At 37.2% G+C, this 57,671-nt stretch carries 55 protein-coding genes (1 of these 55 running past the window's edge); 26 read left to right on the top strand and 29 right to left on the bottom strand.

The window, feature by feature from the left end:
- The first annotated feature begins 229 nt into the window (after window positions 1–229).
- Window positions 230–640, top strand: a complete 411-nt coding sequence (locus tag DHD80_RS15115; RefSeq protein ID WP_251742299.1) for an OsmC family protein — start codon at window positions 230–232, stop codon at window positions 638–640.
- A gap of 47 nt (window positions 641–687) precedes the next feature.
- On the opposite strand, the gene DHD80_RS15120 is transcribed toward DHD80_RS15115, so the two are convergent.
- From DHD80_RS15120 to DHD80_RS15130, 3 genes are read right to left on the bottom strand one after another with little or no spacing between them, the layout of a single operon-like run.
- Window positions 688–1,371 carry an N-formylglutamate amidohydrolase gene (locus tag DHD80_RS15120; protein ID WP_251742300.1) on the bottom strand — a complete coding sequence of 228 codons (684 nt, stop codon included), beginning with the start codon at window positions 1,369–1,371 and terminating at the stop codon, window positions 688–690.
- On the bottom strand, window positions 1,368–2,588 hold the full coding sequence (locus DHD80_RS15125) for a glutamate-cysteine ligase family protein (RefSeq protein ID WP_251742301.1): 1,221 nt from the start codon (window positions 2,586–2,588) through the stop codon (window positions 1,368–1,370). Before DHD80_RS15125 ends, DHD80_RS15120 begins: the two co-directional genes overlap by 4 nt.
- Before the next feature lies 1 nt (window position 2,589).
- Window positions 2,590–4,044, bottom strand: coding sequence for a RimK family protein (locus DHD80_RS15130; RefSeq protein WP_251742302.1), 1,455 nt, complete (start codon window positions 4,042–4,044; stop codon window positions 2,590–2,592).
- Window positions 4,045–4,187: 143 nt separating this feature from the next.
- Between DHD80_RS15130 and DHD80_RS15135 the strand changes: the two genes are divergently transcribed.
- Window positions 4,188–5,438 (top strand): dipeptidase, encoded by a 1,251-nt coding sequence (locus DHD80_RS15135; RefSeq protein ID WP_251742398.1) that lies wholly within the window; start codon window positions 4,188–4,190, stop codon window positions 5,436–5,438.
- A gap of 1 nt (window position 5,439) precedes the next feature.
- Here the strand turns inward: DHD80_RS15135 and DHD80_RS15140 are convergent, their stop codons facing one another.
- The gene (locus DHD80_RS15140) at window positions 5,440–6,294 is read right to left on the bottom strand and encodes a hypothetical protein (RefSeq protein ID WP_251742303.1); all 855 of its coding nucleotides are present in this window, start codon (window positions 6,292–6,294) and stop codon (window positions 5,440–5,442) included.
- 383 nt (window positions 6,295–6,677) lie between these two features.
- On the opposite strand from DHD80_RS15140, the gene DHD80_RS19930 reads away from it, so the two are divergent.
- The 3 genes from DHD80_RS19930 to DHD80_RS15150 all read left to right on the top strand — a co-directional run bounded on the left by DHD80_RS19930 (window position 6,678) and on the right by DHD80_RS15150 (window position 9,801).
- Entirely contained in the window at window positions 6,678–6,809 is a 132-nt protein-coding gene (locus DHD80_RS19930) for a hypothetical protein (protein WP_279347056.1), read from the top strand.
- A gap of 128 nt (window positions 6,810–6,937) precedes the next feature.
- On the top strand, window positions 6,938–9,241 hold the full coding sequence (locus DHD80_RS15145; RefSeq protein WP_347709975.1) for a transglycosylase domain-containing protein: 2,304 nt from the start codon (window positions 6,938–6,940) through the stop codon (window positions 9,239–9,241).
- Between the two features lie 80 nt (window positions 9,242–9,321).
- Complete coding sequence (locus DHD80_RS15150) at window positions 9,322–9,801, top strand: hypothetical protein (RefSeq protein WP_251742304.1); 480 nt, start codon at window positions 9,322–9,324, stop codon at window positions 9,799–9,801.
- Here DHD80_RS15150 and DHD80_RS15155 read toward each other — a convergent pair.
- The 6 genes from DHD80_RS15155 to DHD80_RS15180 form a co-directional block, all read right to left on the bottom strand.
- Window positions 9,798–11,312 carry a DEAD/DEAH box helicase family protein gene (locus DHD80_RS15155; RefSeq protein ID WP_251742400.1) on the bottom strand — a complete coding sequence of 505 codons (1,515 nt, stop codon included), beginning with the start codon at window positions 11,310–11,312 and terminating at the stop codon, window positions 9,798–9,800. The two genes, DHD80_RS15150 and DHD80_RS15155, sit on opposite strands and share 4 nt — an antisense overlap.
- A gap of 246 nt (window positions 11,313–11,558) precedes the next feature.
- The gene (cysM, locus tag DHD80_RS15160) at window positions 11,559–12,446 is read right to left on the bottom strand and encodes a cysteine synthase CysM (RefSeq protein WP_251742305.1); all 888 of its coding nucleotides are present in this window, start codon (window positions 12,444–12,446) and stop codon (window positions 11,559–11,561) included.
- A complete protein-coding gene (gene epsC, locus DHD80_RS15165) occupies window positions 12,439–13,233 on the bottom strand; it encodes a serine O-acetyltransferase EpsC (RefSeq protein ID WP_251742306.1) in 795 nt (264 codons plus the stop codon). Before epsC ends, cysM begins: the two co-directional genes overlap by 8 nt.
- A 321-nt stretch (window positions 13,234–13,554) precedes the next feature.
- Entirely contained in the window at window positions 13,555–15,429 is a 1,875-nt protein-coding gene (locus DHD80_RS15170; protein WP_251742307.1) for a T9SS type B sorting domain-containing protein, read from the bottom strand.
- Window positions 15,430–15,431: 2 nt separating this feature from the next.
- Window positions 15,432–15,944, bottom strand: a complete 513-nt coding sequence (locus DHD80_RS15175) for a DUF6155 family protein (protein ID WP_251742308.1) — start codon at window positions 15,942–15,944, stop codon at window positions 15,432–15,434.
- On the bottom strand, window positions 15,937–18,189 hold the full coding sequence (locus DHD80_RS15180) for an FUSC family protein (protein ID WP_251742309.1): 2,253 nt from the start codon (window positions 18,187–18,189) through the stop codon (window positions 15,937–15,939). The genes DHD80_RS15175 and DHD80_RS15180 overlap by 8 nt, the downstream gene beginning before the upstream one ends.
- A 148-nt stretch (window positions 18,190–18,337) precedes the next feature.
- Between DHD80_RS15180 and DHD80_RS15185 the strand changes: the two genes are divergently transcribed.
- Window positions 18,338–19,333 carry an NADP-dependent oxidoreductase gene (locus DHD80_RS15185; protein WP_251742310.1) on the top strand — a complete coding sequence of 332 codons (996 nt, stop codon included), beginning with the start codon at window positions 18,338–18,340 and terminating at the stop codon, window positions 19,331–19,333.
- Between the two features lie 55 nt (window positions 19,334–19,388).
- On the opposite strand, the gene DHD80_RS15190 is transcribed toward DHD80_RS15185, so the two are convergent.
- Window positions 19,389–20,099, bottom strand: a complete 711-nt coding sequence (locus DHD80_RS15190) for an SDR family oxidoreductase (protein WP_251742311.1) — start codon at window positions 20,097–20,099, stop codon at window positions 19,389–19,391.
- A gap of 209 nt (window positions 20,100–20,308) precedes the next feature.
- Between DHD80_RS15190 and DHD80_RS15195 the strand changes: the two genes are divergently transcribed.
- The 4 genes from DHD80_RS15195 to DHD80_RS15210 all read left to right on the top strand — a co-directional run bounded on the left by DHD80_RS15195 (window position 20,309) and on the right by DHD80_RS15210 (window position 22,418).
- A complete protein-coding gene (locus DHD80_RS15195) occupies window positions 20,309–20,719 on the top strand; it encodes a hypothetical protein (protein ID WP_251742312.1) in 411 nt (136 codons plus the stop codon).
- A gap of 42 nt (window positions 20,720–20,761) precedes the next feature.
- Window positions 20,762–21,379, top strand: a complete 618-nt coding sequence (locus DHD80_RS15200) for a VTT domain-containing protein (protein WP_251742313.1) — start codon at window positions 20,762–20,764, stop codon at window positions 21,377–21,379.
- A gap of 85 nt (window positions 21,380–21,464) precedes the next feature.
- Complete coding sequence (locus DHD80_RS15205) at window positions 21,465–22,241, top strand: DUF1206 domain-containing protein (protein ID WP_251742314.1); 777 nt, start codon at window positions 21,465–21,467, stop codon at window positions 22,239–22,241.
- An 18-nt stretch (window positions 22,242–22,259) separates the two neighbouring features.
- Window positions 22,260–22,418, top strand: a complete 159-nt coding sequence (locus DHD80_RS15210) for a YqaE/Pmp3 family membrane protein (protein WP_251742315.1) — start codon at window positions 22,260–22,262, stop codon at window positions 22,416–22,418.
- Window positions 22,419–22,452: 34 nt separating this feature from the next.
- Here the strand turns inward: DHD80_RS15210 and galE are convergent, their stop codons facing one another.
- The gene (gene galE, locus DHD80_RS15215; RefSeq protein WP_251742316.1) at window positions 22,453–23,478 is read right to left on the bottom strand and encodes a UDP-glucose 4-epimerase GalE; all 1,026 of its coding nucleotides are present in this window, start codon (window positions 23,476–23,478) and stop codon (window positions 22,453–22,455) included.
- Window positions 23,479–23,622: 144 nt separating this feature from the next.
- On the opposite strand from galE, the gene DHD80_RS15220 reads away from it, so the two are divergent.
- From DHD80_RS15220 to DHD80_RS15235, 4 genes are all read left to right on the top strand, one after another.
- Entirely contained in the window at window positions 23,623–23,907 is a 285-nt protein-coding gene (locus DHD80_RS15220; RefSeq protein ID WP_251742317.1) for a DUF3817 domain-containing protein, read from the top strand.
- Between the two features lie 2 nt (window positions 23,908–23,909).
- Entirely contained in the window at window positions 23,910–25,196 is a 1,287-nt protein-coding gene (locus tag DHD80_RS15225) for a mechanosensitive ion channel domain-containing protein (protein ID WP_251742318.1), read from the top strand.
- Window positions 25,197–25,201: 5 nt separating this feature from the next.
- Window positions 25,202–26,293, top strand: a complete 1,092-nt coding sequence (locus DHD80_RS15230; protein WP_251742319.1) for an endonuclease/exonuclease/phosphatase family protein — start codon at window positions 25,202–25,204, stop codon at window positions 26,291–26,293.
- Between the two features lie 125 nt (window positions 26,294–26,418).
- Window positions 26,419–27,333: a mechanosensitive ion channel family protein gene (locus DHD80_RS15235; protein ID WP_251742320.1), complete on the top strand. Its 915-nt coding sequence runs from the start codon at window positions 26,419–26,421 to the stop codon at window positions 27,331–27,333.
- On the opposite strand, the gene DHD80_RS15240 is transcribed toward DHD80_RS15235, so the two are convergent.
- The 4 genes from DHD80_RS15240 to DHD80_RS15255 form a co-directional block, all read right to left on the bottom strand.
- Window positions 27,330–27,719, bottom strand: a complete 390-nt coding sequence (locus DHD80_RS15240) for a hotdog domain-containing protein (protein ID WP_251742321.1) — start codon at window positions 27,717–27,719, stop codon at window positions 27,330–27,332. The genes DHD80_RS15235 and DHD80_RS15240 overlap by 4 nt on opposite strands.
- Before the next feature lie 63 nt (window positions 27,720–27,782).
- On the bottom strand, window positions 27,783–28,199 hold the full coding sequence (locus tag DHD80_RS15245; RefSeq protein ID WP_251742322.1) for an NUDIX hydrolase: 417 nt from the start codon (window positions 28,197–28,199) through the stop codon (window positions 27,783–27,785).
- Complete coding sequence (locus DHD80_RS15250) at window positions 28,196–29,071, bottom strand: DUF72 domain-containing protein (protein WP_251742323.1); 876 nt, start codon at window positions 29,069–29,071, stop codon at window positions 28,196–28,198. Before DHD80_RS15250 ends, DHD80_RS15245 begins: the two co-directional genes overlap by 4 nt.
- A gap of 4 nt (window positions 29,072–29,075) precedes the next feature.
- Window positions 29,076–30,434 (bottom strand): NAD-dependent succinate-semialdehyde dehydrogenase, encoded by a 1,359-nt coding sequence (locus DHD80_RS15255; protein ID WP_251742324.1) that lies wholly within the window; start codon window positions 30,432–30,434, stop codon window positions 29,076–29,078.
- 164 nt (window positions 30,435–30,598) lie between these two features.
- Between DHD80_RS15255 and DHD80_RS15260 the strand changes: the two genes are divergently transcribed.
- Window positions 30,599–31,006: a glyoxalase gene (locus DHD80_RS15260; protein ID WP_251742325.1), complete on the top strand. Its 408-nt coding sequence runs from the start codon at window positions 30,599–30,601 to the stop codon at window positions 31,004–31,006.
- Here the strand turns inward: DHD80_RS15260 and DHD80_RS15265 are convergent.
- A complete protein-coding gene (locus tag DHD80_RS15265; protein ID WP_251742326.1) occupies window positions 30,983–31,714 on the bottom strand; it encodes a DUF3307 domain-containing protein in 732 nt (243 codons plus the stop codon). The genes DHD80_RS15260 and DHD80_RS15265 overlap by 24 nt on opposite strands.
- Window positions 31,704–32,372, bottom strand: coding sequence for a SatD family protein (locus tag DHD80_RS15270; RefSeq protein ID WP_251742327.1), 669 nt, complete (start codon window positions 32,370–32,372; stop codon window positions 31,704–31,706). Before DHD80_RS15270 ends, DHD80_RS15265 begins: the two co-directional genes overlap by 11 nt.
- 193 nt (window positions 32,373–32,565) lie before the next feature.
- Between DHD80_RS15270 and DHD80_RS15275 the strand changes: the two genes are divergently transcribed.
- Window positions 32,566–33,018, top strand: coding sequence for a transcription elongation factor (locus DHD80_RS15275; protein ID WP_251742328.1), 453 nt, complete (start codon window positions 32,566–32,568; stop codon window positions 33,016–33,018).
- Window positions 33,019–33,085: 67 nt separating this feature from the next.
- Here DHD80_RS15275 and DHD80_RS15280 read toward each other — a convergent pair whose 3' ends face one another.
- On the bottom strand, window positions 33,086–35,131 hold the full coding sequence (locus DHD80_RS15280; RefSeq protein WP_251742329.1) for an HDIG domain-containing metalloprotein: 2,046 nt from the start codon (window positions 35,129–35,131) through the stop codon (window positions 33,086–33,088).
- Between the two features lie 112 nt (window positions 35,132–35,243).
- Here DHD80_RS15280 and DHD80_RS15285 point away from each other — a divergent pair, with 112 nt between their 5' ends.
- Both DHD80_RS15285 and DHD80_RS15290 read left to right on the top strand, forming a co-directional pair.
- Window positions 35,244–36,425 carry an acetyl-CoA C-acyltransferase gene (locus tag DHD80_RS15285; RefSeq protein ID WP_251742401.1) on the top strand — a complete coding sequence of 394 codons (1,182 nt, stop codon included), beginning with the start codon at window positions 35,244–35,246 and terminating at the stop codon, window positions 36,423–36,425.
- Between the two features lie 18 nt (window positions 36,426–36,443).
- Entirely contained in the window at window positions 36,444–37,193 is a 750-nt protein-coding gene (locus DHD80_RS15290; protein ID WP_251742330.1) for a C40 family peptidase, read from the top strand.
- A 49-nt stretch (window positions 37,194–37,242) separates the two neighbouring features.
- On the opposite strand, the gene DHD80_RS15295 is transcribed toward DHD80_RS15290, so the two are convergent.
- Together DHD80_RS15295 and gyrA are read right to left on the bottom strand one after the other, a co-directional pair.
- Window positions 37,243–38,475, bottom strand: a complete 1,233-nt coding sequence (locus DHD80_RS15295; protein ID WP_251742331.1) for a tetratricopeptide repeat protein — start codon at window positions 38,473–38,475, stop codon at window positions 37,243–37,245.
- Between the two features lie 19 nt (window positions 38,476–38,494).
- Window positions 38,495–41,026, bottom strand: a complete 2,532-nt coding sequence (gyrA, locus tag DHD80_RS15300) for a DNA gyrase subunit A (RefSeq protein ID WP_251742332.1) — start codon at window positions 41,024–41,026, stop codon at window positions 38,495–38,497.
- Window positions 41,027–41,272: 246 nt separating this feature from the next.
- On the opposite strand from gyrA, the gene DHD80_RS15305 reads away from it, so the two are divergent.
- Complete coding sequence (locus DHD80_RS15305; protein WP_251742402.1) at window positions 41,273–43,828, top strand: ATP-dependent Clp protease ATP-binding subunit; 2,556 nt, start codon at window positions 41,273–41,275, stop codon at window positions 43,826–43,828.
- A 109-nt stretch (window positions 43,829–43,937) separates the two neighbouring features.
- A complete protein-coding gene (locus DHD80_RS15310) occupies window positions 43,938–44,312 on the top strand; it encodes a hypothetical protein (RefSeq protein WP_251742333.1) in 375 nt (124 codons plus the stop codon).
- Here the strand turns inward: DHD80_RS15310 and hutH are convergent.
- Both hutH and DHD80_RS15320 read right to left on the bottom strand, forming a co-directional pair.
- Entirely contained in the window at window positions 44,309–45,814 is a 1,506-nt protein-coding gene (hutH, locus tag DHD80_RS15315; RefSeq protein WP_251742334.1) for a histidine ammonia-lyase, read from the bottom strand. The genes DHD80_RS15310 and hutH overlap by 4 nt on opposite strands.
- Before the next feature lie 96 nt (window positions 45,815–45,910).
- The gene (locus DHD80_RS15320) at window positions 45,911–47,431 is read right to left on the bottom strand and encodes an NAD(P)H-hydrate dehydratase (protein ID WP_251742335.1); all 1,521 of its coding nucleotides are present in this window, start codon (window positions 47,429–47,431) and stop codon (window positions 45,911–45,913) included.
- A 135-nt stretch (window positions 47,432–47,566) separates the two neighbouring features.
- Here DHD80_RS15320 and gcvT point away from each other — a divergent pair, with 135 nt between their 5' ends.
- From gcvT to DHD80_RS15340, 4 genes are all read left to right on the top strand, one after another.
- Window positions 47,567–48,649 (top strand): glycine cleavage system aminomethyltransferase GcvT, encoded by a 1,083-nt coding sequence (gcvT, locus tag DHD80_RS15325; RefSeq protein WP_251742336.1) that lies wholly within the window; start codon window positions 47,567–47,569, stop codon window positions 48,647–48,649.
- A gap of 5 nt (window positions 48,650–48,654) precedes the next feature.
- A complete protein-coding gene (locus tag DHD80_RS15330) occupies window positions 48,655–49,470 on the top strand; it encodes a sugar nucleotide-binding protein (protein ID WP_251742337.1) in 816 nt (271 codons plus the stop codon).
- An 87-nt stretch (window positions 49,471–49,557) separates the two neighbouring features.
- Window positions 49,558–49,848 carry a 4a-hydroxytetrahydrobiopterin dehydratase gene (locus DHD80_RS15335; RefSeq protein WP_251742338.1) on the top strand — a complete coding sequence of 97 codons (291 nt, stop codon included), beginning with the start codon at window positions 49,558–49,560 and terminating at the stop codon, window positions 49,846–49,848.
- Window positions 49,849–49,942: 94 nt separating this feature from the next.
- Window positions 49,943–50,662, top strand: coding sequence for a YebC/PmpR family DNA-binding transcriptional regulator (locus DHD80_RS15340; protein WP_251742339.1), 720 nt, complete (start codon window positions 49,943–49,945; stop codon window positions 50,660–50,662).
- Here DHD80_RS15340 and DHD80_RS15345 read toward each other — a convergent pair whose 3' ends face one another.
- Complete coding sequence (locus DHD80_RS15345) at window positions 50,663–51,202, bottom strand: 1-acyl-sn-glycerol-3-phosphate acyltransferase (protein ID WP_251742340.1); 540 nt, start codon at window positions 51,200–51,202, stop codon at window positions 50,663–50,665.
- A gap of 2 nt (window positions 51,203–51,204) precedes the next feature.
- Entirely contained in the window at window positions 51,205–52,404 is a 1,200-nt protein-coding gene (locus DHD80_RS15350; RefSeq protein WP_251742341.1) for a proline dehydrogenase family protein, read from the bottom strand.
- Window positions 52,405–52,492: 88 nt separating this feature from the next.
- On the opposite strand from DHD80_RS15350, the gene aroB reads away from it, so the two are divergent.
- The gene (gene aroB / locus DHD80_RS15355) at window positions 52,493–53,563 is read left to right on the top strand and encodes a 3-dehydroquinate synthase (RefSeq protein ID WP_251742342.1); all 1,071 of its coding nucleotides are present in this window, start codon (window positions 52,493–52,495) and stop codon (window positions 53,561–53,563) included.
- Window positions 53,564–53,651: 88 nt separating this feature from the next.
- The gene (locus DHD80_RS15360; protein ID WP_251742343.1) at window positions 53,652–53,963 is read left to right on the top strand and encodes a hypothetical protein; all 312 of its coding nucleotides are present in this window, start codon (window positions 53,652–53,654) and stop codon (window positions 53,961–53,963) included.
- A 53-nt stretch (window positions 53,964–54,016) separates the two neighbouring features.
- Here DHD80_RS15360 and DHD80_RS15365 read toward each other — a convergent pair whose 3' ends face one another.
- From DHD80_RS15365 to DHD80_RS15380, 4 genes are all read right to left on the bottom strand, one after another.
- Window positions 54,017–54,565 (bottom strand): type 1 glutamine amidotransferase domain-containing protein, encoded by a 549-nt coding sequence (locus DHD80_RS15365; RefSeq protein ID WP_251742344.1) that lies wholly within the window; start codon window positions 54,563–54,565, stop codon window positions 54,017–54,019.
- Between the two features lie 97 nt (window positions 54,566–54,662).
- The gene (locus DHD80_RS15370; protein ID WP_251742345.1) at window positions 54,663–55,667 is read right to left on the bottom strand and encodes a YihY/virulence factor BrkB family protein; all 1,005 of its coding nucleotides are present in this window, start codon (window positions 55,665–55,667) and stop codon (window positions 54,663–54,665) included.
- Window positions 55,667–56,185: a DinB family protein gene (locus DHD80_RS15375; protein WP_251742346.1), complete on the bottom strand. Its 519-nt coding sequence runs from the start codon at window positions 56,183–56,185 to the stop codon at window positions 55,667–55,669. Before DHD80_RS15375 ends, DHD80_RS15370 begins: the two co-directional genes overlap by 1 nt.
- Window positions 56,185–57,671: the 3' portion of a phosphoenolpyruvate carboxylase gene (locus DHD80_RS15380; RefSeq protein ID WP_251742347.1), read on the bottom strand. Its footprint extends 1,093 nt past the window's final position; only the last 1,487 of its 2,580 coding nucleotides appear in the window; its start codon lies off the right edge, out of view; the stop codon is at window positions 56,185–56,187. The genes DHD80_RS15375 and DHD80_RS15380 overlap by 1 nt, the downstream gene beginning before the upstream one ends.

Here is a 57,671-nt window from a genome sequence, read left to right on the forward strand (position 1 = left end):
AGCAAACAAACGATTGAGAATAGAATTACCTCTATTCAACAATCGCTTGTCTTTTAAATCCTCAAAATGTCTTGTCTGCATTTTTTTATCCTAAAGTAGAATAAAAAAAGATGTGTCCAGACGGTAGGGCATAGCTGGGCTTTTTGCTTTTAAATGGTTAAGGTTTTTGTAAATACTTTTCTCTTTGCCCACCGCTTAGTAAATTAGGCTAAATCAAAAAATATAAGTTATGATTAGAAAAGGATCAGCCGTTTGGAAAGGCTCATTAAAAGAAGGAAAAGGAACTATAAGTTTGGAAAGCGGTGTTTTAGAAGAAGTACAATATTCATTTAAAACCCGTTTTGAAAATGGAAACGGTACAAATCCGGAAGAATTAATTGGGGCAGCACATGCCGGTTGTTTCAGCATGCAACTTTCCGCTAATTTAAGTGAAGAAGGATTTACGCCAGATAAACTTGAAACCACTTCCAAAATTACTTTTGAAGATGGTAAAATTAAAAAATCACATCTAATTCTTGATGCAACAGTTCCGGGAATTGATGAAGATAAATTTAAGAAGATTATGAATGATGCAAAGGAAAACTGCCCGGTATCAAAACTTTTAAATGCTGAAATTACTATTGAATATACCTTAAAGTAATTCAAGTTAGAATAAAAAAAAGAGGAAATTTTAAGTTCCTCTTTTTTTTATTCTAAAATCTTTAGCAAAATTTCCTTGATCGATTTTTTCAAATGAACATCCATCTTATTATTTTTTGAAAATTTCTGATTCACTTCCAATTCAATTCCTAAATAATGTTTAGGAAATTTTTTCCGAAGGGATGTTGGAAAACCGTCAGCCTTACCCAAATAAGGATAATTGAACCGCACATGATAAGATGGGAAATTATGATAAAATTCATTCCTGAATTTTATAGCGAAATTCTTTTCTGAAATCCTGGAAGGGTCATATAATAAGCCAATATCACCGTGCCTTTTTTCTTCATTCAGCACCGGGGTAAAAGAATGAATAGATAAATGCAACACGTCCTCCCCTTCTTCAATAAGTTCCGCAATCACCTGAGTAACCGATTCTAAATAAGGATAATAGTACCTTTTTAAAATACTTTCCTTTTCCTGAGATGTTAGTAATTTTGAAAATTCTGAAAACAACACAGGATGGCCAATAGAACGATTGGTTTCTACCAGTAACCTGCTTACACGTTGATGCTGGGAAAAATCAGCATAGGTTTTAAGAAATTTAAAAAGATCATAGGCACCAAGATCAAAACCCCGATGCGTATTTAAAACCGTTTTATGGGCAGTAAACAGCTTTTCGAACCTTTTGGGAATTCGATTTGAAGCATGTTCGCAGGTAAGTACAAGTTTCACGGCCGGAACATCCTATTTTCCCGCAAACATTCTGCAAGCCGCCCGTACACTTTTATAATATTCTTATGCGTGAAATCATTACGCAGGGCTTTTAAAATACGGGTAGATAAACTTCCATTTTGAAGAATAAAATCCACGTGGTTTTGATGATTTTCACTAAGATTGTTTTTAAGCTTTTCAAAAAGATTTCTCCAAATGGTTTTGACATCGGTTTCCTTTTGAATATCAAATACCGCCAAATACTTTTTATTGGTAATCAGCGTATTTTCTGCGTTGACGATCACTTCATTAAAAATTTCGAAAAGATCGTCTTCATGCCACTGCTTTTGATCTTTTAGCGAGATCAGTTCTTCGCTGATTAAATATTTTAAAACCTCCACCAGAAAACTGGCTATAGCAATATCTGCTTCAGGATTCTCCTGAATATCGATCACCCGAATCTCAATGGCATTGCGGTCAAACCTGGCAATGGCGCCACGGGAATTAACAAAATGATGATCCAGTAATTTTTCCTTGTCAAAAGGTTTTAAAGCTTCATTAATCGGGTTAAAGATTTTTTTCTGGTACTCTTCCTTACTAAAAACCTGTTCCGGGATCACTTTTCCCGTCATGTGTGGAATCTCCTTTTGGTTGTATTTATAATGATGCATCCTTGCATCTTTATAGCTGGTAAATTCACCTTCCAAAATTGGCGAACTTGCTGTAAGACCTGGAATTATAGGCAAAATTAATCGAATTGCCGCATGAAGCTTTTCAAATTCAGTGTCGTCATAGAACGGTAAATTAATATGCATACTCTGCACATTGCTCCAGCCATGGCCTTTACAATCGAAAATTTGATTATACAATGTATAGATTTCATTATGATCATGTTCCCATAATTTTGTCTCCTTTTTTGGGTTCATTAAAGGATGGGCCGAAGATGGAACAAGTACCGTGTTGTATTCTGCTAAAAGACCATTAATTTCTTTTACATTTTGAAGGAACAAATCTTCAAGGTCCACTAAAGTTTCAGCCGGGCCATTGGTTTTTAATTCCACGACATGGGCAACCAGTTCATTGCTCCATTCGATCTTCCCGTTATCGATATCAGAAGTCAGGCTTCCATTTTTTTTGGTCAATAATTTATCTACAATAGGATTTATATTGAAGGTTGATTTATCCACCAACATATATTCCAGTTCAATCCCTATAACCTCAAACAAATGATACGGCATGTTATTTATTTTCAAGTCTGTTTTTTAATGCATCCAGAATATCCTGGTAGATTTTATCGCCGTAAAAGGCATCTTCTACACCATAATCGATATTTGGATTATCATTGATCTCTATGACCAAAGCTTTACCTTCTACTTCTTTAATATCTATTCCATATAAGCCTTTACCCATTAATTTTGCTGATTTTAGGGCATTTTTAAGGATGTGTTTAGGAACTTTTTCAAGAGGAAAACAATCGGCATTACCGTCTTTATCATCTTTCTTTTTGGCGCCCCAGTTGTAAATTTGCCAGTGATCTTTTGCCATAAAGTAGCGGCAGGCATAAAATACCTTTCCATCTAAAATACCTATTCGCCAGTCATAATCTGAAGGTGAGAATTCCTGGGCAATAACAAGTTCAGACTTTTTAAGCATTTCTGAAAGCAACTTCTCATATTCCTCTTCAGAATTTGCTTTTTTAACACCAAAGCTAAATGTTGAATCCGGTGACTTTAAAACGACCGGCAAACCTGTAATTTGTAAAACTTCCCTGCGGTTGTCTTTATGCACGATCACTGTTTTTGGCGTGGGGATACCGGCATTTTCCATCGCTTCTGCCATAAAAACCTTATTACAACATTTTAAAATTGCTTCAGGGTAATCTACAATAGCGATTCCCTCCTGCTCTGCTTTTCGGGCAAAGGCATAGGCTTCATTAGTAACTTCAGTACTTTGCCGAATTAAAAGCGCATCAAAAGCTGAAAGCGCTGACAGATCTTTAGGAGAAATAATTTCCGTATAAAAGCCCATCTTTTCCGCCAGATCTATAAATTTCTTTAAAGCTTTGGGGTTACTGGGAGGCGCAGGGTCATTTGGTTGCACCAAAATAGCCAGATCATACTCGTAGCTATGTTCCCTTGGGGTATCATAGCGTTTTTTTGCAAAATATTGTTCTGCGAAAAGCTGCACACTGGATTTATGTTCTACAGGAATTTCAGCTTCTGAAATAGCCTTTATATTTCTAATCACCCATTTTTCAGAATTTCTGCTGAAAAAAACCCGCAGAAGGGGAATTTGAAATTGCCGGAAAAAAACGGCACTCAATTCTTTATATTTTACGGCGGTATTTTGCCCGAAGTAAATACTTAAAATGAAATCTTTCGACTTAATTCCCTTCAGGCTTTTTTGTATGGAATCATCAAAATCTTCAGAAATAATCTTCACCAGTTTCAATTCTCCAAGATCCACAATATTTTTAACGGTGGGGATTGGTGTATGGCCACGTGCTTCAGCTAATAGCGAGACATAATATCCTTTAGATTGATAGGAATAATCTTTACAAAGGTTAAAAATACGGACTTTCTTTAATTTTGAAAATCTGCTGCTGGTTAGATATTCTTTTGATGAAATGACCTCTACATATTCCGAAGAAATTTGCCATTTTTCCGGATCATTTACGACGATATATTTATTCATTTAAAATTGAAGATATAATCAAATGTAGATTAAAATAAATTCCCTTTTTAAATTTTAAGTTAGACTTAATATTTATTCTTAAATTCAGACTTCTATAAAAAATCAAAATGCGAAAAATAGCATGTTTCTTAACATTTTTGGGTATGACCATCACAGGATTTTCTCAGGATACTTCTCCTGAAATAGTGGAGAAAGCGAAGCTGATCCACGAGAAGGTGATTACTATTGATACCCACGACGATATTAATGTAGATAATTTTACGCCCGAGAAAAATTATACCATGGATCTTGATTCCCAGGTGAATTTGCCGAAAATGGATAAGGGTGGGCTGGATGTTTCCTGGTTGATCGTTTATACGGGACAGGGTGAACTAAATGCTGAAGGTTATGAGGCTGCCCATAAAAATGCCATTTCAAAATTTGAAGCTATTCATAGGCTTTGCGAGGAGATTGCACCCGACAAAATAGGTCTGGCTACCTCCTCATCTGAAGTAAGAGCCTTAGTAAAAGAAGGAAAAAAAGTAGCCATGATCGGGGTTGAAAACGCCTATCCTATTGGCGAAGATTTGGATAAGATCCGGGAATTTTACGAAAGAGGGGCGCGATATATGTCTTTATCCCACAATGGGCACAGCCAGTTAAGCGATTCGAATACGGGTGAAGAAAATGATGAATGGCTGCATGGGGGCTTGAGTGAATTAGGAAAGGAAGCGGTTGCTGAAATGAATAAATGGGGGATCATGATAGATGTTTCTCATCCCAGCAAAGAAGCAATCAAACAAATGTTTGAAATCTCCAGAGCACCTTTAATTGCTTCACATTCTTCTGCCCGGGCCTTATGTGACCATAGCCGAAATTTAGATGATGAATTATTGCAATTATTTAAGGAACATGGCGGTGTAGTACAAACTGTTGCCTTTAGTGCTTATATAAATACTGAAAAGCACAATGCCTTTAATGATGCTGCAAATGAAGTTTATAAAGAAAAAGCCAGGGAAAGGGGTTATGATATTCCTGAAAGGGATTCTATAAAAACTATGGAGCCTGAGGCCAAGAAAGCTTTCTACGAAAAATATCAGAAGGTCCAGGAGCTAGCTAAAAGTGATGTGGAAGCATTAAAGAAAACAATAAGCCCGGTAAATGTTTCAGATTTTGTAGACCATATCGATTATCTGGTTGAAAAGATTGGGATTGATCATGTGGGCATTAGTTCAGACTTCGATGGTGGTGGCGGGATAGCTGGTTGGGAAGATGCTTCTGAAACACTAAACGTGACCATTGAATTGGTAAAAAGAGGTTATACCGAAGATGAGATCGCCAAGTTATGGGGCGAAAATTTACTCAGGGTTTTAGATGAAGTTCAGGCTGTCGCCGCCGAGATACAGAAATCTTAGTTTATTTCAATAATTTCACTTCTAATATGTTAGGATCGCCTCCTTTCCCTTCGTTAGAAATGAACATCCTACCATTTGGCGTAAAACAGATCCCTTCAGGTAAAAAGAATTCTTCAGGATCCAGTAAATGGTATTTTAGCAGTTTTCCTGAGGTATCAATAATTATCAATTTGGGATGTTCGCCATCAAGAATATAAAGATTTCCTGTGGTGGGATGTACTGCGATATCTGATGGGCTTAATTCTTTTCCCGGTGCACCACTAATTTTTTCAAAATCTTCAATAGTTAAAGTTATTTTTATCTTGGGCGTAGAATCCAGCTTTCTGGATTGGATATCATACTCATAAAGCCCTTTATAATTGTCTTCTTCATCAGCGAAATTCTTTCCTTTTACTGAAAAAAGTAATTTTCCCGGAGCCAGCGAGGTGAGGCCTTCTATATCATTTGTATAATCAAAATCTGTTTCAATGACTTCTGGTTTATAGGTGGCGGAATCCAGAGTTGCAATTCGGTATAATTGTCCGTCACTTTCAGTAATATAAAATTCGTTATTTAATAAAGTCATTCCTTCATAATCACCTTCACCATAAAATTCAGTTTGGGCAATGATTTTAGCCGAATTTAGATCGTAAGTATAAATAATACCGTCTTCATCCTGTACGCAGGCAATTTTATTATTTCCTAACCAGGCAATAGCAGAGATTTCTTCCAACTCATTGGGAAGCGTCCACTTATTCACAATTTCATAAGTTTTCTCAAAATCATCAAAATCTACGTCCTTCATTTCGTAAAGTCCATAAATAGCAAGTGCAAGAAGAATCACTGTAAAAATTATACCTATAGCCCACTTGTTCATAAAAGGAGAATTTTGATTAAAATTAGTTGATAGATAAAGGGCTACAAAAACATTAACAATACTTTCTAGAAAAATTTCTCTCCCTCTAATTGTTAATAATAAGTTAAATAAGTACCTTTTTATACATAGTACTGTAACGAATGAATAAATCAAACGTCTTTTAGATACAAGCAATTTATTTAATCATCATTTATTAATCAAAATATTATCATCATGAAACATTTAGAATCCATCATCCAGGAATTTACTCAAACAAGAGAAGGAAATTTAACTCATCGAAGACCATTTTTGAATCAAAAATCAGAAAGCGCAAGAAATCACTGGTTTAATCGAAGAGTTTACGCTTAACATCAATCATTTATTAATCATCAAAATTTTTAATCATGACACTATCAAACATCATCACAGAATTCGCCGGCGGAAGAGAAGGTAACTTAACCCATAAAAGAGGATTTATGGGAAGCAAACAAGAAACAGGTAGATCCTACTGGTACAATCGCAGACGACACGGATAGATTAAAGAATTTCATCTATCATCACAAGCCGGACTCATCATCCGGCTTTTTCATTTCCAAACAAATTTTTTTTTTAAAACCTATGACCATTAAGGAAACATTTGTTTATTTGCGGCGTTAGAAATCAAATGATGCTAGACAGGATTAAAAAAAATCCCAAAATTAAATGGGCGCTCATAATACTATTAAGCGGAATTGCCCTCTTTTTTCTTTTTTTCGCCACCATTTATTTTGGGGTTTGGGGTAAGATCCCAAGTTCACGGGAGCTTAGTGACCTAAAACAAAACAAGGCTACGCAGGTTTTGGCCAGCAAGGGTGAGTTAATAGGGAAATTCTATATTTTCGACCGGCAGCCCATTGCATTTGAAGCGCTTCCCTCCTACCTTATTGAAGCGCTTATTGCCACAGAAGATGTGAGATTTTACGAACATGATGGAATAGATAATCGCAGTTTACTAAGGGTTTTCTTTAAATCCATATTGTTGCAGGATGATTCTGCCGGAGGCGGAAGTACTATTACCTTACAATTGGCGAAGAATATTTACGGCCGCAAAGATTACGGTGCTTTGGGAATTGTAATTAATAAGATGCAGGAGGCGATCATCGCCAAAAGACTGGAGGATATTTATTCCAAAGATGAAATTATTCAGCTTTATTTCAATACGGTGCCTTTTAGTGATAACACCTACGGAATTGAAAGTGCTTCCATGAAATTTTTCAATAAACATACTTCTGAATTAACTTTGGAAGAAGCAGCCGTATTAGTAGGAATGCTCAAAGCAAGTCATTATTATAATCCCAGAATCTTTCCTGAGCGCAGTAGGTTAAGACGGGATGTTGTGCTGGTACAAATGTCTAAATATGGATATTTAACCGAAGCCAAGGCTCAGGAAGCGAAGATGGCACCGCTGGTATTGGATTATAAAAACTTTAGCCATGATAAAGGTATTGCACCCTATTTTCGAGAGCAGGTTAGAAAAACGGTAAGTAAGCTACTGGATACATTAAAGAATAAGGATGGGGATAAATACAATATTTATCGAGATGGATTAATAGTTCATACCACCCTTAATTATAAAATGCAGGAATTAGCTGAAGAAGCAATGTTGGAACATATGAAAGAACTCCAGTCCCAACATGAATCTTCTTATGGGGAAGCTGCTCCCTGGATTAAAAATAAGAAGATTTTGGATGATGCCATTAAGAGTTCAAAAAAATATAAAGCCTTAAAATCAAAAGGTTTAAGTGATTCTGAAATTACTAATGCTTTAAGTGAAAAACATCCTGTAGAAGTTTTTGATTATGATGGGATCACTACAAAAAATATGAGCACCATTGATAGTATTGCCCATTATTTAAAGTTTTTAAACTCGGGCATACTGGCTTTAAATCCTGAAAATGGGGCTGTAGAAGCCTGGGTTGGTGGAATAGACTTTAGGTATTTTCAATATGACCATGTCACTCAAAGTAAACGCCAGGTGGGTTCCACCTTTAAACCTATTGTATATACTGCAGCATTAGAGAATGGCATGGATCCATGTACGTATTTTTCCGTTCGGGAAGTTACTTATGACAATGGATGGACGCCTTCAAATTCATCTTCTGAAGGTGATGATCCTTTTATGAATTATAATTTAAAGACGGCACTTAGCCATTCTATGAATACCATCGCCGTAAAGGTATTGATGGAAACAGGAGTTGATAATGTGATTTCTGAAGCTCGAAAAATGGGAATTAAAAGTGATCTTCCTGCGGTTCCTTCGATTGCATTGGGGACCGCCTCACTTAGTGTGGAAGAACTGGCTGGGGCATATACCAGTTATGTAAATAATTCCAAACCGGTCACACCCTATTTTATAACCAAAATAGAAGATGGCAACGGAAATCTTCTTGCAGAATTTAAACCCAAAGTGGCGAAAACCAGAGCTTTTTCCGAAGATAACCGGAAAATTATGTTGGATATGATGCAGGCTACGGTAAATGAAGGAACTGCAACGCGATTGAGATCTACGTACGGGCTACGAAATGATATCGCCGGGAAGACAGGCACGACTCAGGATAATAAAGACGGCTGGTTTGTAGGGATCACACCAAACCTCGTATGCGTAACCTGGGTAGGATCTGATGATCACCGGATTGGCTTTAGAACTACTTCCATAGGACAGGGAGCCAACTCTGCATTGCCAATTTTCGCAAAATTAATGCAGAAAATGAACGATGATAGTGAATTCAAAACAATTACTTCGGCTAGATTCCAGCCCTTGTCACAGGAACTGGCTTCACTTATGAATTGCGATCCTCAGGAACGGGATAATTTGCTGGAAAGGATTTTCAAATCCAAAAACTCTTCCCGAAGTAATAGAAATAGGGATAAAAAAAAGAAGAAAGGTTTTTTGAATAAACTATTCGGTAAAAAGGAGAAAAATAATTAAGAATATCGTGTAGTAATTATGAGTTTTTGGGCGTTAAAACCCAATTATTCTTACTTTCAATTTATATCATAAACGTCGCTATGTTTTCAGAAAAGATTAGAAAGCTGGATTTTAAAATTAGCCGCTGGATGTATGTCTATGGCAAGCCAATGCTAAGATTTTCCTTAGCTGTTATCTTTATTTGGTTCGGCTATCTAAAATTAATTGATGCCAGTCCTGCTGCTCCTATCATAAAAGAAACAGTGTTCTGGCTGGATCCTGAAATTTTTATCGATGTATTAGGAGCCTGGGAAGTGCTTATTGGAATCTTTCTATGTTTTAAAAATACCATAAGAATTGCCATTTTACTGATGGTCTTCCAGATGCCCGGAACCTTTTTACCCCTGGTGATCCTTCCCGAAGTTTGTTTTGTCAAGTTTCCCTTCATACTCAGTATGGAAGGCCAGTACATTATCAAGAATTTGATCCTTTTAAGCGCGGGGATCGTGGTGGGTGGTACGGTACGTGAAAGACAATTTGTGGAAAAGAATATAAAATCGGCAGATACCGGAATAGTTTAATATTCCTTATTAATTGCCATCCTAAGCTTTCTGCTATAATCTTCCTCCAGCCATTCCCTATAATTTTTAGTGCTTTTGCTAATGCAATAAGAATATTGTTTGATCCTTGAAGAAATGTCGTCTTTTAGCTCCTTGGCCAGAATTCTCGCGTCAAATACATCTTCGCTGTTCTCCACACATATTTTCACGTGCTGTTCCATACTCCACTCCAGTACAGCTTTAGATTTGAGTCCGCGTTTGATAACATCATCATAAGCTGCTTCAATATTAAAAGCAACTTCTTTTGAATTGGAAAATTTTTCACGAATTTCCTGGGGCATCTCATATTGAAACTCTCGTTCTATTTCATCGTCACTCAGCAAATTTTCAAAATAAAAATCGGGTGATCTAAAAATTTGCTTCCAATCTACAGGAGAATTCCAATGACCAAATCGCGCCAGGTTATTCCCCAGATCGATGACGGTAAATTCATCCTTCTTTTCCAATATTCGGGAACCACGCCCAATCATTTGAAAATAAAGGGTAAGGGATTTTGTAGCCCGGTTTAAAATGATCGTTTCTACAGTAGGTTCGTCAAAACCGGTGGTAAGAATACTCACGGAAGTGACAATGGCTTCTGGAGTGTGCTTAAACCATTTCAGGATGTCTTTTCGATCCTGTTTACTGGTGGTATTATCTAAATGCCTTATGGGAAGTCCTGCGGAACGAAATGTATGATAAACTTCAATAGAGGTGTTGATACCATTATTGAAAATCAGGGTTTTTTGGCCTTTTGAACGCTCGTTATAAGCATTCAAAAGTTTTTCCTGCATCGAAAAATTAGAATACAATTCTTCTGAAGATTTCACGGTATAATCCCCATTCATCCCAACTTTTAAATTGGTTAGTCCAACATTATAACCATAAATATTGGCCCTGGCCAGGAAACCTTTTGCAATTAAGGAATTAATAGAGTCACCAACGATCAATTCGCGGTAATTATCCTTCATGGGTAATTTGATGTTGGAACTTAAAGGAGTTGCGGTAACCCCAAGGATAAAGCAGTTCTCAAAAAACTTAAATAATTTTCTAAAAGAGTTATAATGGGCCTCGTCAATGATCACTAAACCAATATCCTGGATTTCCAGCTTTTCATCATTAAGGCGGTTATTCAAAGTTTCTACCATAGCCACGAAACACATATATTCGTCCTGGTCTGGCAGTTCTTTTACTTTACTGTTAATGATCTTATTGCGCACGCCAAATCCGGAAAGCATCTTTGAAGTTTGCTTGCAAAGTTCGATTCTATGCGTAAGGATTAATACCTTTTTTTTGGTACGCTGGATGTATTCACGAGTCATTTGGGAAAAAATCACCGTCTTCCCTCCTCCTGTAGGTAATTGATATAAAAGATTATACCGCTCCGGATGCTCTTCTATAACCGAGAAAATTTTCTCTATATCTTTTTGCTGATAATCATAAAGTTCCTTATCTACTTTTTTGTTTTCAATCCCAAATGTTTCTACCGCCATAAATTCCTGTATACGTATGCAATTTTGCAAAAATACGGCATTTTATAGCTTTACTCAAAACTCTGGGAATTATATAAATCATAAAATTCTTTAAATAAGAGTCTTATTCTATAAAATTCCCCCACGGTTCAGCCTTGGGGTTTCCTTTTAACCTCTCCCTTGGGAAAGGCAAGAACTGCTTTTTCGCTCCCGAAAGCTTTCGGGACTGGGTGAGGGGAAATACAAAATTCCAAGAATTTTGTATTGCTATTTTTCAAAGAGTTCAGAAGATAAATAACGATCGCCCCGGTCACATACAATACTCACAACTACAGCATTTTCCAATTCCTCACATAATTTAATCGCCGCAGCGGCCGCTCCGCCACTGCTCATTCCTGCAAAAATTCCTTCATGCTCTGCTAAGCTACGAGCTGTTTTTATAGCTTCATCTTCATTCACTTCCATAACCCGGTCTACTTTCTTTGCATCAAATATGGAGGGCAGATATTCCTTTGGCCATTTTCTAATTCCCGGAATCCTGGCATCATCTGTTGGCTGAACCCCCACAATTTGAATTTCTGGATTTTTCTCTTTTAAATAGGTGCTCGTTCCCATGATCGTTCCCGTAGTACCCATAGACGATACAAAATGAGTGATTTTATGATGAGTGTCTTTCCAGATTTCCGGACCTGTAGTTTTATAATGGGCTTTCCAGTTATCTTCATTTCCGAATTGATTCAGCATAAAATAATCTCCTGAATTCATCTTATCTTCCGCATAATCACGCGCGCCCTCTATCCCAACGTCAGAATCTGTTAAGATAACCTTGGCACCATAGGCACGCATGGTTTGAACTCTTTCGATTGTTGAATTCTCTGGCATGACCAGTTCTATATCCAAACCAAAAATGCCCGCGATCATGGCCAGGGCTATGCCGGTATTTCCACTGGTAGCTTCAATTAATTTGGTCGTCCTGGTAATGTCCCCCCTATCTAAAGCACTTTTAATCATATTATACGCGGCACGATCTTTCACACTTCCACCGGGATTTTGACCTTCCAGTTTAAAATATAATTCCACACCGGGTTTGGTCATCAATTTAGTTGATTTAACCAGGGGTGTGTTTCCTATAAGGTCTATAATGGAGTTATTCATGATAAACAGCGTTTTTAATAGTGATTTGTGGAGTGTGTGAAACCATACTATTTTTGGGTATGGATTTAGTCAACCACACGTTCCCTCCAATAATACTATTTTCACCAATGATGGTCTCGCCACCTAAAATGGTAGCATTTGCGTAAATAGTGACATTCCTTTCGATAGTAGGATGTCTTTTGGTATCCCGCAGCTCCTTGTTCACCGTTAATGCTCCCAGGGTAACTCCCTGATATATTTTTACATGATCTTTAATCACGGCCGTTTCACCAATAACCACGCCTGTTGCATGGTCTATAAAAAAGCTATCCCCAATTTTAGCTCCGGGATTTATATCGGTTCCCGTAAGACGATGAGCGCATTCGGTCATAAGCCTTGGAACTAAAGGTAAACCAAATTTGTAGAATTCGTGGCTTAGCCTATAGATGGCAATGGCAAAAAATCCGGGATAAGAAAGATAAACCTCCTCTACTGAATTTGCTGCGGGATCATTTTTAAAAATAGCTTCAGCATCAAGGTTTAATTTTTCCAAAATACCAGGTAATAGCTGCAGGTAATCCTGCCAAATATCCTTGCAGGGCGAACCCGGTTCCCAACAAACAAGTTTAGCCAAAACCTCAAAATCCTTCCCCAGTTCCATTAAGTTATCTTCCACGGCAGTTTGCTTATCAAACAACGTGTAAAATAAACGTTTGGTAAAAGCCTCGGTTTTTTCTTTTATACTGAAATTTAGATTGGGCAGTCTCTTTTGGGCCTCAATTTTTTTTATAATTTCTTCCTGATCCATAATATAACTTATTGCTTCAAATTTAGATAATAATTGCTGAAGTGTTTCTTTAGCGTAAACATTAATATAATTATGAGAAGTATCAATTTAGTCAGGTTAAATTTTTGCCAACTTGAAAAATAAAAGATGAAACTGAAGTAAATTAGAATAGATTTTAAAATGATAGATTATGCCACAAGAGAAAAAATCTCAGAAAGAGCAAAAGGGAAACCAAAAACAAGCCCCAAAGCCAAAGCAACCAGCTAAGTCAACTAAGAAGTAGTGAAGTTTGCTACATTTCGAAAAACATTTCAGGCCATCTCCAAAGGATGGCTTTATGTTTTATCTAATAAGGGAAAAATGCCCTTTTTGATCGGGGAAACCTGAAATTTTTATAAGATACCAGTAATCATCGGCCGGGAGATTAGCATTGTTGAATTCCCCTTTCCAATCCATGTTTTTCCCGGAACCAGACTTTAATAGCTTCCCGTAACGATCAAAAATAAAAACTTCTGAAGCTTCAAAAAATTCAACACCGTTAAGTAGAAAGGAATCATTATAACCATCGTTATTAGGGCTAATAAATTTTGGAATTACGATATGCGCAAACCGAAGCAAATCAGTATTACAATTTTGGGAATCTGTAATAAATGCGGTATAAACCCCGCCGGGTTTATTTTCAAAAATATTGGAATCCTGATAATTAATCCCGTCTAAACTGTATTGAAAATTCCCCTCAATTACCGGATTGATACGAATCGTGTTCCCATTAGATACAACCTCTGCGATTTGCGCATTATCCACTCCGGTGACGGTAAATGTTTTTCTCTCCAAACATCCTTGCGGGGTAGAAACTTCTACGGAATATATTCCCGGGGAATTAATAATTGTGGTTTGTGCTGTACTTCCCGTATTCCACAAATAAATATATCCGCTGATTCCTGCATCCAGATTGAGGTTGGAATCAGGGCAAATTTGTACATCTTCATCTTCCAAATCAGGAATATAATCAATGCTTAAGGCAACTGGAGTTCGGGGACCGGGAGTGCATTCCACCAATGTATTGAAAGCTTCAGCATAAAAAAGCCCTTCAGAAACTGGTGTAAAAGAGTTCGTGTTTTCAGCAAGAAGATTTCCTCCTGAAGCCTGGTCGTACCAGTTTACAGATTCATTTAAATTAACGCTAACACTTAAGGCTGGAATAGTTTCGTTAGAACAAATAGATTCATCACCATTACTAATAGGTGCTTCCGGGGTTTCAATAATATTTACTTTAAACGTTTCAGAAGCAGAGCTGCAAATATTGCTCTCCAGGTTTACAGGATCTTCGGCCACGATTACCCTAAAATTGGTAGTTTCAGCAATATTATTTGCTTGTAAAACAGCATCATTTTCACCCATAAGATTTGTCCAATTTTCACCATCGCTACTTTGCTGCCATTGAAAATATACTTCATTGTAAACAGAACCATCATTGTTAGCTATTAACTCGATAGCTACCGGAGCATCTTCTTTACAAAAATTCTGTTCTACCTTCTCGCCTTCGCTGGTTTCGATAAGGGTTAAATCCCCACAAGATCGAAAAATAATGTCATCTATGGCGAGATCATTTCCGCAGCCTCCATCCCCATTATTAAACATTTTCAAGATTACGGCATCCTGGCCGGGTTCAGATCTAAAGGTAAGTGCAAATTGATCCCATTGGGGTGCGGTGGTTGAAATAATATTTCCGGTATCCCCTCCTTTTAGTAAAACCGAATCGGTTTCATCCCATATTTCAAAGCGGACATTAACAGGGATTCCGCCGTTTTCACAAACATTGCTACTTCGATTATAAATGTTGATTAAAAATGCTGAAAATTCATAGGTAGTATTTTCACACAATCCTGAAACCGCTGTCTTGTAAAATTGTCCCGCAGTAAAACCGGCATTAACGATCAAAGCCCTCCCATTCGAAATGGTAGCATTGGGTAAATTGCTGTGCCAGGAAAAGATTTGGTTTCCAATGTCATCTGAAATTGTGTACTGCCCATCCTGGGGATCTCTCTGAATATACGTGTAGTTGGTAACGCCTCCAGGCAAAGAAGGCCCCGTGCCACTACCCTGCCCAAAATCTTCCTGAAAAATAGGATCACCTTTACTCCCACTACAAAATCCCAGTTGCGCCTGTGCTGAATAGGCGATGAGAAAGATTGAAATGAAAAGGATGAACCGCATTGTTATGTAAATTGATCAGCCAGTTTGTTGAAGGCGTAGGTATTTCCCCAATGTAAGTTTTCTGCTTCTGTTTCTATTTTATGGATTCGCTGTCCAAATTCATTATCCATATTATTTTCAATGATGTAGGTCACAGCCTGCTCAAAAGAATTCAGCATACTTTTTTCAAAAGATTCAGGCATATATTCTTTTGATGCGGCGAAGGTTTGAGCAATTTCGATATTATATAACATCACATCTGCCAGCGCAAAAGGATCCATCTCCAGTTTTAGAAAGTGCTTGATAAATTTTTGGGCAATAGAGCGGCGGGTTTTTGGCTTCCTTTTATTAGGCGGAAAATATTCTTTTGAGATCTTCATTTTCGCCTCCCGCACCAGTTTATCTTCATTGGGATTAAAAACGAAGTTGTAATACACCCGCACTTCGTCAAATCTTTCATAAAGGTCTTCCAGTTGAACCTCCAGATCTTTCTTTTTAAGACCTTTGATATATTTCTTAAAAGCTCTTTTACTCATAGAATTCCGGATTAATTTTCTTGATAGATTTGTTCATCTTCCGGGCAATTTCCAATAACCAGCCCAGCTGATTGGTAACCAGATGTGCTTCCTGCAATTTAAACCGAAATGATTCATCAATTTCATTCTTCCCTTCGGCCAGCTCCTTATCCCTTTTACTGGCAAGCTCATCAAATTTGGAATAAAAAGTATGTTCAGCTGCTTCAAAATCCTGGATTTCATCTTCTAATTGTTGTCGATGTTTCAGGAGGTGGATAGAATTCTTTAATTCCAACTGGATTTTATCAATATACGTATCAAATTCTTTTGAAGCCGGCGACGTTGGATGGGTTCTAATAAAAGTACCGAGTGATGCCAGTGAAGACAAAAAAGTTTGATTCAAACTTACAATTTCAAAAATTAGCTTTAACCTGTCCTGCTGGGATTTTGGCTCCTGGGACATCCTTTGAAAAGATTCACTTAAATTTCCCATTTCCAGGAACGCCCCTTTCCTCGACAATTTATAGGTAGTTGGTAAAGTACCTTTTTGATGATAGAATTGGTTGATCTCTTTAAAGTATTCAAGATTTGCCTTTATTGATTCTTTTATAGTTTCGGCAATACTTTCTACTTCCCATTTTGGCCAAAGGGCAATATTTGCAATCCAGGCGATCAAGGCTCCAATCGAGGTGTCAATAACCCGGTATTGGATGACGCTCAACACATCGGGTTTCAGTAAAGCGTAAATAAATATGATACTCAGCGTAATAAATATAGCTGCGGTCGTATAATTTTTCTGAATTAGGGAAAAGGCGAGGGTTAAAGATACTATGGCTAAAATTGCATAAACCGTGGTGTTTTGGGTAATGAAAACAATTCCAATCGCTACTGCGGCACCAACTAAAGTGCCTATGATCCTTTTTTTTGTCCGCTCTTTGGTAAGACCATAATTGGGGCGCATAATCACCACAATGGTCAAAAGGATCCAGTAAGAATTATTTACTGAAAAATAAAAACCTATTAAATAGCCAACTACCACAGCAATGGCCATCCTTAAAGAATGCCTGAAAATATTTGAATTGAAGTTGAAATTGTTCTTCCATTCTTTAAAACTATATTCCTGGGGTGAAAGAAATTTTTCCCGCTCTTTGCTGGAAAAAAGTAAATTTCTTTTAAACTCAATATTCCGAAGGATGCGATCTATGGAATAAATTTTCTGGGTTTGTTTTTCCTGATAATCATACAAATTTCTAAGTACTAAAAGCGCCTTTCTTTTTTCAGAAATATTGACCCGGTTTCTAAATTCGCGAAATTTCAAATAATTTGAAGCTAATGCTTCCTTTAATTCAATTTCAGGCAAGCGTGAATTTTTGAATAATTTTAAGGCGATTTTTTCCAGTTGATTGGCGAGTTTTTTAGAATATTCAGCGAAATATTCAAGTTCCCCAAAATGCTCCCCGAGGTCTTCCTTCATTTTAGAAGCATCTATGGGATGGGACATGGCGAGTTCCAGAATATCCACCAGATCTACAAAAACCAGCAGCCTTTTTCTTGCATATACCGAATTCCCCGAAGTAGAACGTGAAGTAAGCAGCAATTCCCGCAACAATTCATGATGTTCATTTAACTGATTTTGCAGCTGAAATATTTCCTTCTGAAGAGCTTCCGGTTGATCTTTTTTACGCATCAGTTTTGCCCGAATTCGAAGATAATCAGCGGTGAGTTCCATAGTTTCAGCAAGCAATTGCTCCGTAGCCTGTTTTGGAAAGAAGAAATTCCAAAGACTGCTCAGGGATAAATACCAAAGTCCGCCAGAAAATATAAGCAGTCCTTTTTGCCAAATTTCAACAGTTGAAGAAATATTGGCGAAACTCAGCACCACGGCCATTAAACCTGAAAAAGTAACCAGTGAAGCCCTAAATCCATACACCGACAAATAGGCAATGAAAAAGATAAGAACCAGCAACATCGCCAAAGTTGCATAGATATTGAAGTTTAGATATCCTGCGACTATATAAGTTGAAGCACCTAATATGGCGGCGGCCAAAATCGCCAAAGTCCTATGCTTGTTAGTTCCGGGACTGTCGCTGGGTGCCGATAACAGGCAACCCATAGCAATGCTTATTCCAATTTCAGTAAGATCTAATCGCGAAAATAAAATAATGGGCAAAACGATAGAAACCGATAAAATGATCGATTTTGAAAAACTGGTACTTCGGAAAAACTTGACCAGCGAAATTTTATAATATTCAATTGTTTTTTTCAATCCCAAAATTATTGCGAATCCCGAAATTAAAACTTTAAGCGCAATTGAAATAATTAATTCAGGAAGCTTTATGTTTTGGGAAGAATTTGGCAAGGGTTCTTTGCCGGAGCGATGATTTCCATTTAAATTAAAAGCAAATATGAAGAATATGAACAAACAGATCATTTTAAAAAACAGGCCAAAAGGGAAACCGGAAACAAGCGATTTTGAGTTCCAAAATATAGATGAACCGAAAATTGATGCAGGTGAAATTTTACTAAAAACAAAGTATATTTCAGTAGATCCTTATTTGAGAGGCAGGATGCGGGATGAAGAATCTTATATCCCTCCTTTTCAACTAGAGAAGCCCATTAGCTCTATGGTCGTTGCGGAGGTTAAAGATTCTCAAAACAAAAATTTTATACCAGGGGATCATGTGGTGGGCATGCTGGACTGGAAATTGCTTCAGAAAAATTCAGGAAAAAATTTAAGAAAAATCAGTACAGATCTGGCCCCGTTTTCAGCATATTTGGGGGTTTTAGGATTAACCGGACTTACCGCTTATCTGGCTTTAGAGACAATTGGAAAACTCAGGAAGGGAGAAACCCTTCTAGTTTCCGGAGCGGCCGGAGCAGTGGGAAGTATTGTTTGTCAAATTGGTAAGATTAAAGGCTGCCATGTGGTTGGAATTGCCGGGAGCGACGAAAAGATTCAGCATATCCAGGAAAAATTTAATGTAGATAACGGGATCAATTATAAGAAAACCGAGAATATGAAAGATGCCATTTCTGAAAAATGTCCTGAAGGTGTCGATGTTTATTTTGATAATGTTGGTGGGGAAACGCTTGATGCCGTCCTGCAAAATATTAATAAGGCGGCACGCATTATTAACTGTGGTGCTATTTCAATTTATAATGAAACTGAAGTTCCCACAGGTCCCCGCCCCGAGGGAATCTTAATCAAGAAGTCCGCACTTATGCAGGGTTTTTTGGTTAGGGACCATGAATCTAAATATGCTGAAGCCATGACGCAGTTGGGTGAATGGTTAAAATCTGGAAAATTGAAGTATGATGAAACAATCAAAAACGGATTTGAAAATACTCCGGATGCGTTCATCAGTTTATTTGATGGCGATAATATTGGTAAAATGATAGTAGAGATCTAATTATAAAAAAAGTCCGGTTGAAAATTACCGGACTTTTTATTTAGGAAGAAAAATCCTATTTTTTTGGAGGTTGGGATGGCCGCACTTCAATTTTGCTGGGCAAAGTTCGCGGATTCATCTTCAGAAGATCCACTACCAATTCACCAATATCTTCAATTTGTATTTTCCAGGCATCCTTTTCATTAGGTTCGTGGCCATTAAAATGTGTAGCTACAGAACCTGGCATAATAGTACTTACTTTCACACCTGAATCCCGAAGATCCAGCATTACAGCCTGGGTGAAGCCCGTAAGACCAAATTTGCTGGCATTGTATGCGCTACCCCCAGCAAAGAAATTAGTTCCCGCAAGACTGGAGATACTTATAAAATAACCTTCTGTTTTCTTTAATTCTTCCACACAGGCTTTGATACTATAAAATACCCCGGTAAGGTTAGTGTCTATGGTATCATTCCAGTCTTCTACGGTTAAATCCTGAATAGAAGCAAAATTTCCCACTCCGGCATTGGCTACCAAAACATCGAGTCTTCCGAATTTTTCTATGAGCTTCTTAACCGCAGCCTGCTGGCTTTCATAGTTGCGCACATCGGCTTCCAGGGCAAGTACGTTTTCTTTATCTGAAAGTTTTCCTGCAGCTTCTTTCGCAGCAGAAAGTGACCTACTGGTGATGGCTACTTTATAACCCTGTTTAAGCAGTTGTTCCGCAACACCATATCCAATTCCTTTACTTCCTCCTGTTATAAGGGCAACTTTTTTCTGATTATCCATAATTAATTTTTTAGAATTTTAAAGCTACAAAACAAGCTTAGTGCGCTGAAATTAAAAGCTCTAAGTTTCTGTTAATTTTAAAGGTTAAAACAGTGATAAAAGCTCCTAAAAACCTTTCATAGATTCGTAAAAAAATTAACTTTGCGAACATCTGTAGGAATGATAAAATTCCTCTCAATTTATTATAAGAGCTAAATACATATATTACCTTGGAAAATCTTAAAGCACAAAAATTATTGAACAAGATCCAAAAAGATCTTATGAGAAATGGAATTATCACCAACACGATAGTTGAAGAACTCAAAGATCTTCGGGCTTTAGTGGTTGAAGAACAAATTCCTTTACTTGCCAAAGCATTAAGACTTACCTACGAGCATATCGCAGAAAATGATGATTTTCTTATCGCAATTCCAGACGACGATCCTATTACCGAAACCGACGAAGAAGCAGAGGAAGATGTTGAGGAAACTGAAGTTGTGAATGATTCCGAAGAAATTACCGGTAAAGAAAGTTTGGAGTATCTCTTGTCTTTAATGGCAGATCATTCTAATAAATTGAATGAAATGGAATTAAGGGAATATGTAAAAGCACTTAAAGAAGAAGCTGGGGAAGATTATTAATATTGCCCGTTAGTTCCCTAAAATTGCAAAAGAAAAATATTAATGAAGGAAAAAGCGAAATCTAAAAAGAAGTCGCGACTACGCTTATTGCATCAATATTATGGATATACAGGTTTCTATAAATTTGTTTGGGCAAGTTTAAGAAAAGCTGTGTTACCAATAGTTTTGGTTGTAGCTGCCTTATGGGCTATAGACAGGTATTTACTAGACATCGAACAGATGCTGGTCACCATTACTGAAACCTATGAGCCTTTCCAGATCATTGGTATTTTCTTTTTATCTGAATCTTTATTAGGTCTTGTCCCTCCAGAACTTTTTATCGCCTGGTCCGGTAAAATGAATTCACCTTTTCTTTACCTGAGTATTTTAGCGCTTGCCTCCTATCTTGGTGGGATTGTGTCTTATTTTATAGGTGTTGGTATTACCAAAATTCCTTCAGTTCATAATACTATGGAACTTAAACTTGCCAGACATATTAAAAATACCCGAAAATGGGGAGGTTTTTTAATCATCGTTGGTGCCCTATTACCAATCCCTTTTTCCATAACCAGTATGGCTGCTGGCATCATCAGTTTTCCATTTGCCAGCTATTTGATCTTTGGTTTATTAAGGTTTGCCAGATTCTTTTTATATGCCCTGGTAATTTTTGAAATGGTCTAATTCGTAACAATCATTAAATTTTTCATAAGACCAATCTTACTTTATAAGGTCTATACTATCTTGTATTTTCCAACTAAAAGAATTTATGAATTCAAAAATTGAAAAAATGGCCCGCACAGGCTATGTTGCCAAAGGTGTGGTCTATGGTATTACGGGTGTACTCACCTTTATGGCTGCTTTTAATTTGGGCGGAAAAACAACTGGTAAGACCGAAGTCATGGAATTCCTTGAAAAACAAAGTTTTGGAAATGTTCTTATGGCACTGGTTGTTATTGGTTTGCTTTGTTATGTAGGCTGGAGGCTAATCCAGGCGTTTAAAGATCCTGAGAACATTGGGAATGATAATAAAGGCAAAGTGAAAAGAGTGGGGTTTTTTATAAGTGCAATCGTTTATCTGGGGCTTGCAATTTACGGTATAAAGAAATTGATAAATGCCGGTACCGGCGGAAGCAGTAGCCAGAATTTTGAATTTTTATCTGGGAATTTTGGAGTATTTGTTTTTGCGGTTGTAGGCTTATGTTTGCTTGGAGTGAGTATTGCAAAATTCAAGAAGGTCTATTCCAAAAAATTCCTGGAAAAGTTTGATCTCAAATCCATTTCAGAAAAAAAAAGAAGGAAGGTTATTAAGAATACTGGCTATTTAGGTATAATTTCCCGGGGAATTATATTTGCCATTTTAGCCTATTTCTTCCTTCGTGCAGCATATACTTCTAACACGAGTGATATCCAAACCACCACTGATGCCTTTTCATTCTTAAGAAATTCATCTTATGGAGCTTACTTGATGGGAATCGTTGCTGCTGGATTCGTTTGTTACGCAATTTTTATGTTCGCCATGGCCAAATACAGAAAATTTAATTAATCAACTAAATATATTACTATGTCTATTTTAACAATTCTATTGAATTTATTATTGCCGCCTTTAGCGGTATTCCTGAAACATGGAATAGGAACCACTTTTCTTATCAGCGTGCTGCTCACGCTTCTGGGCTGGTTGCCGGGTGTTGTTCACGCATTTTATGTGAACGGAACCGAATAATAGAAAGCCTCCAATTGCGGAGGCTTTTTTATTACTATTTATTTACTTTTTTTTCCCATTCCCAGGCACTTTTTAATCCTTCATCCAAACTTCTGTCTGCTTTCCAATGAAGCACCTCATTGGCTTTTTTAGTATCGGCATACGCAGAAATCACATCTCCTTCCCTTCTCCCCACGATTTCATAAGGAAGATCCTGACCTGTGGAACTTTCAAAAGTTTTGATCACTTCCAGCACACTGTTACCTTTCCCGGTTCCAAGGTTGAAGACTTCATAATTTTTATCTTCTTTGCCTTCAATTAAACGCTGTAAAGCAGAAACATGTGCTTCAGCGAGGTCTAAAACATGAATGTAATCCCTAACCGCCGTACCATCATCGGTAGGATAATCATTTCCAAAAACAGATAATTTCTCCCTTTTGCCAATCGCTGTTTGCGTAATAAAAGGAACTAAATTTTGTGGGGTTCCAATGGGTAGTTCTCCAATTTCAACACTTGGATGCGCGCCTATGGGATTAAAATATCGTAAAGAGATCGCTTTTAATCCGTCCTTTACTTTACAGGTATCACGAATAATCTCTTCGCCTATTTGCTTGGTATTTCCGTAAGGAGACTCAGCAGGTTTTACCGGAGCATTTTCAGAAATTGGCATTTCATCTGCCTGGCCATAAACGGTACAGGATGAACTAAAGATGAAATTGGACTTATCTTTTTGCGCCATATGCTGAAGCAAATAAACCAGTGTACTAAGATTGTTTTCATAATACAACAACGGATTCTGCACACTTTCCCCCACAGCTTTCGAGGCTGCAAAATGGATCACATCAGTAATTTCAGTATATTTTTTAAAAAAATCTGCTACAGCGTTCTTATCCCGAAGATCTAATTTTTCAAATTCAGGCTCTATGCCGGTTATGCGTGTGATTCCCGCGAGAACATCGATAGATGAATTGGATAGGTTATCTATAATGACAACATCAAATCCCACATTTTGTAATGCAACAACGGTATGAGATCCTATAAAACCGAGACCACCGGTAACTAAAACTTTTCTTTTGCTCATGCTTATAAAATTTCTTCTGCAAATTAATAAAAATGCTCAGTATGAGCTGTGATTCTCACGTGAAAGTTCTATTATTTTAATAGGTATGGATAAGCCATCTATTTTATATGAATTATCTTTGCCCGAGTTTATAAAAAGGATTCTATGTCTCTTGAAAACCAAAAAGCCGCTTTTAAATGGATAAGCATCCTGGAAGGAATTTCTTTTCTCCTGCTGCTTCTTATTGCCATGCCTTTAAAATATGTTTGGGATATGCCACAAATGGTGGAACATGTGGGAATGGCTCACGGAGTTTTATTTATTTTATATGTCGCCGCCTGTCTTAGTTTAGTAAAAAGAATGAACTGGAGCTGGATACAAACCGGATTGATCCTTGGGTGTTCCCTTATTCCTTTTGGGCCCTTCTACGTTGAAAAACGTTACCTGTAATTATGGAGATTGACGATAAAATTATTTACCTGATTTGTTTCTTTGAGGAGTTGTTCATGAAATATGGCATGGATGCCACTCTGGCTATATATCTCAATTTATTAATCAACCTGGTTATTTTATCCATGGTGGTTATTGCGGTAAATTACCTGGTTCAAAATTTTGTCATCGAAGGCTTTAAGATTTTTACCAATCGAACGAAATCTACTTTTGATGATTTTTTAATCCAATCGAACTTTCCAAAATACGTGGGAAGGATCCCTCCCCTCTATATAGTTTATAAATTAATCCCTTTAATTTTCGCTGAATTCCCGCTGGCGTTGAAGATATATGACAAATTATTTACCTTTTATGTCATTATACTGGTTATCTGGATCTTCCGAAGTTTTTTAAGGACCACCAGGAATTATCTTAAAACCAGGGAAGAATTTAACGATAAACCCCTGGAAAGTTTTAGCCAGATCATTATGATTTTTATCTGGGTGATTGGTCTAATGTTCGTTTTTGCTGAATTAACAGGAGAATCTGTAGGTAGTTTCCTGATTTCCCTTGGAGCAGCTTCTGCGGTCATCCTGCTCATCTTTAAGGATACTATTTTAGGATTGGTGGCATCTATCCAGGTGTCGGTAAATGATATTGTAAGGATAGGAGACTGGATCACTTTTGAAAAATTTGGCGCTGATGGTACCGTAACTGAAATCAATCTTGCCACGGTTAGGGTGCAAAATTGGGATAATACCTATACCACGATCCCCACGTATAGCCTTATTGCCGATTCATTTCAAAACTGGCGCGGGATGCAGGAATCGCCGGGAAGAAGGATACGAAGATCTATTTATATCAAACAGAATTCTGTAAAATTTCTAAATTATGATGAAATCGATCAATTAAAAAAGATCAGTTTAATTTCACCATATCTCGAAAATCGCCAAACTGAAATCGATAAGTTCAATAAAAACAATAATGTTGATAAAACGCTTTTGATCAACGGAAGAAATCAAACCAACCTGGGCATCTTCAGGAAATATGCTGATGCCTATCTTCATGAACATTCTGCCATTCATAAGGAAATGTATATCATTGTAAGGCACCAGGCTCCTACAGAACATGGAATTCCGCTTGAAATCCTGTGTTTTAGCCGGGACAAGCGTTGGGAAAATTTTGAGTATATTTCCGCAGATATTTTTGATCACTTAATTGCATCGATCCCTTATTTTGGCCTCCAGCTTTTTGAAGCGCCTTCCGGAGATGATATTCGCAATTACCTGAGCCAGAAAACAAACAACTAAACCAAATGAAACTTAAACCCTTCCTACAGGGCTTCGGTATTTTTGCCGTTGTGCTTACCCTTATTCCCTTAATTGCTGCCGATTACTGGTGGATACGAATATTTGATTTTCCGCATATAGAATTAACGCTTCTTACCCTTACGGCATTATTTGCATACTTTCTGCGATTTAAAATAGATGAATGGAACGAATATGCTTTTGTGACAGTTCTTTCAGCATGTTTTATCTATCAATTTGCGGTAATTATGCCTTACACCCCAGTTGTGCCAAAAGAAGTTGGAGCTCCCACTGCCCAGGTTAACAAAGATGCAGGATTCAAGATCGTTACTTCCAACGTGCTTCAAAAAAATGAAATAAGTGATTCGCTTATCTCTCAAATGAAAAGCCTTAAACCCGATATTGCCATTTTCACGGAAACCAATCAACGCTGGAGCGATAAAATTAAAGCGGGAATTGGAGAGGAATACCCTTACAAGGTAGAGGTGCCTTTACCAAACACATATGGGATGCTCCTATATTCAAAATTTGAATTGATCAACCCGCAAACTAAATTTATGGTAGATGATAGTATCCCTTCAATACATACAGAAGTAAGGTTAAAATCTGGCGATAAGTTTAAATTATTTGCCATCCATCCTACCCCGCCAATGCCACAGCATAATCCATCGTCTTCAGATAGGGATGCGGAGATGATGAAAACTGCCCTTTTAGCCAGGAATGAAAAATTACCTGTTCTCGTTATTGGTGATTTTAATGATGTCCCCTGGTCGCAAACCGTGGGACTTTTTAAAAACGTAGGTGAATTACTGGATATAAGAATTGGGCGTAGTTTCTCTAATACTTTTAATGCCGGAAGCTTCATTATGCGTTGGCCATTAGACCATATTTTTGTTTCCGAAGAATTCCGGGTTAAAAAAATGGAAATTGGACCAGATATCCATTCTGATCATTTTCATTTCTATGCGGAATTATTCCTGCAACCAGAAGTAGCTGAGGAGCAAAAGCCTGATAAGGCTACCCCGGAGCAACTTAAAAAAGCTAAGGAACAAATTGAAGAAGAAGAAGATGAAAATGCTGAAAAAGGGCAAAATCATTAACTTTTAATTGTGCTAAAACTTGTTATTGTCTCCCTGAGCGCAATCGAAGGGCTATCATTGTGGCGTTTTATACCTAAACTTTATGTATTTAGGAATTTTTACGGATATACAAACTTTTAATTCTTATGCAAAATTCAGTTTCAAATCCCGAATCTATCGAAGAATCGTTCAATAACTTCTACGATAGTCTTATTGAACAAATTCCAGGGATCGGGATGGGATTGCTTATCATAATTCTTGGTGTCCTGCTGGGAACCTGGATTGGCAATTTTGTAAAGAGACGAATTTCTGCGAGAACATCAGATCCTTTAATGAGCCGATTTTTGGGAAAAACGATACGTTTTTTAATCCTGATGGTCGCAATTATCCTGGCGCTTCGAGCTGCGGGATTGGGAGGGATTGCCACAGGGATTTTTACCGCTGCCGGAGCGAGCGCGGTGGTTTTGGGCTTCGCCTTCAAAGATATTGGTGAAAATTTTATAGCGGGGATCATCCTTACTTTCAACAGGCCTTTTGATGTAAATGATACGGTAGAGATAGGGGCCAACTTTGGAAAAGTTAAGGCACTGGAATTCAGATATACAAAACTTAAAACCTTTGATGGAAAAGATGTATACATTCCCAATAGTGATGTTCTAACGGAACCCGTGACGAATTATACCGAAGATGGATTCTTTCGCTGGAATTTCACCATTGGTATTGCTTATGAAGACAATATAGATGGGGCGAAGGAAACCGTAATGAAAGCCCTACGAAGTGAGCCTCTGGTTATTGAAGATCAAGAACATGAGAACTTTGTGATCGAAGATGAACTGGCTACCAGCACGGTAAATCTAAAGATCTACTTTTGGGTAGATACCAAAGACTTTAGAAAGCAGGCCCTCATTACGAAAGGGAATGTGGTAAGAATCGTAAAAGAAGCGTTGGAAGAAAATGGGTACTATATGCCTGCTGATATTCAGGAAATTAAATTATACGGAGGTGAAAAAGAGTTTCCGGTGCGCCTGGCGTCAAATCCGGCAAAAGAGAATAAAGCTTAATTTGAAAGTCGGTCCTTTACAAATTCAATTTGAGTTTTGCCGTGTGCTTTTGGTTTACCTTCCTCATCGAGCCCAACCATTACAATCTTATCTACTGTAATTATCTTTTCCCTGGTCATTTTATTACGAACTTCGCAATTAAGGGTCAAAGATGCAGTTCCAAATTTCACCACTTCAATACCAATCTCGATAATATCGCCTTGGTGCGCAGAACTTTTAAAATCGATCTCACTCATGTATTTTGTAACTGTTTTAGGATTTTCCAATTGAACAATACTATAAAGAGCGCATTCTTCATCAATCCATTCTAAAAGGCGGCCACCAAATAAAGTTCCATTCGGATTAAGATCTTCAGGTTTTACCCACTTTCTTGTGTGAAATCTCATAGCTGGTTATTTGCTACAAATTTAAGTGTTTGAATTCTATAATAAATTAGAGAAGTATAAAGATTATTTATGTGCTAATGCTTTTTTGATTATTTCATTGTGATCAAAAGCCAGGTCCAAATCTTTTAGCTCTTGCAAACTAATCCATTTAGCATCTTTAGCGTCATCAGATCCTTTAATTCTCTCCATCCTGGTTTTTCCCAAATAAGCAATGGAAACCGTATGCCCTCTTGGATCCCTTCCGGGTTTCCCGAACGCTCCAACCTGCTGGAGCTTTTTAATTTTTAATCCAGTTTCTTCTTCTAATTCTCGTTTAGCCTCATCTTCCAAATCTTCATTATCATCAACGAAACCACTAGGCAATGCCCATTGATTTTTAAACGGGTCATTTTTTCTTTGAATGAGCAATATCTTTTCTGAATTGCCTTCTGAAGTGAATATTACAATATCTACAGTAACATTAATTTTCTGCCTGCTCATTTATTTAGCGTTTCAGGAATTTTTATGGCCGTACCAAATCGATTATTAAAATTTTCAATAAAATAGGCCGATAATAATGGGGATTCCATTTCTATATTCTGATGAATAAAAAAATATACATTTTTTAAACCTTTTGTATGCCAGTCTTCGAGCCTGTCCAGCCAGTCATCAAGACGTGTATAATCTGATGCATGGTTTGCTCCATTATATCTTATAAAGGCTGTTGGAGTGGTTAAACTCATGTGTATTATATCCCTCCTTCCCGCGCTATCGGTAATAACATGGGTGATATTGTATTTCATTAGAATTTGGTTCAATTCTTTTTCAATATCTTTATCTTCATACCATTCTGGATGCCTAAACTCTGCAGCTAATGGAGCATTTTTAGGCCAATGATGAAAGAAGTTTTCTAACCTTTCCATATTTTTTGGTCCAAAATCATCTCTCAATTGTAAAAAATTCATCCCTAACTTTTCCTTCAATGGTAGCGTATTTGACACAAAATCTTTGGAAAGTTCTTCAGAATCCTTGAGCCTTTTTATATGGCTAATAATTCTGGGGACTTTTGGGAAAAATTTAAAATCAGGTTCAGACTGTTTTTTCCATTTTTTGAATTGATCGGCTGGAAACATTCGATAAAATGAAGCATTTAATTCAATAGAATTAAATTGTGAGGAATAATAGGTAAGTTCATTTTTTGTGCCGCGGGGATAGAAATTTTTTAGCTCCTGTTTATTCCATTTGGCACAACCAATTCTAACATCATCGAATGTGGATTTCTTATATTCCCCTAATACATCATCAGTTTGTTTAGGGGTTTTTGGTAAAGTGTAATCTATAATTGAGGGATCATCAACTTTTCCGAATTTCATTTTACTAATATTTATTTAAATATACGGTCTTTTTATTTACAAATTCCCTTATCCCGTCCTCAGAAAGCTCCCTGCCAAAACCTGAAATTTTAGTACCTCCAAAAGGTAATCTGGGATCACTTTTTACCAACTCATTTACGAAAACAGCGCCGTCTTCAAACTCAGGACATAACTTTTCAGCAAAATCAAGATCCTGGGTAAACAGAGAAACACCAAGACCAAATTCAGACATATTCACCAGGTCTATGGCTTCCTGATCTGTTTTAAAGGTGGTTATACCAATGGCAGGGCCAAATGTCTCTTCTTTAAATATTTTCATATCTGAAGTAACCTTGCCCAGAACTGTTGGCTCAAAATAGGTCTTGTCCCTTTTTCCTCCCAACAGTATTTTTGCCCCCTGCTTTACTGAATCTTGCACTTGTGTTTCGAGATCTTCGGCAAGATCGAGACGAGCAAGGGTTCCTATGAAAGTATCTTCATCCATAGGATCACCACTTTTTAATTCCCTTATCTGTTTTAAAAATTTCTCGGTAAATTCTTCCTCTATAGATTCGTGAACTATTAACCTTTTTCCCGCAATACAACTTTGCCCGGTATTTTGAAATCTGGCCTGAACGCAGGTTTTTACTGTTTCGTCAATATTGGCATCTTTAAACACGACCAAAGCATTACTGCCGCCGAGTTCCAGAACAGACTTTTTGATCTCTTCACTGGCCACAGAACTTACCGCACTCCCCGCAGGTTTACTTCCGGTAAGCGTCACTGCCTTAATCCTTTTGTCGCGAATTATATTTTCAATTTTACTGCTGCTTAAAACAAGATTTTGAAAACAATCTTTTGGGAACCCTGCGCGTTCAAAAACTTTTTGAATATTGTTAGCCGATTTCATCACATTGCTGGCATGTTTTAAAACACCAATATTTCCAGCCATTAAAGCCGGTGCAGCAAACCGAAAAACCTGCCAAAATGGGTAATTCCAGGGCATTACCGCGAGCACTACTCCTATGGGCTCATAACTCACATAACTTTTTACGGCATCTGTTTTAATTGTTTTAGCTGCCAGTTGCTTTTCGGCATTTTCAGCGTAATATTCACAAACCCAGGCGCATTTCTCGATCTCGGCAATTGCCTGGGTAATGGGTTTACCCATTTCCATGGTAATATCTTCAGCATATTCCTGTTTGTTCTTTTTCAACTCTTTAGAGGCGTTCATCATCAACTCGGCCCGTTCTTTAAAAATCGTTTTCCGCCAACTTTTAAATCTGTTATCACCAGCTTCCAGGGCTTTTTCAATTTCTGGTTTGGTGAGTTCTTTGAATTCTCCTATAATTTCTCCTGTGTATGGATTTTTAGATTTAATCATGTTATTTCTCCTTTTGTTTTAAAGGTAAAAAGTAGGGGCAGTACACAGGGAACGATTAAGACATATTTAACGGCAAGTTATTGTTTATAACAGGTTAAAAACTCGAAAGGTACTTATTAAAAAAGAGGCAGCTAATTCGTTATATTTAAAAAACCTTACTTGCCATGAATCCAAGAGATTTACAATTAAAGGAACTCAGGCCTGAGATTCCTTCAGCAAGAATAACAAATGGAATGAGCAGTGAAGAGCGTTTTCAAAATGAGACGCTAAGACCTATTGCGAAACTTCAGAATGATTTACTTATTGCTGTTTTCAGAAACTACATTTCAAAACATAAAAATTCGTTTTACGAATTGAATTTAGATCGAAGGATGGAATACATTGAAAATGCCATTCAGAAGGATATTAAATTTAGAAATAGCCTGAAAGGAATTATTATTGGCCAGTTTATTTTAATAGAATATGAAGCATATATTCAGAATTCTTCAGCTTTAAATAAGCGAATGATGAATATTGTTAAAGAGCGTTTACAAAGTAATATCCAGTTATTAGAAAGCGATCTCGCGTACTAGAAAGCCTATAATTATGGTTATGGCAAAGCTCATCAGTGTACCTATGAGCACATATTCGGTTTGTTTTCGCGCGCCAATTTCAGACTTATCACTAAAGCGTAAAATGGATTTCGCAGCAATAAGAAAACCTATTGCCGAGAAGTTTTGAGTGATGATAAAAGTAAGTACCAGGATCCTCTCGAAAATCCCGATATACCTGCCTGCCGAATCCAGACTTGTTTTTTTCAAATCCTGTTCCACTTCACCCTGCCACCTCAGGGTTGCTTTTCCAATTAGAAATCCTGCGGGAAAAATGACCAGTAAATATCCAATCAAGATGGCTAGAAATGTTTGTGAAGTAAACAGATCCTTTAAAAATGGAATAATGTAATGAAAACCGGAAATTAGAACCAACCAAACCAGGATGATGGATCCCACATGGAATATTTGGTCCAGCAGGAAAATTTTGAGCGTGTCCCGTTTGTAATTTAATTTCCATAAATCAATGAAAAAGTGAACTACACTGATAATTATGGCAACATACCACCATTCCAGTTTCATTAGAAAAAGCCAGGATAGCAAGCCGGCAAGCATACTATGTATGTAAAGGTAGATAGATCTTCCTTTTTTGGCCCTTTTATCGATTACCCAGGAGGTTGGCTGGAATACAAAATCTGTTACCACATGGGCGAGGAATAATTGTAGAAGGATAAGCAAACTATTTTCCATCTGTAAATTTTTGGGAGATTACTTCTTCAAAACGGTCCAATAGTTTTTCAATTGCATCCCATCCCGCAGCTTTTTTTCGCTGATTTACGGCCGGTTGACTGATCTTTAGTTTGTCGGCAATTTCAGTTTCCTTTAAACCTTTTAGGAGATAATATACAACTTCTGCCGAGGCGATACTCCACTTTTCGGTTAAAGTATCGAGTAAATAAAAAGAAGCATCGAATTCTTTATTTATCGCTTCGTCTTCTGTAGTTAACTTTGTTTTCCGATTTTCGGCCTTTAAATTATCTAAAGTCCTACCTGAAAATTGAAAAGCCTGTCCGTTTGCTTCTGAAATAGTTTTTCTTTTAAAATCGTACGTGCCAATACCAATTCCCATTCTTACTTCAGCTGTTTTTTTAGATGTTCCTTTATCACTTTTTTCTTCGGAAACTTTATTGATCGCTGTTTTCAGGATGAGAGCGATACGAAGGGATTCAGAAGGTTTTTTTACAATTCCCTGAAAACTGTCGCCTCTATAAATTTTAAAGTCTGGCCTGGAACTAAATTCGTTTTGTATATAGCTGAATTCCTGCTTTAACCGGGAAAGCAATTCCTGCATCAGCTCTTGGGAATAGGCTGTTGAGGAGATAAAGTCTGCTGAAATTACTGCGATCATAATTCAAATATACAAAATATTAGCTTTCAGGCTTATAATTAATAAAAATAAGTTTATAGGCTTATATTAAATAATTATAAGGCTTCAGGCTTATGGATAAAAAAAGAAAATTTTTAAGCTATTAAAGATTTGCTAAAACTTCGGTAAGCAGAAAAAGCTTAATTAATTTAGATTCCAATCAAAAAAAATAAGGATGGTAGCGAATAAAGAAGAATTATTTTTCAAAAGTTTAGATACGGTTAACCGCCAGATTGAAAAATATCAAAATGAAATGGATCAAATAAAACAATCCATGGAAAACAACGATGCTCATACAGATTATGATGAAGATAATAGCAAAGGGGAATTGCTGAACGATTTTGAAAAATATGCGCAATATCTAGACAATGCCCAAACAATGAAAGAAAAGCTAAGCCGGGTAGATAGAAAACATTATAGTGAAACTATCGATTTTGGAAGTATAGTGGAAACCAAAGACAATTACTATTTCATAGCTGCCGCAGTTGGTAAAGTTACCCTGGAGGAAGGTAGTAGTGTTTATGTAATTTCAACAGATGCTCCCATATATCAGGAAATGAAAGGAAAACGTAAAGGTGATTCTTTTAAATTTAATGAGACGGAATATCACATCAAGGATGTGCATTAGACTATTCCGGATATTCCACCGTTTACTTTCAATATGTCAATCCCTCACAGCAAGGATGTGCATTAGACTATTCCGGATATTCCACCCGTAGATGATAAATATTCTTGAGCTTGCGCTTGAGAATTTTTTTTATGATCTGGATTTCCTTGAAGGTAATATTTGAATTCAAAAACTGACCCTCCTCCATTTGCTTATCAACAATCTTCTCCACGAAATTATCGATTAGCTGGCTGGTGGGTTCTTTTAAACTTTTGCTGGCAGCTTCCACGCTGTCGCACATCATTAATATAGCAGTCTCTTTACTGAAAGGAATTGGTCCTGGATATCTAAAATTATCAGCATTTATATTGTCGTTATTTTCTTTCTCCTTCATATAAAAATAATACACCGTGCTGGTTCCATGATGTGTGCGAATAAAATCGATCACCCTATCCGGAAGATTGTTCTTTTTCGCGATTTCAATCCCGCTTATTACATGGTCTATAATAATTTGAGTGCTTTCTATAGGAGAAAGCTCGTCATGAGAATTTACCGAAGTTGTTTGATTTTCCGTAAAATAAGTGGGGTTCCTCATTTTACCAATATCATGATATAGCGCTCCCACCCTGGCCAGCATGGCATTGGCATTGATCTCATTCGCAGCAGCTTCAGCCAAATTTGCCACATTTAAACTATGGTGAAAGGTTCCCGGAGCTTTTTCAGCAAGCTCTTTTAATAATTTTGAATTGGTATCTGAAAGTTCCAGCAAAGACATATCGCTTACCATTCCGAAGATTTTTTCGTAAACATATATAAGGGGTTGCACAAATAATGTTGCCAGGCCACCTAAAAGAAATGTGATAAAAATTTCAACTTTAACATCGTCAATATTTCCTTCCTGAATTATCGTAAAAGCGACATAAGAAATAATATAAACCAGCGTGATCTGCCCCACAGAAATAAATAAATTCGCCCTTTTATATAGCTCACTTACCGTTAAAATAGTAACAATCCCGGCAATGATCTGCAGGAACATATATTCATAACTGTTGGGTACAATAAAGCCTAGAAGCAGGACGGTAATTACATGGGTAAAAAGACCAAGCCTGGCATCAAAAAATGCCTTTAAACTTAGCGGAAGTATACAAAGTGGCACTATATACACATAGTCAATATTGAAGTTGACCACCAGCGTGGTAAGCATCACCATAAAAATAATATTGAAAAATATGAAAGTAACTTTTACATTATTTTCAAAAATCTCAATACGGTATTTTCGCATGAAAAGCAGTAACATTAAAAGAGCAAGTGCCACTAAAATACTGTAACCAATAATGATCCAGTTATAATTTGTCTGGCTCCAGATTTGCGATTCGTATTCATTTTTCAGGGAACGAAGAATATTGTACTTATTCCCCTCAACTACTTCACCCTTGGCAATAATCCTACTCCCCTGTTCGATAATACCCCGTGTATAGGAAATATTGTTCAGCTTACTGTTGAGTTCATTTTGGGTGAGGTCGTTATTAAAAATAACATTGGGTTCGATGGAGTTGAAAAATACCTCTAGTAATTCAGTTTTAAAAGAAGAAAAACCGGCACGATCTATCTTCTGACTAAGAAAATCACGAATTTCACCCTGTTTTAAGATCTTTTTATAAGAAACTTCAGAAGCTTCATTTCCTTTTAATAAATATATAAGTTGATCTGGCTCCAGCCGATTACTTTCCTGCAGTAGTCCAAATTCATAAACTTCAGAAACCGTTTTGCTAACAAAATTATCTATGATCGTTTCGTAGACATTTAATGTGCTATCTGGAAAAACATTATGAACTTCAACAAGCGCATCCTCGCCTACTCTTTCGGCTATATCTGAATTAAAATCATAATAGGGAATATGCGTATCTGTAATTTCAGACTTTTCTTCTGCGATTTCCTCATCGGTCTTCAGAATGGCAAAATCGAAAGGCGCATATAGGCTTTCATATTGCCAGGGTTTCCCTTTTGGAATATCATACTTGAATTTTCCTCCTTTTGGCAGCAGGTAAACGATTAAAACAGAGGTAAGCACAAACAGGAAAACTTTGTAAAAAAGCGCCTGATTTTTGTACAACTTATTAACGAAATCGCTCATAGACATTCAGGTAATGCTCAAATGTAGTAAAAATACATCTCACCTTCCCCATGTTATTAAATTCCTTATAAAATCACTAACTTTGCAACTCTTGAAAACACAAAAACAGATGATGAATAAAGAAGTTGTAATTGTTAGCGCCGCACGTACTCCTATAGGAAGTTTTTTGGGTAGTTTATCAAGTGTTAGTGCTACTAAATTAGGTTCTATCGCCATACAGGGCGCCCTTAATAAAATTGATTTAAAACCAGAATTGGTTGAAGAAGTTTTAATGGGAAATGTCGTACAGGCCGGAGTGGGCCAGGCACCAGCAAGACAGGCTGCTTTAGGTGCGGGGATCCCAGATACAGTTCCATGCACGACTATTAATAAAGTTTGTGCCAGCGGTATGAAAGCAGTAATGCAGGGAGCTCAATCTATTATGTTAGGTGAAGCTTCAGTGATCGTTGCTGGCGGAATGGAAAATATGAGCCAGATCCCCCATTATTTACATTTAAGGAACGGTCAAAAATTTGGTCCTGCAACTATGATCGATGGAATGCAAAAAGATGGTCTTGTAGATGCCTATGATGAAAACGCCATGGGTGTTTGTGCAGATCTTTGTGCAAAGGAATATGAGTTCTCAAGAGAAGATCAGGATAAATTTGCTATCCAATCTTACGAGCGTGCAGCAAAAGCCTGGAAAGAAGGAAAATTTGACAATGAAGTGGTTCCGGTAGAAGTGCCGCAAAGACGTGGCGAACCTATTGTGATTAATGAAGATGAAGAATTTAAGAATGTAAAGATGGATAAAATTTCCTCTTTAAGGCCTGCCTTTTCTAAAGATGGGACTGTAACTGCTGCAAACGCCTCTACCATTAATGATGGTGCCGGGGCTGTGGTTTTAATGAGCCGGGAAAAAGCGGAAGAATTAGGTTTAAAACCTCTTGCGAAAATCTTAAGTTTCGCTGATGCTGCCCAGGAACCAAAATGGTTCACAACCTCTCCCGCTAAAGCCCTGCCTAAAGCACTCGCTAAAGCAGAAATAAAGCAGGAGGATGTTGATTTTTTTGAATTCAACGAAGCGTTTGCAGTGGTTGGATTAGCTAATATGAAGATCCTTGGATTATCTGATAAAAATACCAATGTGAATGGTGGTGCCGTTTCTCTGGGACATCCCCTGGGATTTAGTGGAGTTCGAATTTTAATAACCTTATTGAATGTTCTCCAGCAAAATGATGCGAAAATTGGTGCTGCTGCAATTTGCAACGGTGGCGGTGGGGCTTCAGCGATGATAATTGAGAGAATTTCCTAATTTCATTAAGTAGAGATCATGCAATACGGTATTTGCCACCTAAGTATTGTACCGGTAAGAACTGCTGCGAATCATATGAGTGATATGACTTCGCAGTTGTTATATGGGGAATATTTTAAAGTGCTGGAAGAAAGGCAACATTGGAGCCGTATTCGTAACAACTTTGATGGATTTGAAGGCTGGGTCCATAATCATCAATACAGAAAAATTGAAGAAGTAGATTTTGAAAATCTGGAGAAAGATCAGCTAAAAATCGCTTCAGACCTAGTGGAATATATAGCTGATGAAAATCAGGTTTTAATGAGCATTCCATTAGGTGCCCAGCTCAACTATTGTAATAAACTGAAGCATCATTTTGAAGGCAATTCAACTTCAGAAATAAAAAATAAAGGTCAGCTTTTAGAAACTGCGTTGCTCTACCTTAATGCCCCGGAATTTTATGGAGGGAAAACTCCATTTGGAATCGATAGTAGCGGTTTTACCCAAATGGTCTATAAACTGAATGGTTATAAAATTAAAAGGACTGCTAGTGAACAGGCTAAAGAAGGTGAAGCTTTAAGCTTTATTGAAGAAAGTGAGCCAGGAGACCTTGTTTTTTTCGATGATAATGAGGGAGTTATTGATCATGTAGGGATTATCATGCAGGATCATTATGTTATTCATGTAGATGGAAAAGTGAGGATGGACCGAATTGATCATTCAGGTATTTTTAATATGGAATATCAGAAGCATACCCATAAGCTTAGGGTCATCAAAAAAATAATATAAAAAAAGCCGCTGAATTCTCAGCGGCTTTATATTTTCTTCGAATAACTTTTTATTGTTCTAATCGAGATTTCATTTCCTCAACTTTTTCCGTATTCCCAAGATTTGAATAAATATTCATAGATGTTTTTAGTACATCAATATTGTTAGGTTCTACTTCTAATGCTTTTTCCAGATAAGGAACTACCTGCGTATATAGTGCTTTTCTCTGAGCATCTAATTCTTCATACCGAGCATTATCTTTTTTAGACATTCCCAGCCCATTCATTTCTTCAATTATCGCACGCTCACTACCTAAGATTGCAGCGATCAAATTTAATCTTGCATCATTGTAGTTAGGATCTATTGCTAAAGCTTTCTCATAATTCTCAATAGCTTTTTCTGTTTCATCAACTTCACCGTACATAATTCCAATATTGTTGAAAGTTACAGGATCATCAGTATTTGTTTCCGCTATTTTTTCGAAAAGTTGTCTTGCTTTTTCTTTTTCACCCATTTGGTAATACATATTGGCTTCCGCCTGTAATAATGTAATATCATCAGGATTTGTAGCTTTTGCTTTATCCATTGCAGCTACTGCTTTATCATAATCTTTTTGACTTATATAAATCCTGGCGATTAACTGAGCAATATCACCTTTTTTAGAAGGAATTTTGTTCATCCCGGGATTTGTATAATTCCCTGTCTTAATCATAAGGTCCCTTTGCCCTGCAGAAGAAAAAGTTTCTTCAGTACCTTCAGCATTTACGGCAGTATACTCAATACCAGATCCATCATAATCCAATTCATTAAGCATTTCCAAATACTCAACTGCTTTATCATAATCCTGCGCTTGTACTAAGTTATTAGCAGCATAGTATAAATAAATGGTATCTTCTTTACTTAACTCATAACTGGTATATAATTTCTCGGCGGCTTCAGCAAATTTTTCATTATTCTGATCCTGAATAGCAGCCTGAATCATATCATTTTTAAGAGTCATCAAGGCTTCTGTGGCATCTTCATTTCCCATTTCAGAAGCTTTTTGAAAAGCCTGTGCAGCGATTTTCATATCTGCCGAAGTTGGGTTATCCCCCATGTAAGCCTGCCCTTTGTATAGATAAAATTCTTCCTGGTATTTCTCTTTTAAAGAAGAAACATTAGGCTCAGCAATTTTCAATTGTGCTTTAGCTTCAGCGTAGTTCTTGTCATCAATAGCGTCTTCCGCGTTTTTTACCTGATCTTTTTGAGCCACTGCCGCCAAGGTAAGAAACGACAATGCTACTGTAATTAAATTAGTTTTCATCTGTAATTTTGGTTTTAGTTTATTCTTCACTATCGTCTACAATTGCTGTGCCATTTTCTAGACCATCAGTGTCTATTGGTGTTTCAGGATCTTCTAGGATTTCTATGGCATCTTCATCATGTAGAACTTTAGCCACAGCTGCAATCGCGTCGTTACCTTTAAGATTAATTAATTTAACCCCCTGAGTAGCGCGACCCATTACTCGAAGATCTTCAACAGCCATTCTTATGACGATTCCAGATTTATTAATGATCATAAGATCATCATCATCTGATACATTTTTAATCGCGACAAGTTGTCCTGTTTTACCAGTGACAGAGATGGTTTTAACCCCTTTTCCTCCACGGTTCGTAATACGATAATCATCTAAACTTGATCTTTTACCATAACCATTTTCTGAAACAACAAGAATATCTGAATCGAAATCATTCACAGAAACCATTCCTACGACTTCATCTTTATCGTTAGCTAACGTAATCCCCCTTACTCCGGAAGCATTTCTGCCCATAGGCCGGGTTTTCCCTTCTTCAAATCTAATTGCCTTTCCGCTTTTAAGACCTAATAATACCTGACTATTTCCTGTAGTCAGTTTAGCTTCAAGTAATTCATCACCATCCTTAATGGTAATTGCATTGATACCATTGGTACGAGGCCTGGAATATTTTTCCAGTCTGGTTTTCTTGACCTGACCTTTTTTAGTGGCCATAATCACGAAATGGTTGTTTACATATTCCTCGTCTTTAAGATCCTGGGTACAGATGAATGCGTTCACCTTATCATCTGGTTCAATATTTACCAGATTTTGAATGGCTCTTCCTTTAGAAGCTTTGCTACCTTCAGGAATTTCATAAACCCTCATCCAGAAACATTTACCTTTTTGAGTGAAAAACAACATATACTGGTGATTGGTACCTACAAATAGGTATTCAAGAAAATCTTCAGTTCTTGTATTCGTTCCTTTTTGTCCAACCCCGCCTCTATTCTGTGTTTTATATTCACTTAAAGATGTTCTTTTAATGTAACCAGCATGGGATATGGTGATCACTACTTTCTCATCTGGGATCATATCTTCGATACTTAGATCTCCACCAGCATATTCAATTACAGATCTTCTTTCATCCCCATATTTTTCTTTTACCTCAAGAAGTTCATCTTTAATAACCTGCATCCTTCTTTCTTTATGTGCAAGAATGTCTTTTAAATCTTCAATGGTTTTTAAGATCTCATCATATTCAGCTCTCAACTTATCCTGTTCAAGACCGGTAAGTTGTCTCAATCGCATTTCAACAATTGCCTTGGCCTGAATTTCTGAAAGTTCAAAACGGGTCATTAATTTCTCTCTCGCTTCTTCAGCATTTGAAGAAGAACGAATCAAGGCAATAACTTCATCTATATTATCTGAAGCTATTATTAAGCCTTCCAGAATGTGCGCCCTGTCCTGAGCTTTTTTCAGTTCATATTCCGTCCTGCGCACCACAACTTCATGACGGTGCTCTACAAAATGAAAAATTAGATCTTTCAAATTCAGCATTTGCGGTCTCCCCTTAACCAGTGCGATATTATTTACACTGAAGGATGACTGTAGCGCCGTATGTTTAAATAAGGTGTTTAAAACGATATTAGGAATTGCATCCCTTTTGAGCTGATAAACGATACGCATACCATTTCTATCAGATTCATCCCGGATAAGACTTATACCTTCAATTTTTTTATCATTTACCAGATCGGCAGTTTTTTTGATCATATCTGCCTTATTCACTTGATAAGGAATTTCTGTCACCACCAAATATTCACGCCCGTTAATTTCTTCCATAGCCGTCTTTGCACGCACTACGATACGGCCACGACCGGTTTTAAAAGCTTCCCTAACACCATCATAACCATAGATAGTCCCTCCGGTAGGGAAATCTGGAGCTTTAATATGTTCGATTAATTCATCGATTTCTATATCATTATTTTCAATATACGCTGTAATCCCATCAATAACCTCAGTTAGGTTATGGGGTGCCATGTTCGTGGCCATACCAACCGCAATACCACTTGCTCCATTTACCAAAAGGTTAGGGATTTTTGTAGGCATTACCACAGGTTCGCTTAAAGTATCATCGAAGTTTAGTTGGGTATCTACCGTTTCCTTATCAAGATCAGCAAGCATATCTTCACTGATCTTGCGCATACGAGCTTCTGTATATCGCATTGCTGCAGGACTATCCCCATCTACAGAACCAAAGTTACCCTGACCGTCAACCAACATATATCTCATACTCCATTCCTGCGCCATACGCACCATGGTATCATATACTGAGGAGTCACCGTGAGGGTGATATTTACCCAGAACCTCACCCACAATTCTTGCGGATTTTTTATAGGCTCTATTGGAAAGTACACCCAATTCATACATTCCAAATAAAACTCTACGGTGAACTGGTTTTAAACCGTCACGAACATCTGGTAAGGCACGTGACACAATGACCGACATCGAATAATCGATGTAAGCTGACTTCATTTCATCTTCAATGTTGATAGGAATTAACTTTTCTCCTTCAGCCATATTTCAAAATTTAATTTATCTTAATAAATCCAAAGGGCAATTTACGTATTTTATACCGCTTTAATGGCCAATCAGGCCTATCCGAAGCCGGTTTTTATTAACAAATTTTAAGAGTATTTTGGTTAATAAGTTCGGTACATTAGATTTTGAATTTTGAAAGTAATTTTGTCTATTAGCTACTAACTGCCCTATTAGGTACAATTTTTGCCAAATTACGAGTAAATAAAATTGAGAAAGGAAGATAAGATGGATGATAATTTTTCACCTAGAGTAAAAGACGTTATTGCCTATAGCAAGGAAGAAGCTTTAAGGCTGGGTCACGATTTTATAGGCACAGAACATCTAATGCTTGGCCTACTTAGAGATGGGGATGGAAAAGCAATTGATATTCTTAATGCACTAGAAATTGATCTTAGCCATCTTAGAAGAAAAGTTGAAATTCTAAGTCCGGCTAATCCTACCACAGTTGCAGTTAGTAACGAAAAAAGAAATCTGCATTTAACCAGGCAGGCAGAACGTGCTTTAAAAACAACATTTCTGGAAGCAAAGTTATTTCAGAGTGCTTCCATTAATACGGCACATTTACTGCTTTGCATTTTAAGAAATGAAAACGACCCTACTACCAAGCTACTGAATAAGCTGAAAATAGATTATGACGGGGTAAAAGATCAGTTTAAATATATGATAGCAAGCGACGACGAAGACTTTACAGACAGCCCGGCGGCAGAATCATTTTCTGATGATGATGGCGGCGATGATCCAGCAAGAGAAAACCCATTTAGTGGAAGTGGAACTACCGGTAAAACCACTAAAAAATCTAAAACACCAGTTTTAGATAATTTTGGTAGGGATCTTACCGCTTTAGCTGAACAGGACAAACTGGATCCTGTGGTGGGAAGAGAAAAAGAGATTGAAAGAGTATCTCAAATTCTTAGCCGAAGAAAAAAGAACAATCCCCTTCTTATTGGTGAACCTGGTGTTGGGAAATCTGCCATCGCCGAAGGTTTGGCTTTAAGGATCGTAAAAAGAAAAGTTTCCAGGATTCTTTTTGACAAACGCGTTGTCACCCTTGATCTTGCCAGTTTAGTGGCAGGAACGAAATATCGTGGTCAATTCGAAGAACGAATGAAAGCGGTGATGAATGAATTAGAAAAGAATGATGATATAATTCTTTTTATAGATGAAATTCATACCATCGTTGGAGCCGGTGGAGCAACCGGAAGTTTAGATGCTTCTAATATGTTCAAACCCGCTCTGGCCAGAGGTGAAATTCAATGTATTGGTGCCACCACTCTTGATGAATACAGGCAGTATATTGAAAAAGACGGTGCGTTAGAAAGACGTTTTCAAAAAGTTATCGTTGAACCTACTACGGTGGAAGAGACTATTGAGATACTAAATAATATCAAGAATAAATATGAAGAGCACCATAATGTAGAATATACTGATGATGCGATCCTGGCCTGCGTAAAGCTTACCAATAGATATATGACGGAAAGGTTTCTTCCTGATAAAGCCATAGATGCTCTGGATGAAGCGGGATCTAGGGTTCATATTATAAACATCGATGTACCTAAACAGGTTCTTGACCTTGAAAGAAGACTAGAAGAAGTACGTGAGAATAAAAATTCTGTAGTCAAAAAGCAGAAATATGAAGAAGCAGCTAAGCTGCGGGATGATGAGAAAAACCTTGAAAAGGAATTATCGATTGCTCAGGAAAAATGGGAAGAAGAATCTAAAAAGCATAAAGAAATAGTTTCAGAAGATAGTGTTGCCGATGTTGTTTCTATGATGACCGGAATTCCGGTTAATAGAATTGCTCAAACGGAAAGCAATAAACTGGTCGAACTTCCGAAGAAAATTAAAGGAAAAGTAATTGGACAGGATGAAGCTGTTGGCAAGGTCGTGAAAGCGATCCAGCGAAACCGTGCAGGCTTGAAAGATCCTAACAAACCCATTGGGTCCTTTATTTTTCTAGGCCAAACTGGAGTGGGAAAAACACAATTGGCAAAAGTTCTTGCCAGAGAGTTGTTTGATAATGATGATGCTTTAATTAGGATTGATATGAGCGAATACATGGAAAAATTCGCGATTTCAAGATTAATTGGTGCCCCTCCGGGATACGTAGGTTATGAAGAAGGCGGTCAGCTAACCGAAAAAGTTAGAAGGAAACCTTATGCTGTAGTGCTTTTAGACGAGGTTGAAAAGGCACATCCCGATGTTTTCAATATGTTACTCCAGGTTTTGGATGATGGTTATTTAACCGATAGTTTAGGTCGTAAGATCGATTTTAGGAATACGATCATTATCATGACTTCTAATATCGGCGCCAGGAAACTGAAGGATTTCGGGCAGGGTGTTGGGTTTGGAACTTCTACGGTTAAATCCCAACTGGATGACAATGCCAGAAGCGTTATTGAAAACGCCCTTAAAAAAGCATTTGCCCCGGAGTTTTTAAACAGGATCGATGATGTGGTAATGTTCAATTCTTTAGAAAGAGAAGACATCCATAAAATCATTGATATCGAACTCGAAAAACTATTTTCCAGAATAAATGATTTGGGCTATAAATTGAATTTGACCAAGAAAGCGAAAGATTTTATCGCTGAAAAAGGTTTCGACAGGCAATATGGGGCACGTCCTTTAAACCGGGCGATTCAGAAATATATTGAAGATGCTTTAGCTGAAGAAATTGTTACCTCTCATTTAAAAGAAGGTGATCAAATTAATATGGACCTGGATGAAAAAAAGAACGAGTTGGTAATTGATATCAAAAAGGCGGTTGAGGAAACAAAATCATAATAAATAAGCTAAATATTGAAATAGCCGCACTTAGCGGCTATTTTTTTGCCATATTTCTAAATCTTTCCCTTAAAATTCAATAGATTTAACATTTTAAACCCTACTCCATATGCTAACCGAAGACTTAGTCTTAAAATTCGGGACTATTACTGCTCATAATAATTATCTCATTGTAAGGCTTAATGAGGGAATTTTATTCGATTCTGAAAAAAACCATGAGATCATTAAAATTGCCAAACACTTATATATTAATAAACCGTTCGGCATTATTTCTTATCGCGTAAATTCCTTTGCCGTAGACCCGTTTGTATATGCCGATCTTGCGGAAATACATAATTTAGTTGGACTGGCAATTGTAAGTGAAAAGGAAATCACAAGAAATAACGCTTTAATAATTGAAAAGAAATTTTTTAAAAATCCTGAAAAATTCGAGGTCTTTAAAAATCTAGAAGACGCAATTTCCTGGATAAATTCCAGTTTTTAATCCAGATATACGCTTAGAGAATAATTTTCTAAAAACGATTTTGATTTTTGAATAAATGGAGCCATAACTCTGTCCTCTTTTAAAAAGGGGACTTCCTTTCTAAAATCTTTTAAAGTATCCTGAAGAATTTTGGAGGTAGTTTTAGGCATCCTGAATTCGAGTGCCTGGCTTGCATTAAATAGTTCAATAGCTAATACTGAATTTAAATTTTCTACTACCTTCACCAATTTGGTAGCACTATTTGATCCCATACTTACATGATCCTCCTGTCCGTTTGACGAAACAATAGAATCAACCGAAGCCGGTGTACATAACTGTTTATTCTGGCTTACGATACTTGCAGCGGTATACTGTGGAATCATAAAGCCACTGTTTAAACCAGGATTCTCCACTAGAAAATGTGGTAATCCTCGCAAACCTGAAACCAGCTGATAAGTTCTTCTTTCAGAAATATTAGCCAGTTCAGATAAAGCGATGGCCAGATAATCCATACCTAACGCCAATGGCTGACCATGAAAATTTCCACCGGAAATAATTTTATCCTCCTCAATAAAAATATTGGGATTATCAGTAACCGAATTAATTTCAGTTTTTATGGTTTTTCGAACAAAAGCCAGGGTATCCTTGGTCGCTCCATGCACCTGCGGAATACACCTGAAAGAATATGGATCCTGAACATTCTCTTTTTCAGATTTTGAAATTTCACTTCCCTCTAAAAAATTACGAATTCGTTCCGCAGTTTTAATCTGTCCCCGGTGTGGTCGCACCAAATGCACCAATTCATCAAACGGGGATAAATTACAATCAAACGCATCCATGGAAATTGCGCCAATTAAATCTGCCAAATAAGATAATCTATAAGCCTTCAGCAAAGAGTGCACTGCATGCGCGCTCATGAATTGAGTTCCGTTAAGCAGCGCCAATCCTTCTTTACTTTTAAGTTTGAGTGGCTCCCAGTTCAATTTATTTAAAAGCTCATTTCCGGAAATTTTTTCATTTTCGTAAACCACTTCACCATCACCAATCAAAGGCAATGATAAATGGGCTAATGGCGCAAGATCGCCCGATGCCCCCAGAGAACCCTGCGCATAAATTATGGGAAGAATCCCGAGATTGAACATTTCAATAAGCCTTTCTACAGTTTCCATGCTAACTCCGGAATTACCATAACTTAAAGACTGAATTTTTAAAAGAAGCATTAATTTAACGATCTCACCTTCTACCAAATCTCCTGTCCCACAAGCATGGGAACGTACCAGATTTTCCTGAAGCTCCGTAAGCTTTTCAGAATTGATCTTTACGTTACATAATGCACCAAAGCCAGTATTAATTCCATAAACAGGCTTATCACTCGCTTTTATTTTTTTGTCCAGGTACTCCCTGGATTTTCGAATATTTAATTTGGACTCATCACTTAGTTCCAGCAATTTATTTTCATTTAAAATTTCAGAAATTTCCTGAAGATCTAAAACCGCAGAACTTATATAATGATATTTTTGCATTTTGTTATTATGAATATAATTACAAAAATCTCCTTTAAAAGGACGCTTTGCAACAAATTTCCAAGTAAAATAAGTTTTTGTTGATTATTCTTTAATTTATGCTATTTCCTGATTCTCAAATAAGGCTTTAAAAGCGCTACCCATATTTTGGGCAATCATACCAGCAGTTAAACCTTCAAATCCTTCATCAGCAGCAATAATATCCCCGCAAAGCCCATGTAAATACACTCCTAAAACTGCGGCTACCGGTGGATCATATTTTTGACCCAGCAACGAGGTAATCACCCCGGATAGCACATCACCACTACCTGCTGTTGCCATTCCCGGATTACCAGAAGTATTGATATAAATTTCATCCCTATTAATAATCATGGTATGAGTTCCTTTGATGACGATGATCACTTTATATTTTTTACTGAATTCCTTTGCTAATTTTAGTTTCTCAATATCATCTTTCCATTTCCCTAGTAGCCTTTTTAGCTCCCCGGGATGCGGAGTTAAAATTGAATTTTCAGGAAGCAGATCCTGTAAACCTTTATGTTGTGAAAGAATATTTAAACCATCTGCATCAATGAGCATAGGAGTTTTTTGCTTTTTTAAAAAATTTTCTAATGAATGCACAGTTTCTTCTGCTGTGCCTGCTCCGGGACCAAAACAAACAGTATCTGCTTTAAAATTTTTCGGAAAATCAGATAGGATTTTTGCATTCTTATCTGTAATTACCATAGCTTCAGGAAGTCCCGTCTGGATAATAGTATAGCCAGATTCGGGAATGTATAAGGTACATAGACCTGTGCCTGTATGCATTGCCGCTGTAGCAGTTAATAACACACTTCCCATTTTTCCATAACTTCCGCCGGCAACTAAGATATTTCCATAATCGCCTTTATGTGAATTAGGTTTTCTTGGTTTATATAAAATTTTAGCCTGCTCCTTTCCTACCAAAAATGTTTCAGATTTTACTTCAGCGAGGTATTGCCTGTCTATTGCTATATCCAACACCTGAAATTCCCCCACATAATCCATAGTATCAGGCAGGAAAAAACTAAGTTTTGGATTCTGAAAGCTTAGCGTATAATCTGCATGAACGATAGCATCAGATTGACTGATTTTATCAGGAAAAAGTCCGCTGGGCATATCAATGGCCAAAACGAATGCGCCAGATTTGTTGATACGCTCTATCAATTTACACATCCAGCCTTTAATCTTGCGGTTCAAACCAATCCCAAAAATAGCATCGATCACAAAATCCCCCTGATCAATTTCAGGAATACCATCTTCTTCTTTGATCAATTGTGGCCAGTCTTTGGTGGTCTCCTTAAATTTCTCGTAATTATTCAGAAAATCATCGGAGCGTTTATCAGTATAATTTACCACATAAACTTCCACGGTATATCCATGCTGCACTAAATGGCGGGCTACCACCAAACCATCACCACCGTTATTTCCTATTCCGCAGAAAATTTTAACCGGAATTTGTGCCCCCTGTAGACGATTGTGAATTTGTTTGAAAATAAGCGTTCCCGCTCTTTCCATTAATTCTTCTGAAGTTATGCCTTGTCTTTCAATCGTAATTCGATCTCCCTCGGCAATCTGCGCAGCAGTAAGTATTTTCATAAGATAACTTTCATTCAACTTTCAACTCAAATATAAATATCTAAATTCAGCATTTTGAACATTATCCTATAAAAAGCTTCAAATCGTATTGTATTCAGATTAGATTGAATAAATTTGGGCAAATTTTTGAAAATAATGAAAGAGATTGCCCTATCTACCAAACATAAAGAACTCAATGCCAAAATGATTCCTTTTGCAGGATTTACCATGCCTGTTTCTTACGAAGGTGTGAATGCGGAACATCAAAATGTGCGGGAAAACCTGGGGGTTTTTGATGTTTCCCACATGGGTGAATTTTTAATTTCCGGAACCCACGCTTTAGAACTCATACAATCTATTAGCAGCAATGACGCTTCGAAACTGGTGAACGGGCAGGCGCAGTATTCGTGTATGCCTAATCATGAAGGCGGGATTGTGGACGATCTTATTATTTACAAAATAGACGAAGAAAAATATTTACTGGTTGTAAATGCCAGCAACATCGAAAAAGACTGGAACTGGATCTCTCAGCATAATTCCATGGATGCTACTTTGCGCGACATGAGCGACGAGATGTCATTGTTGGCAATCCAGGGGCCCAAAGCAGCGGAAGCTATGCAATCCCTTACCGATGTTGACCTAAAAAACATGAAGTTCTACACCTTTAAACTTGGAACTTTTGCCGGCATAGAAAAGGTGATTATTTCAGCAACGGGATATACAGGAAGTGGTGGCTTTGAAATCTATTTCAGAAATGACGACGCAGAGCAAATTTGGGATTCGGTAATGGAGGCAGGAAAAGATTTCGGGATCAAGCCTATTGGCCTTGCTGCAAGGGATACTCTTAGATTGGAAATGGGGTATAGCCTCTACGGAAATGATATTGATGACACTACTTCCCCAATAGAAGCCGGGCTTGGGTGGATCACAAAATTCAGCAAAGATTTTATCAATTCTGAAGCTCTAAAAGCTGAAAAAGAAAAGGGTGCTTCTAGAAAACTTGTTGCCTTTGAACTTGATGAAAAAGGAATACCAAGACAGGGTTACGATATTGTAGATGAAAATGGTAAGAAAATTGGAGTAGTCACTTCGGGCACTATGTCACCATCGTTGGACAAGGGGATTGGATTAGGATATATTCCTGCGGAAAAGGCGGGTTTTGGAAATAAAATTTTCATTCAAATTCGCAAAAAAGCGGTCTCTGCCACACAGGTGAAATTGCCCTTTTATAAAGGATAATTTTTTTGAAAAAAATATTGATCTTAGGCGGTAGCGGATTTATTGGCAATGCACTCTACAAAGAGCTCCTGCCCTATTTTAATACGCATTGTAGCTTTAGAACCCCAAATGATTTTTTCGAGGAAAACCATCAGTTCCATCAGTTTGATATGGAAACTGAAAATATTGACATCCTTCTTCAGAATTTAAAACCAGATATCATAATCTCTGCAACTCGGGGAAATTTCGATGCCCAGGTAAACCTGCATTTTTCCATTATCAGATATTTAGTGAATTTTAAAAGCAAACTAATCTTTATTAGTTCAGCGAATGTTTTTGATGCTTTCACAAATTATCCTTCCTACGAATATGATAAAACACTTAGTATGAGTGTGTACGGTAGATTTAAGATCAAAATTGAGAATGCGCTGTTACGACTTCCCAACCATATGTATAATATCGTGCGCCTGCCTATGGTTTTTGGAAAAAATTCCCCCAGAGTGAAAGAAATACGGGGATTTCTGGATGTAAATGAAGCGATGGAAGTTTTCCCGAATGTGGTTATAAATACTACTGAAATTCAAAAAGTAACCCAGCAAATTCATTATATAATCAATAGAAATAAGCAGGGCGTTTTTCATTTAGGTTCGAAAGACCTTATACATCAAAAAGATTTTATCGAGGATATTTGCGAAGGTTTGGGATATGAAAATCCGCTTTTCAAAAATGTATATGATTCCAATAATGATCGATACCTGGCGGTTTTACCTAAAGACAACAAACTTCCTAAAAACCTTCAAATCACGGTCAAGGATGTTGTGGAGGCCTCAACAAAGCTTTAGCTGTTAATCTTAACTTAATTGATTTCACTAAATTCATCTTTCTCCTTTTGAATTTCTAAATTGAGTATTCAACCAAAAATAAAGATTATGGGCAAATTAAGCGATTCTGAAATTGAGAAAAAACTGAATGATTTCCAGGGATGGACTTATGCGAAAAATGCGATTCATACTTCTTTTCAGTTTGAAAATTTTAAAGAAGCATTTACAGTAATGACGAGAATTGCCTTTGAAGCTGAAGCTTTACAACATCACCCCAATTGGGCAAATTCCTATAACGAAGTTGAAATTAGCCTCTCTACCCATGATGAAGATGGGGTAACCGAGAAAGATTTTAAACTGGCCAGAGCCATTGAAGATATTATTGAAGCATCAAATTAATCGAAAATAACTGTAAGAATCAGAAGCTTCAAATTGTCCATGATAATTTGGAGCTTTTTTATATTTTTGCGCCGGGACTTTTTAAAAGTACACTATGGGAAGAGCATTTGAATTTAGGAAAGCAAGAAAAATGAAACGCTGGTCGGCCATGTCCAAAGCATTTACCAGAATTGGTAAAGATATTGTGATGGCGGTAAAAGAAGGCGGGCCAGATCCTGATGCAAATTCAAAATTGCGGGCAGTTATTCAGAATGCGAAAAGTGTAAACATGCCTAAAGATAATATTGAACGTGCAATCAAGCGCGCTTCAGATAAATCCCAGGGTGATTATAAGGTTGTACTTTTTGAAGGTTATGCTCCGCATGGTATCGCCGTTCTCGTGGAAACCGCTACCGATAATAATAATCGTACAGTTGCCAACATTCGCTCACATTTTAATAAATGTGATGGGAATCTTGGAACTTCAGGTTCTGTGGAATTTATGTTTGATCATACCTGCAATTTCACCATAAGCAACGAAGGTCAGGATCCGGAAGAATTGGAGTTGGAATTAATTGATTTTGGTGCAGAAGAAGTTTTCGAGGACGAAGATGGAATCCATATCTACGCACCTTTTGAAAATTTTGGAAGTATCCAGAAAGAACTTGAAAACAGGAATATCGAAATCATTTCTTCAGGATTTGAAAGAATTCCGCAGGTTACAAAACTTTTAAGTGGGGAAGATGTTGAAGATGTAGAAAAATTATTGGAGAAACTGGAAGAAGATGATGATGTGCAAAACGTCTATCACACCATGGAAACTTCAGAAGAATAATTAGAATTTATGAGGGTTCTTTCCAAGAACTCCGGCATAAAATTTTTTAATTACTCCAAAATCTTTTTCAAAATTCCCTTCAGGATAAAATGGTTCGGAAACTTTAACGGTTTTTGTTCCATAATCAAAACTCACCATGATAAGGGGAACTTCCGCCTTTAAAGCGATATAATAAAACCCGGTTTTCCAGGTTAAGGTTTTTTCTCGGGTTCCTTCCGGTGATAGTGCCAATCTAAAAGTTTCCTTGTTTGAAAACATAGATGCGATGGAATCAACTTTTTGCTTTTTTCCGGCTCTATCCAGTGGGTTTCCTCCTGTCCATTTAAAATACCAGCCAAATGGCGGTTTGAACAATTCCTTTTTTCCAATCCAATCAATGGGGACTTGCAGAAGGTTTCGAACCATCAAGCCCATAAAAAAATCAAAAGAACTGGTATGCGGAGCTACAATCACCACGCATTTCTTAACAAACTTTGAAATTTTTCCTTTTAAGCGCCAACCGAGAATTCGGTAGAAAATGAACCCGGTTATTTTATGCATTCTTAATTTCTGGAGTGTCTCGTAGATTTGTCACCTTTTCTGCGTTTTTTTTCCTCTAATAATAAGGAAAGTTCCCTCCCGGTTTGTCCCCTAACCGAGGTGTTTTCCTGAGCCCTTCTTAACAAATAAGGGACTACGTCCCTAACCGGGCCAAACGGAACAAGTTTTACCGCATTATATCCCTTTTTCGCCAGATTATAACTGATGTTGTCACTCATGCCGTAGAGCTGGCTAAACCACACTCTTTCATCGTCCATAGCAATGCCCTTATCTTCCATAATTTGTAAGGCAAGATAACTACTCACTTCGTTATGGGTTCCAATAAAAACTGAAATATCTTCCAGATGATCCAAACAATAAGAAAGAACCCCGTTGAAGTTAACATCGGTTGCTTCTTTAGATTCACAAATGGGGGAAGGATAGCCCATTTTCTTTGCCCGGGCATTTTCCTTTTCCATATAAGCACCACGCACAATCTTGACCCCTATTTTAAACCCGTCCTTTTTTCCTTTTTCATGGAGCTCTTTTAAATATTCAAGACGATCCCAACGATAACATTGTAGCGTATTTATAATATAAACTTCTTCTTTATTATACTTTCGCATCATTTGTTCCATAAGATCATCAGCAGCGCTTTGCATCCAGGTTTCTTCCCCATCTGCATATAACCTTACTTTTTTATCATAAGCATGACTACAAAGTTTTTCCACCCGCTTAATTATCTTGTTCCACTCCTCTACTTCATCTGGAGAAAGATCTTCTTTCATGGTCACTTTTTCCCAAATTTCAAACCTTCCTATTGCCGTAGGCTTAAACATGGCAAAAGATACTTCCCGGTTCCTGCTGGCATAATCGATTAGTTCCAGTTTTTTATTTATGGAAGTATCAAAATCTTCTTCAGTCTCTTTTCCTTCTACGGAATAATCTAAAATTGTGTGCAGATTTTCAGCATACATTTTCTTTAGAAGAGGTTTGCACTCCTCTGTAGTTACCCCACCACAAAATTGTTCGAAAATTGTCTTTTTAATTAGAAATTCTACAGGCAGGTGCATTTTCAAAGAAAACTCAGTGATCGCAGATCCAATTTTTACCAGGGTGGGCCTGTCCATCATACTGAATAAGAACACTGCTCTGTCTAAATCGGCATTCGATTTGAGTTTAAATGCAGATTTAGTATCGTTAAATATTTTACTTCTAATCATTATACCCGTTAATTGCGGCAAATATAAATATTGAAATTTGAAAAGTTTGATAAATTCTCTTTAATTTCGGAGCTTAAATACCAACAGAATGAAGGAATCTAAAGCCGACTTAAATCCGGTTTATTACGCTGAAAACGGATATAAAAAACTGAATGATTTTTTAAAAGAAACCAATCATTCTAAAATTTTTGTGCTGGTAGATGCTAATACTCATATCCATTGTCTCTCAAAGTTTCTTTCCAGGCTGGAAACATCGCACCCAATTGAAGTTATTGAAATTGATGCCGGCGAAGAATTTAAAAACCTGGAAACCTGTGAAGGAGTCTGGAATGCCTTGTCTGAATTGGAAGCTGACCGAAAAGCGCTTATCATCAACTTAGGAGGAGGTGTGGTTACAGATCTTGGAGGATTCGTGGCCTCCGCATTTAAAAGAGGGATCGCCTTCGTGAATATTCCCACTACGCTCCTATCTATGGTAGATGCCTCAGTTGGTGGGAAAACTGGTGTAGATCTGGGTAATTTGAAGAATCAGATAGGTTTTATCGTACAACCGGAAATGGTTTTGATCGATTCCGCTTATCTTGAAACTTTACCAACGGTAGAAATGAGAAGTGGTTTAGCCGAAATATTGAAGCATGGACTTATCGCCGATGAAAACTACTGGGAGAAAGTTTCAGCATTAAAAGACTTACTACCGGAAGCATTAGATACTATTATAAAGGAATCTGTGGAAATCAAAAAGAAAGTCGTGCAGAAAGATCCTTATGAAAGAAATATTCGAAAAACCTTAAATTATGGTCATACCTTAGGACATGCTATCGAATCTTATTTGCTAACGCATCCCGAAAGGGAGAAACTTTTACATGGCGAGGCCATTGCTATTGGGATGATTTTGGAAACTTATATTTCAGCAAAGACTCAGGGGTTTCCGGAAGAAAAACTGAAACGAATTTCAGCAATTATCAAAGATATGTACCAGTCGCATTTATTTTCAGAAAATGATATTGAGAAGATTCAGCAGTTGATGAAATATGATAAGAAGAATGAACATGGAAAGATCCAGTTTGTACTTTTAAAAGACATAGGGGAACCCGTAATTGATTGCCAGGTATCTGAAGAATTGGTTAAGGAATCATTTCATTATTATTTAAATAATTAAGGATCGAAAAATTAAAATTCGAGATAAATAAATTAACCTTTGCATCTGAATTGGTTTTTTATTTATACTTGCATAAACCAAATTAACTATGAAAAGAATAATCGTAGACTACAAAAAACTAACTCCGGAAATTCTTGGAATGTTAGTAGAAAAATATCCTGATGGATATGATGATGATCAAGTTATCGCATTTAAAAATGCTAAAAATGAATCGGTGGAAGCTGTTGAAGTTCGTACCGAGGACACCATTTATTTAGTAAAAGTGAGCACCAGGCTTGAAAATTCTATGGCGAATTTTGACGAAGACGATTATGAAGATTCCGAATTTAATGATCCAATTGTAGATATTCCGGAAAAAGCTGATGAAGAGGAAATGGAAGATGAAGACCTTGATAAATAAAAAAAAGGAACGCGAAATGCGTTCCTTTTCCTTTTTCATAGCAATTTTTAATATTAGGCATGTTGCAATTCATGCTTACCTTCTTTAATTTCTTCAATTACTTTTGCATTAAAGGCAGGTAAATCATCAGGATTTCTACTGGTAACAAAAGCTTCATCTACAACCACTTCTTTATCAATCCAATAAGCCCCTGCATTTTCAAGGTCTTTTCTTAGGGTATGATAAGATGTCATCGTTCTACCCTTAACCACATCGGCATTGATCAACGTCCAGGCTGCATGACAAATGGCTGCAACCGGTTTCTTTTGTTCAAAAAAATCACGAACGAATTTTAAAACATTTTCATCAGTTCTCAAATTATCCGGATTCATCACACCGCCGGGTAAAACCAGAGCGTTGTAATCTTTTGCAGTAACATCATCTAAAGTATAATCGACTGAATAATCTTCTCCCCAGTCGTCTTTAGCCCACGATTTAATAGATCCCTTTTTTAAACTTACGATATCCACTTGGAAGCCTTCATTTTCCATAGCTTCTTTGGGTGATTTTAATTCGCTTTCTTCAAAACCGTTTGTAGCTAAAATTGCAATTCTCTTTTCCATAATCTTTTTCATTTTTGATTCATTCAAAGATAAGGCAGAGGTACTCCGAAAAGTATTAAGAAGCTACTAAAATAAGGGCTTGTGGAGTTAAACTATCTTAAGAAGATGGTTGGGTTTCGTCATTATCATCGTCAAGATCTAAATGAGCCCTCAAACGGTCAACAATATGCTTTTCTTCTTTTAGCTGAACACGTCGTTGTTCCAATTTGGCCATTTCCTGATAGATAGCAGGTTCACCAAATCTATTGGGCTCTACTTTTTCCTTTTTAAACAGGGCATATTGAACTACAAATTCAGCACCAAAAAATACGATTAAACAAGTATAGTAAACCCACAGTAGTATTAAAACCACTGAAGATGCGCCACCATAGACAGAAGCAGGTTTACTCTGGCCAAAATAGAAACTTAGAATAGATTCCCCAATTAGAAACAAAATCGTAGTAAGTGCAGCCCCCACAAAAGTTGTCCTAAATTTTATTTTAATATCGGGTAGCAATTTGAAGATCGCGGAAAACAGGATGGTGATAAATAAAAAGGAGAGGAAATAATTGAGGACAATAATAGGGAATTCAGACATATTGGGAAAAAACCGATCGATATTCATCGCAATAATTTTTACCAAAGCTGAAATTACCAATGCAATGAGTAGTAAAAAACCAATAACGAAGACCATTCCTAAGGAGATTGCCCTATCCAGTACCATTCGCCAAAAATTGGTTTGCTTGGCGGCAATATTCCAAATGTTATTCATGGCAATCTTAAGCTGGAAGAAAACCCCGGTCGCACCAAATATAAGCATGGCCAGACCAAAAATGATAGCCCAGGTAGAATCACTGGAAAGTGCGGCATTCTCAATCATAGACTGAATAGCTTCCGCAGATTCCATTCCTATAAACTTGCCAATTTCACTGGTTAACCTGCCGGTTACGGCATCTCTTCCGAAGAAATACCCGGCAATACTCACCACGATAATAAGCAGCGAAGGCAGAGAGAATAAAGCGTAATACGCAATAGTTGCTGCCCTGGCGTAAGGCTCATTTTTATCCCAACTTATGTAGGTTTTTTTTAAGAGCTTAAAGAAAATTTTTAATGACTTCAGCATTATAAATATCTCTCCTTTATAATATTTCTATGATGTAAAGCGTGACCGCAAATAACAAAACCAATAGCCCCAGGTGTGGCATTATTTCCATTCATATTACCTCTGTTTTTCAGCATCACTCCATTAAAGTTACGGAATAAATATAGCCCGGAACTTCTTACATATTTAAATTCTTCAATTAAATCTGAAGGATTTCGTTTATTGGCTTCAGAAAAATTTACATAAGAATTATGATCGTAACCCGGTAAGGAAGTTTGCTCTTTCCTGGCAATTGCCAAAGCACGATATTGAAATATCCTTTCAGTATCAATTAAATGCTGAAGGACTTCCAGGATTGTCCATTTATCTTCCGCATAACGATACTTCCATTTACCTTCCGGAATTTCCTGAAAGAAATCAATGACTTTTTCCTGATTGGAAACCAAAAGATCGTTTAATGATTCCTCCTTCTCATTTAAACGAATATAATCCCAATAAAAATCACCAATTTCGTCCTGGGCTAGATCTTCTGCTTTCATTATGCTGAATTTCGGCTGGCGTTAATGTTGCCATATAAGGATCTCGTCACCATTCGCTCATAGATTCCCAGTTTTTCTTCATTCAAATCATCTTTACTTAATTCCTGAACCTTTCTAAGAGCATGCTGTTGTATGGTTAGTAGTGGCAAAACAATCCTTTCCCGGGCCTGTATGGAAGCCCTTCCTGCAGGTTGATTTTCCATAAGGTCTTTATATCCTGCTATTTTCAATAACAAAGCTTTTGTCCTCAAGAATTCTTCATGGATAATTTGCCAAAATTTACCAAATTCAGGATCATCCTGCATATAAGCCGTTAATGGAAAGAAAGATTTGGTCATACTCATCATCGAGTTTTCCAAAAGGGTTTTAAAAAATTCAGAATTCAGATATAACTGTCTAACTTTTTCAAAATCCCCTTTTTCTTCTAATTTTTGAATGGCGGTTCCCACTCCAAAGAATCCCGGAACATTTTGTTTTAACTGGCTCCAGCTTCCCACGAAAGGAATTGCGCGAAGATCTGATAAATTCAGTTCAGCCGAATTATTCCTTTTAGAAGGCCTGCTTCCAATATTTGTATTTGCATAATACTTAAGCGTACTCATTTTTTCCAAATATGGAATAAATTTGGGATGCTTCTTAAAGTCGGAATATGCCTGATAACTAATATCAGCCAGTTCGGTCATCGTTTCCCTATCCTCATCGCTTATAATATTTTTTCCTTCACTGAAGATTTCATTAGAAATTCCTGCACTAATCAATTGTTCCAGGTTATATCCGCAGGAATCTTTAGTCCCAAAGTTTGAACTAATCGTTTGTCCCTGTACTGTTAACTGTATTTCTTCATTTTCAATAGTAGGTCCCAGGGAAGCATAGAATTGGTGGGTTTTCCCTCCTCCACGAGCTGGTGGTCCTCCACGGCCGTCAAAAAAGACCACTTTAATTCCATATTCCCTTGAAATTTTGGTAAGTGATTCCTTGGCTTTATAAATACTCCAGTTCGCCATCAAATAACCACCATCCTTGGTTCCATCACTAAAGCCAAGCATGATTGATTGTTTATTCCCCCTTCTGTCTAAATGCTCACGATACACTTTATTTTTATAAAGTTGCTCCATGACCACATGAGCTTTTTGAAGATCTGGGACCGTTTCAAACAACGGAATAACATCTACGGTAGGCTTTTCCCAGTCACACATCCTTATAAATGCAAATGGCTGTAAAACACCCTGAACACTCCCGCAGTTGCTAATAATGTATCGGTTTGCCCCTTTCTCCCCATTGGTTTGCTGAATCTCTTTCATCGCATATATAGACGACAAGGTAGATTTACCCATTCCTTCAGGCAATGATCCCACATCAATTTTACCCTGCGCATGCGTAAGTGCATTCACCTGTGCTTCTTCATCAAGCTCTTTAAAATCTGCCGGCAGAAGATCTTCTGAATTTTGAGAAAGCTCAATCACTTCCTCCAGAACTTCTAAATGCT

The organism is Gramella sp. AN32 (assembly GCF_023718305.1).
In the GTDB taxonomy this organism is placed as follows: Bacteria; Bacteroidota; Bacteroidia; order Flavobacteriales; family Flavobacteriaceae; genus Christiangramia; species Christiangramia antarctica.

Bases quoted from the DNA above. Each gene is read 5' to 3' on its own strand.
- gyrA (WP_251742332.1), bottom strand. From the start codon at position 41,026: ATGGCTGAAGGAGAAAAGTTAATTCCTATCAACATTGAAGATGAAATG.
- hutH (WP_251742334.1), bottom strand. From the start codon at position 45,814: ATGCAAAAATATCATTATATAAGTTCTGCGGTTTTAGATCTTCAGGAA.
- DHD80_RS15375 (WP_251742346.1), bottom strand. From the start codon at position 56,185: ATGAAAGCAGAAGATCTAGCCCAGGACGAAATTGGTGATTTTTATTGG.
- DHD80_RS15235 (WP_251742320.1), top strand. From the start codon at position 26,419: ATGCAAAATTCAGTTTCAAATCCCGAATCTATCGAAGAATCGTTCAAT.
- DHD80_RS15335 (WP_251742338.1), top strand. From the start codon at position 49,558: ATGGGCAAATTAAGCGATTCTGAAATTGAGAAAAAACTGAATGATTTC.
- DHD80_RS15210 (WP_251742315.1), top strand. From the start codon at position 22,260: ATGTCTATTTTAACAATTCTATTGAATTTATTATTGCCGCCTTTAGCG.
- DHD80_RS15240 (WP_251742321.1), bottom strand. From the start codon at position 27,719: ATGAGATTTCACACAAGAAAGTGGGTAAAACCTGAAGATCTTAATCCG.
- DHD80_RS15175 (WP_251742308.1), bottom strand. From the start codon at position 15,944: ATGAGTAAAAGAGCTTTTAAGAAATATATCAAAGGTCTTAAAAAGAAA.
- DHD80_RS15225 (WP_251742318.1), top strand. From the start codon at position 23,910: ATGGAGATTGACGATAAAATTATTTACCTGATTTGTTTCTTTGAGGAG.
- DHD80_RS15290 (WP_251742330.1), top strand. From the start codon at position 36,444: ATGCAATACGGTATTTGCCACCTAAGTATTGTACCGGTAAGAACTGCT.
- DHD80_RS15130 (WP_251742302.1), bottom strand. From the start codon at position 4,044: ATGAATAAATATATCGTCGTAAATGATCCGGAAAAATGGCAAATTTCT.
- DHD80_RS15125 (WP_251742301.1), bottom strand. From the start codon at position 2,588: ATGCCGTATCATTTGTTTGAGGTTATAGGGATTGAACTGGAATATATG.
- DHD80_RS15295 (WP_251742331.1), bottom strand. From the start codon at position 38,475: ATGAAAACTAATTTAATTACAGTAGCATTGTCGTTTCTTACCTTGGCG.
- DHD80_RS15320 (WP_251742335.1), bottom strand. From the start codon at position 47,431: ATGAAAATACTTACTGCTGCGCAGATTGCCGAGGGAGATCGAATTACG.
- DHD80_RS15250 (WP_251742323.1), bottom strand. From the start codon at position 29,071: ATGAAATTCGGAAAAGTTGATGATCCCTCAATTATAGATTACACTTTA.
- epsC (WP_251742306.1), bottom strand. From the start codon at position 13,233: ATGGATCAGGAAGAAATTATAAAAAAAATTGAGGCCCAAAAGAGACTG.
- DHD80_RS15340 (WP_251742339.1), top strand. From the start codon at position 49,943: ATGGGAAGAGCATTTGAATTTAGGAAAGCAAGAAAAATGAAACGCTGG.
- DHD80_RS19930 (WP_279347056.1), top strand. From the start codon at position 6,678: ATGACACTATCAAACATCATCACAGAATTCGCCGGCGGAAGAGAAGGT.
- DHD80_RS15305 (WP_251742402.1), top strand. From the start codon at position 41,273: ATGGATGATAATTTTTCACCTAGAGTAAAAGACGTTATTGCCTATAGC.
- DHD80_RS15255 (WP_251742324.1), bottom strand. From the start codon at position 30,434: ATGATTAAATCTAAAAATCCATACACAGGAGAAATTATAGGAGAATTC.
- DHD80_RS15115 (WP_251742299.1), top strand. From the start codon at position 230: ATGATTAGAAAAGGATCAGCCGTTTGGAAAGGCTCATTAAAAGAAGGA.
- DHD80_RS15185 (WP_251742310.1), top strand. From the start codon at position 18,338: ATGAACAAACAGATCATTTTAAAAAACAGGCCAAAAGGGAAACCGGAA.
- DHD80_RS15170 (WP_251742307.1), bottom strand. From the start codon at position 15,429: ATGCGGTTCATCCTTTTCATTTCAATCTTTCTCATCGCCTATTCAGCA.
- DHD80_RS15270 (WP_251742327.1), bottom strand. From the start codon at position 32,372: ATGATCGCAGTAATTTCAGCAGACTTTATCTCCTCAACAGCCTATTCC.
- DHD80_RS15345 (WP_251742340.1), bottom strand. From the start codon at position 51,202: ATGCATAAAATAACCGGGTTCATTTTCTACCGAATTCTCGGTTGGCGC.
- DHD80_RS15200 (WP_251742313.1), top strand. From the start codon at position 20,762: ATGAAGGAAAAAGCGAAATCTAAAAAGAAGTCGCGACTACGCTTATTG.
- DHD80_RS15275 (WP_251742328.1), top strand. From the start codon at position 32,566: ATGGTAGCGAATAAAGAAGAATTATTTTTCAAAAGTTTAGATACGGTT.
- gcvT (WP_251742336.1), top strand. From the start codon at position 47,567: ATGAAAGAGATTGCCCTATCTACCAAACATAAAGAACTCAATGCCAAA.
- DHD80_RS15205 (WP_251742314.1), top strand. From the start codon at position 21,465: ATGAATTCAAAAATTGAAAAAATGGCCCGCACAGGCTATGTTGCCAAA.
- cysM (WP_251742305.1), bottom strand. From the start codon at position 12,446: ATGAATAACTCCATTATAGACCTTATAGGAAACACACCCCTGGTTAAA.
- DHD80_RS15360 (WP_251742343.1), top strand. From the start codon at position 53,652: ATGAAAAGAATAATCGTAGACTACAAAAAACTAACTCCGGAAATTCTT.
- DHD80_RS15260 (WP_251742325.1), top strand. From the start codon at position 30,599: ATGAATCCAAGAGATTTACAATTAAAGGAACTCAGGCCTGAGATTCCT.
- DHD80_RS15140 (WP_251742303.1), bottom strand. From the start codon at position 6,294: ATGAACAAGTGGGCTATAGGTATAATTTTTACAGTGATTCTTCTTGCA.
- DHD80_RS15310 (WP_251742333.1), top strand. From the start codon at position 43,938: ATGCTAACCGAAGACTTAGTCTTAAAATTCGGGACTATTACTGCTCAT.
- DHD80_RS15365 (WP_251742344.1), bottom strand. From the start codon at position 54,565: ATGGAAAAGAGAATTGCAATTTTAGCTACAAACGGTTTTGAAGAAAGC.
- galE (WP_251742316.1), bottom strand. From the start codon at position 23,478: ATGAGCAAAAGAAAAGTTTTAGTTACCGGTGGTCTCGGTTTTATAGGA.
- aroB (WP_251742342.1), top strand. From the start codon at position 52,493: ATGAAGGAATCTAAAGCCGACTTAAATCCGGTTTATTACGCTGAAAAC.
- DHD80_RS15230 (WP_251742319.1), top strand. From the start codon at position 25,202: ATGAAACTTAAACCCTTCCTACAGGGCTTCGGTATTTTTGCCGTTGTG.
- DHD80_RS15145 (WP_347709975.1), top strand. From the start codon at position 6,938: ATGATGCTAGACAGGATTAAAAAAAATCCCAAAATTAAATGGGCGCTC.
- DHD80_RS15285 (WP_251742401.1), top strand. From the start codon at position 35,244: ATGAATAAAGAAGTTGTAATTGTTAGCGCCGCACGTACTCCTATAGGA.
- DHD80_RS15350 (WP_251742341.1), bottom strand. From the start codon at position 52,404: ATGATTAGAAGTAAAATATTTAACGATACTAAATCTGCATTTAAACTC.
- DHD80_RS15265 (WP_251742326.1), bottom strand. From the start codon at position 31,714: ATGGAAAATAGTTTGCTTATCCTTCTACAATTATTCCTCGCCCATGTG.
- DHD80_RS15245 (WP_251742322.1), bottom strand. From the start codon at position 28,199: ATGAGCAGGCAGAAAATTAATGTTACTGTAGATATTGTAATATTCACT.
- DHD80_RS15190 (WP_251742311.1), bottom strand. From the start codon at position 20,099: ATGGATAATCAGAAAAAAGTTGCCCTTATAACAGGAGGAAGTAAAGGA.
- DHD80_RS15370 (WP_251742345.1), bottom strand. From the start codon at position 55,667: ATGCTGAAGTCATTAAAAATTTTCTTTAAGCTCTTAAAAAAAACCTAC.
- DHD80_RS15220 (WP_251742317.1), top strand. From the start codon at position 23,623: ATGTCTCTTGAAAACCAAAAAGCCGCTTTTAAATGGATAAGCATCCTG.
- DHD80_RS15135 (WP_251742398.1), top strand. From the start codon at position 4,188: ATGACCATCACAGGATTTTCTCAGGATACTTCTCCTGAAATAGTGGAG.
- DHD80_RS15155 (WP_251742400.1), bottom strand. From the start codon at position 11,312: ATGGCGGTAGAAACATTTGGGATTGAAAACAAAAAAGTAGATAAGGAA.
- DHD80_RS15150 (WP_251742304.1), top strand. From the start codon at position 9,322: ATGTTTTCAGAAAAGATTAGAAAGCTGGATTTTAAAATTAGCCGCTGG.
- DHD80_RS15280 (WP_251742329.1), bottom strand. From the start codon at position 35,131: ATGAGCGATTTCGTTAATAAGTTGTACAAAAATCAGGCGCTTTTTTAC.